Annotated in this window: 46 protein-coding genes (1 of these 46 running past the window's edge); 26 read left to right on the forward strand and 20 right to left on the reverse strand. The window is 65.8% G+C overall.

All coding sequences use genetic code 11. The features are described from left to right. On the reverse strand, positions 1–3,545 hold a 3,545-nt coding region (locus ABIC90_RS22375; RefSeq protein ID WP_354358003.1), incomplete at its 3' end, for an ESPR-type extended signal peptide-containing protein. A 327-nt stretch (positions 3,546–3,872) separates the two neighbouring features. Between ABIC90_RS22375 and ABIC90_RS22380 the strand changes: the two genes are divergently transcribed. Continuing rightward, positions 3,873–5,009 (forward strand): DUF2827 domain-containing protein, encoded by a 1,137-nt coding sequence (locus ABIC90_RS22380; RefSeq protein ID WP_354358005.1) that lies wholly within the window; start codon positions 3,873–3,875, stop codon positions 5,007–5,009. Between the two features lie 15 nt (positions 5,010–5,024). After that, the gene (locus ABIC90_RS22385; protein WP_354358007.1) at positions 5,025–5,882 is read left to right on the forward strand and encodes a hypothetical protein; all 858 of its coding nucleotides are present in this window, start codon (positions 5,025–5,027) and stop codon (positions 5,880–5,882) included. A gap of 67 nt (positions 5,883–5,949) precedes the next feature. Here ABIC90_RS22385 and ABIC90_RS22390 read toward each other — a convergent pair whose 3' ends face one another. From ABIC90_RS22390 to ABIC90_RS22410, 5 genes are all read right to left on the reverse strand, one after another. Next, positions 5,950–8,532, reverse strand: a complete 2,583-nt coding sequence (locus tag ABIC90_RS22390) for a bifunctional aconitate hydratase 2/2-methylisocitrate dehydratase (protein ID WP_354358009.1) — start codon at positions 8,530–8,532, stop codon at positions 5,950–5,952. Between the two features lie 89 nt (positions 8,533–8,621). Continuing rightward, positions 8,622–9,179: a hypothetical protein gene (locus tag ABIC90_RS22395; protein WP_354358011.1), complete on the reverse strand. Its 558-nt coding sequence runs from the start codon at positions 9,177–9,179 to the stop codon at positions 8,622–8,624. A gap of 38 nt (positions 9,180–9,217) precedes the next feature. Further along, positions 9,218–10,216, reverse strand: coding sequence for an HpcH/HpaI aldolase/citrate lyase family protein (locus ABIC90_RS22400; protein WP_354358013.1), 999 nt, complete (start codon positions 10,214–10,216; stop codon positions 9,218–9,220). Next, the gene (gene tam / locus ABIC90_RS22405; RefSeq protein ID WP_354358015.1) at positions 10,213–10,992 is read right to left on the reverse strand and encodes a trans-aconitate 2-methyltransferase; all 780 of its coding nucleotides are present in this window, start codon (positions 10,990–10,992) and stop codon (positions 10,213–10,215) included. Before tam ends, ABIC90_RS22400 begins: the two co-directional genes overlap by 4 nt. A 14-nt stretch (positions 10,993–11,006) precedes the next feature. Continuing rightward, positions 11,007–11,993 (reverse strand): malate dehydrogenase, encoded by a 987-nt coding sequence (locus tag ABIC90_RS22410; protein ID WP_354358017.1) that lies wholly within the window; start codon positions 11,991–11,993, stop codon positions 11,007–11,009. 181 nt (positions 11,994–12,174) lie between these two features. Between ABIC90_RS22410 and ABIC90_RS22415 the strand changes: the two genes are divergently transcribed. The 7 genes from ABIC90_RS22415 (at position 12,175) to ABIC90_RS22445 (ending at position 18,231) form a co-directional block, all read left to right on the forward strand. Continuing rightward, positions 12,175–12,933 carry a GntR family transcriptional regulator gene (locus tag ABIC90_RS22415; protein WP_354358019.1) on the forward strand — a complete coding sequence of 253 codons (759 nt, stop codon included), beginning with the start codon at positions 12,175–12,177 and terminating at the stop codon, positions 12,931–12,933. A gap of 226 nt (positions 12,934–13,159) precedes the next feature. Then, positions 13,160–13,606 (forward strand): succinate dehydrogenase, cytochrome b556 subunit, encoded by a 447-nt coding sequence (gene sdhC, locus ABIC90_RS22420; protein WP_354358020.1) that lies wholly within the window; start codon positions 13,160–13,162, stop codon positions 13,604–13,606. A 13-nt stretch (positions 13,607–13,619) separates the two neighbouring features. Further along, entirely contained in the window at positions 13,620–13,985 is a 366-nt protein-coding gene (sdhD, locus tag ABIC90_RS22425) for a succinate dehydrogenase, hydrophobic membrane anchor protein (RefSeq protein ID WP_354358021.1), read from the forward strand. A gap of 15 nt (positions 13,986–14,000) precedes the next feature. After that, a complete protein-coding gene (gene sdhA / locus ABIC90_RS22430; RefSeq protein ID WP_354358022.1) occupies positions 14,001–15,809 on the forward strand; it encodes a succinate dehydrogenase flavoprotein subunit in 1,809 nt (602 codons plus the stop codon). 48 nt (positions 15,810–15,857) lie between these two features. Continuing rightward, entirely contained in the window at positions 15,858–16,559 is a 702-nt protein-coding gene (locus tag ABIC90_RS22435) for a succinate dehydrogenase iron-sulfur subunit (RefSeq protein ID WP_012746572.1), read from the forward strand. A gap of 22 nt (positions 16,560–16,581) precedes the next feature. Continuing rightward, the gene (locus ABIC90_RS22440; protein WP_013540022.1) at positions 16,582–16,896 is read left to right on the forward strand and encodes a succinate dehydrogenase assembly factor 2; all 315 of its coding nucleotides are present in this window, start codon (positions 16,582–16,584) and stop codon (positions 16,894–16,896) included. A 24-nt stretch (positions 16,897–16,920) separates the two neighbouring features. Next, a complete protein-coding gene (locus ABIC90_RS22445) occupies positions 16,921–18,231 on the forward strand; it encodes a citrate synthase (protein WP_354358023.1) in 1,311 nt (436 codons plus the stop codon). A 111-nt stretch (positions 18,232–18,342) separates the two neighbouring features. On the opposite strand, the gene ABIC90_RS22450 is transcribed toward ABIC90_RS22445, so the two are convergent. After that, entirely contained in the window at positions 18,343–26,310 is a 7,968-nt protein-coding gene (locus tag ABIC90_RS22450) for an autotransporter outer membrane beta-barrel domain-containing protein (RefSeq protein ID WP_354358025.1), read from the reverse strand. Between the two features lie 222 nt (positions 26,311–26,532). On the opposite strand from ABIC90_RS22450, the gene ABIC90_RS22455 reads away from it, so the two are divergent. The 11 genes from ABIC90_RS22455 to accD all read left to right on the forward strand — a co-directional run bounded on the left by ABIC90_RS22455 (position 26,533) and on the right by accD (position 39,643). Then, the gene (locus ABIC90_RS22455; RefSeq protein WP_354358027.1) at positions 26,533–27,495 is read left to right on the forward strand and encodes a LysR substrate-binding domain-containing protein; all 963 of its coding nucleotides are present in this window, start codon (positions 26,533–26,535) and stop codon (positions 27,493–27,495) included. A gap of 39 nt (positions 27,496–27,534) precedes the next feature. Continuing rightward, positions 27,535–28,956, forward strand: a complete 1,422-nt coding sequence (leuC, locus tag ABIC90_RS22460; RefSeq protein WP_354358029.1) for a 3-isopropylmalate dehydratase large subunit — start codon at positions 27,535–27,537, stop codon at positions 28,954–28,956. Positions 28,957–28,970: 14 nt separating this feature from the next. After that, entirely contained in the window at positions 28,971–29,621 is a 651-nt protein-coding gene (leuD, locus tag ABIC90_RS22465; protein ID WP_198785655.1) for a 3-isopropylmalate dehydratase small subunit, read from the forward strand. A 40-nt stretch (positions 29,622–29,661) separates the two neighbouring features. Then, positions 29,662–30,750: a 3-isopropylmalate dehydrogenase gene (gene leuB / locus ABIC90_RS22470; protein WP_280811311.1), complete on the forward strand. Its 1,089-nt coding sequence runs from the start codon at positions 29,662–29,664 to the stop codon at positions 30,748–30,750. 142 nt (positions 30,751–30,892) lie between these two features. Next, entirely contained in the window at positions 30,893–32,035 is a 1,143-nt protein-coding gene (asd, locus tag ABIC90_RS22475) for an aspartate-semialdehyde dehydrogenase (RefSeq protein ID WP_354358031.1), read from the forward strand. A gap of 167 nt (positions 32,036–32,202) precedes the next feature. Next, positions 32,203–34,974 carry a FimV/HubP family polar landmark protein gene (locus ABIC90_RS22480; RefSeq protein ID WP_354358033.1) on the forward strand — a complete coding sequence of 924 codons (2,772 nt, stop codon included), beginning with the start codon at positions 32,203–32,205 and terminating at the stop codon, positions 34,972–34,974. A gap of 25 nt (positions 34,975–34,999) precedes the next feature. After that, complete coding sequence (gene truA / locus ABIC90_RS22485; RefSeq protein ID WP_354358035.1) at positions 35,000–35,821, forward strand: tRNA pseudouridine(38-40) synthase TruA; 822 nt, start codon at positions 35,000–35,002, stop codon at positions 35,819–35,821. Next, the gene (locus tag ABIC90_RS22490) at positions 35,818–36,519 is read left to right on the forward strand and encodes a phosphoribosylanthranilate isomerase (protein WP_354358037.1); all 702 of its coding nucleotides are present in this window, start codon (positions 35,818–35,820) and stop codon (positions 36,517–36,519) included. Before truA ends, ABIC90_RS22490 begins: the two co-directional genes overlap by 4 nt. 48 nt (positions 36,520–36,567) lie before the next feature. Next, on the forward strand, positions 36,568–37,854 hold the full coding sequence (gene trpB / locus ABIC90_RS22495; protein ID WP_354358039.1) for a tryptophan synthase subunit beta: 1,287 nt from the start codon (positions 36,568–36,570) through the stop codon (positions 37,852–37,854). After that, the gene (gene trpA / locus ABIC90_RS22500; RefSeq protein ID WP_354358041.1) at positions 37,854–38,708 is read left to right on the forward strand and encodes a tryptophan synthase subunit alpha; all 855 of its coding nucleotides are present in this window, start codon (positions 37,854–37,856) and stop codon (positions 38,706–38,708) included. The genes trpB and trpA overlap by 1 nt, the downstream gene beginning before the upstream one ends. A gap of 62 nt (positions 38,709–38,770) precedes the next feature. Further along, positions 38,771–39,643 (forward strand): acetyl-CoA carboxylase, carboxyltransferase subunit beta, encoded by an 873-nt coding sequence (accD, locus tag ABIC90_RS22505; protein ID WP_354358043.1) that lies wholly within the window; start codon positions 38,771–38,773, stop codon positions 39,641–39,643. 81 nt (positions 39,644–39,724) lie between these two features. On the opposite strand, the gene ABIC90_RS22510 is transcribed toward accD, so the two are convergent. Further along, on the reverse strand, positions 39,725–40,285 hold the full coding sequence (locus ABIC90_RS22510; protein ID WP_354358194.1) for a YggT family protein: 561 nt from the start codon (positions 40,283–40,285) through the stop codon (positions 39,725–39,727). A gap of 49 nt (positions 40,286–40,334) precedes the next feature. Here ABIC90_RS22510 and ABIC90_RS22515 point away from each other — a divergent pair, with 49 nt between their 5' ends. The 6 genes from ABIC90_RS22515 (at position 40,335) to ABIC90_RS22540 (ending at position 46,190) form a co-directional block, all read left to right on the forward strand. Further along, positions 40,335–40,982 carry an LON peptidase substrate-binding domain-containing protein gene (locus ABIC90_RS22515; RefSeq protein ID WP_354358045.1) on the forward strand — a complete coding sequence of 216 codons (648 nt, stop codon included), beginning with the start codon at positions 40,335–40,337 and terminating at the stop codon, positions 40,980–40,982. A 122-nt stretch (positions 40,983–41,104) separates the two neighbouring features. Beyond that, on the forward strand, positions 41,105–42,667 hold the full coding sequence (lysS, locus tag ABIC90_RS22520; protein WP_354358047.1) for a lysine--tRNA ligase: 1,563 nt from the start codon (positions 41,105–41,107) through the stop codon (positions 42,665–42,667). Positions 42,668–42,674: 7 nt separating this feature from the next. Then, a complete protein-coding gene (locus ABIC90_RS22525; protein WP_354358049.1) occupies positions 42,675–43,679 on the forward strand; it encodes a glycosyltransferase family 2 protein in 1,005 nt (334 codons plus the stop codon). Beyond that, positions 43,676–44,422 carry a class I SAM-dependent methyltransferase gene (locus ABIC90_RS22530; protein ID WP_354358051.1) on the forward strand — a complete coding sequence of 249 codons (747 nt, stop codon included), beginning with the start codon at positions 43,676–43,678 and terminating at the stop codon, positions 44,420–44,422. Before ABIC90_RS22525 ends, ABIC90_RS22530 begins: the two co-directional genes overlap by 4 nt. 5 nt (positions 44,423–44,427) lie before the next feature. Further along, entirely contained in the window at positions 44,428–45,687 is a 1,260-nt protein-coding gene (locus tag ABIC90_RS22535) for an Hsp70 family protein (RefSeq protein WP_354358053.1), read from the forward strand. After that, on the forward strand, positions 45,684–46,190 hold the full coding sequence (locus ABIC90_RS22540) for a M48 metallopeptidase family protein (RefSeq protein WP_354358055.1): 507 nt from the start codon (positions 45,684–45,686) through the stop codon (positions 46,188–46,190). Before ABIC90_RS22535 ends, ABIC90_RS22540 begins: the two co-directional genes overlap by 4 nt. Positions 46,191–46,216: 26 nt before the next feature. Here the strand turns inward: ABIC90_RS22540 and nagZ are convergent, their stop codons facing one another. From nagZ to ABIC90_RS22600, 12 genes are all read right to left on the reverse strand, one after another. Further along, positions 46,217–47,287: a beta-N-acetylhexosaminidase gene (gene nagZ, locus ABIC90_RS22545; protein ID WP_354358057.1), complete on the reverse strand. Its 1,071-nt coding sequence runs from the start codon at positions 47,285–47,287 to the stop codon at positions 46,217–46,219. Continuing rightward, complete coding sequence (gene acpS / locus ABIC90_RS22550) at positions 47,284–47,676, reverse strand: holo-ACP synthase (protein ID WP_354358059.1); 393 nt, start codon at positions 47,674–47,676, stop codon at positions 47,284–47,286. Before acpS ends, nagZ begins: the two co-directional genes overlap by 4 nt. Further along, complete coding sequence (locus tag ABIC90_RS22555) at positions 47,673–48,452, reverse strand: pyridoxine 5'-phosphate synthase (protein WP_354358061.1); 780 nt, start codon at positions 48,450–48,452, stop codon at positions 47,673–47,675. The genes acpS and ABIC90_RS22555 overlap by 4 nt, the downstream gene beginning before the upstream one ends. Next, positions 48,449–49,225, reverse strand: coding sequence for a DNA repair protein RecO (recO, locus tag ABIC90_RS22560; protein ID WP_354358063.1), 777 nt, complete (start codon positions 49,223–49,225; stop codon positions 48,449–48,451). The genes ABIC90_RS22555 and recO overlap by 4 nt, the downstream gene beginning before the upstream one ends. Position 49,226: 1 nt before the next feature. After that, entirely contained in the window at positions 49,227–50,210 is a 984-nt protein-coding gene (era, locus tag ABIC90_RS22565) for a GTPase Era (RefSeq protein WP_354358065.1), read from the reverse strand. Between the two features lie 7 nt (positions 50,211–50,217). Continuing rightward, positions 50,218–50,904: a ribonuclease III gene (rnc, locus tag ABIC90_RS22570; protein WP_354358067.1), complete on the reverse strand. Its 687-nt coding sequence runs from the start codon at positions 50,902–50,904 to the stop codon at positions 50,218–50,220. Positions 50,905–50,921: 17 nt separating this feature from the next. Then, positions 50,922–51,290, reverse strand: coding sequence for a DUF4845 domain-containing protein (locus tag ABIC90_RS22575; RefSeq protein ID WP_354358069.1), 369 nt, complete (start codon positions 51,288–51,290; stop codon positions 50,922–50,924). Positions 51,291–51,321: 31 nt separating this feature from the next. Then, the gene (gene lepB, locus ABIC90_RS22580; protein ID WP_354358071.1) at positions 51,322–52,287 is read right to left on the reverse strand and encodes a signal peptidase I; all 966 of its coding nucleotides are present in this window, start codon (positions 52,285–52,287) and stop codon (positions 51,322–51,324) included. An 8-nt stretch (positions 52,288–52,295) separates the two neighbouring features. Continuing rightward, entirely contained in the window at positions 52,296–54,107 is a 1,812-nt protein-coding gene (gene lepA, locus ABIC90_RS22585; protein WP_354358073.1) for a translation elongation factor 4, read from the reverse strand. A gap of 522 nt (positions 54,108–54,629) precedes the next feature. Further along, positions 54,630–56,117 carry a DegQ family serine endoprotease gene (locus ABIC90_RS22590; protein WP_354358075.1) on the reverse strand — a complete coding sequence of 496 codons (1,488 nt, stop codon included), beginning with the start codon at positions 56,115–56,117 and terminating at the stop codon, positions 54,630–54,632. Between the two features lie 100 nt (positions 56,118–56,217). Further along, on the reverse strand, positions 56,218–57,285 hold the full coding sequence (locus ABIC90_RS22595) for a MucB/RseB C-terminal domain-containing protein (protein ID WP_354358077.1): 1,068 nt from the start codon (positions 57,283–57,285) through the stop codon (positions 56,218–56,220). A gap of 23 nt (positions 57,286–57,308) precedes the next feature. Next, on the reverse strand, positions 57,309–57,671 hold the 3' portion of the coding sequence (locus ABIC90_RS22600) for a sigma-E factor negative regulatory protein (protein ID WP_354358079.1). The gene runs 291 nt beyond the window's last position; only the last 363 of its 654 coding nucleotides appear in the window; its start codon lies beyond the right edge, outside the window; it ends in the stop codon at positions 57,309–57,311.

Below are 57,671 nucleotides of genomic sequence, written 5' to 3' on the forward strand. Positions count from 1 at the left end.
GAGCTGATCCCGGTCGAGGTCGACGTAGACAGGCTGCTGATGCCCGTCGATGCCGACGTCGAGAGGCTGCTCACGCCAGTGGACAGCGAACTGATCCCCGTCGACGCAGAGGTCGATAGCGAACTCACCCCAGTCGATAGCGAGCTGATGCCGGTCGAGGCTGAGGTCGACAGGCTGATCACGCCCGTGGATAGAGAACTCACACCGGTCGATAGGGAGCTGATGCCTGTCGAGGTCGAGGTCGACAGGCTGCTGATGCCCGTGGACAACGAGCTGAAGCCCGTGGACAGCGAACCCACGCCAGTGGACAGGCTGCTGAGCCCCGTCGACAGCGAGCCGATGCCCGTGGAGGTCGAGGTCGAGAGCGAATCGATCGCCGTCGTCGCCGCAAAGAGTTGCGAGCCGTTGACAACATCCGTGCTGGTGCCGGTGACGCGTCCTGCCGCCACGTTCGTGATCTGGCGCTCCGCGCCCACGTCACCCACCGACACCACGTTGGCCGGTGTTGTGCCTTCGAATGCGTATGCCTTGCCGCCGATGGTCATGCCCGCGGTCGGATTGGGCGCAGCCGTTACCGAGGACGAACCCAGCGCGACGTCGCCCGCATTGACGGCGTTCGCGCCATTGCCCAGCGCCACGCTGTTCTCGCCGCGCGACACGGCATTCGGCCCGATGGCCACGCTGTTCAGGCCGATTGCCTGGCTGTCCGGCGCCGTGCTGTTGGCGTGGAAGTACTTGGTGCCGGTGTTGTAGATGTTGCTGACCGACGTACTCAGGCTGCTGATGCCCGTCGATGCCGACGTCGACAGGCTGCTCACGCCAATGGACAGCGAACTGATCCCCGTAGACGCGGAAGTCGACAGGCTGCTCACGCCAGTGGACAACGAGCTGATGCCCGTGGATGTCGAGGTAGAAAGGCTGCTCACGCCAGTGGACAGCGAACTGATGCCCGTCGACGTGGAGGTCGACAGCGAGCTCACGCCGGTCGACAACGAGCTGATTCCAGTCGAGGCCGACGTGGACAGGCTGCTGATGCTGGTGGATGCCGAGGTAGAAAGGCTGCTCACACCAGTGGACAACGAGCTGATGCCCGTGGATGTCGAGGTGGACAGCGAGCTGATACCCGTCGAGGCCGAAGTGGACAGGCTACTCACGCCGGTCGACAGTGAGCTGATCCCGGTCGAGGTCGACGTAGACAGGCTGCGGATGCCCGTGGATGCCGACGTCGAGAGGCTGCTCACGCCAGTGGACAGCGAACTGATCCCCGTCGACGTGGAAGTCGACAGCGAACTCACGCCGGTCGATAGCGAGCTGATGCCGGTCGAGGCTGACGTCGACAGGCTGCTCACGCCCGTGGATAGAGAACTCACCCCCGTCGACAGGCTGCTGATGCCGGTGGACGCGGAGGTTGAAAGGCTGCTCACACCGGTCGACAGTGAACTGATCCCGGTCGAGGTCGACGTAGACAGGCTGCTGATGCCCGTCGATGCAGAAGTCGATAGAGAACTCACGCCAGTCGATAACGAGCTGATGCCCGTGGACGTCGACGTGGACAGGCTGCTTACACCCGTGGACAGCGAGCTGATCCCGGTGGAAGTCGAAGTGGACAACGAACTCACGCCCGTCGACAGACTGGAGATGCCTGTCGAGAGGCTGGTATTGCTGGTGCTCAATTGCGCCACGGTCACCGCGTCCTGCTGTGCCGCGCCATCGGCCAGGTTGGTGATGCGTCGCGTCGGCGTGGCGCCGGACGCCCCCACCGAGACTTCCGACGCCGGAGCTGCCGTGCCGGTCATGTAACCGGTACCGGTCGGCGAAGTCGCGGCAGTAGTCGAGCCCGAACCCAGCGCCACCGAGTTGTTGGTCCGCACCAGCGCTCCAGCGCCCAGGGCCACGGCGTTCACGCCCGTGCCTTGAGCCCCCTGCCCCACCGCGATGGCACCCGACTGAGTGGCATTGGCGTTGGTGCCCAAGGCGATCGCACTGGTATTGCTCGCGTTAGCCTGGTCGCCCAGCGCAACGCTGCGCAAGCCCGACGCCTTGCTCTGGTTGCCCACAGCCACCGCGGCGAAATTCGACGCGACGTTGCCGACACCCAGCGCCAGGGAGTTGCCGCCGCTGGCATTGGCACCGTTGCCGAATGCGGAACTCGAACCGCCAGTGGCCCTGGCGGTGACGCCAATCGCCGTGTCCTGTGTTCCCGATGCCAACGCGCTGTTGCCCAGAGCCACGGTGTCGGTGTTGGCCGCATTGGCGTTGACGCCAATCGCCGTACTGGTTCCGACGCTCGCTTTCGCCCCGTTGCCGATAGCGATGATGCCGCTGCCGCTGCCGGAGGCATTCGCCCCATCACCGATGGCTATGCCATAGATGCCGTTGACGAGCGCGCCACGTCCGACCGCGACACCTGAAGAGGCCGTCGCGGCCACCGAAGACTGCCCGCCGATGGCGATCGAGTCGCCCGCTGCCGCCGAGGCCCCGCCAGTGGCGTTCGTTCCAAGCGCCGTGGCGCCAGCCCCGGAAGCATTCGTCGTGCGGCCGATGGCCGAGGAAAAGTCGCCGCTGGAAGTGGCACCAGAGCCAATGGCAAGGCTGCGATCTCCACCGGCGTTCGAGTTGGTGCCGAGTGCCAGGGCATTTGTTCCGATGGCAGTTGCGCTATAGCCGAACGCAGCAGATGTCGCTCCTTTGGCCGTTGCGATCGTGCCGAATGCAGTGGAGCCGCTTCCCGTGGCGTTGGCGCTGTTGCCGAAGGCCGTGGAGGGCGCTAGGCCAGATGCGTCACCCACGGCCAGTGCATTCGTACCGAAGGCCATGTCGTTGCCGAAAGCGGCGTTGGCGTTGTTGCCGAAAGCCGTCGCGCCGCCACCGTTGGCCTTGGCGCCAATGCCGATGGCGACCGCATTCACGCCGCCAACGGTGGCATCGGCTCCGATGGCAACGCCTGAATTCGCCGCCGCCTGGACTGTTGCCCCCTTGCCAATGGCAACGCCCGAAGCTGCCAGCGCATTGGCGAAACTGCCGATGGCCACGGTGTCCGACTGCGTCGCCTGAGCATTGATGCCGATGGCCGAGCTATTGGCACCGGATGCGCTTGTTGCGCTGTTGCCTACGCGGAAATGGTTGGCAAAGATCGTGGTGGTGGAGTTGGTATATGCCGCGTCGCCCAGCGTGACGTTCGCTGCATTGAAAATATCGGCTGAGCCAACGAAGAAATTGCGGATCGGCTGCCCCGCGTTGCCACCGCCACGCAGCACGAGGTTTTCGTTTGCCGCGTTGCTGTCTTGATTCGCCGTGAACGTAAGACCGGCTTGGGTCGGGTTCCGGCAATCGATCCCGTTGGGTCCGTTGATACAAGTCAGAGTCTGGGCATTCGCCACCCCCCCGTACAAGCCGACCGCGATCGAAACAGACAGCAGGGTCCATTGAAGAACACCGCCGGTACGCCCGCGCTTGCTAGCTTTGCCCCTGCCCTTCTCGAGCTCGCTCACGGCCACCCATGCGCCAAGGGCTTCGTTCCAGATGCTTCTATAGGATTTGTTCATTGAATTCGAGCTCGGTTCGCGGAGGGCGGAAACAGATCAAGGCCTGAAAGATGGTGGTCAAGGTCCGTCGCCGGAAGGCGTGCGCAAGAAGCGCGCATGTAAACAAGAGCCTCGGACTTTACGCAGTCGTTTACATTTCTGACGCACTGCATCAGCATGAAATCTTCGGGTGGATGATTTAGTTCACAGAATTCAACAATGGCTTACTCCATGCCGATAGCAGCGTTGCAGTCGAGAGACGACCTAAGCCACGCCACATAGAATTGCGTCCTTCTCCCGACCTTGGCCGGAGGCAGACTGATCGGGCTGCATCTCACGCAACGAACAATGACTTCCTGCACCGGTCTGCGCATCGGCATCACCATCGGCCTCCACCACGAGGCCGAGACCCTCTGGAACAACGGCATCAAGCAAAACGCCGTGTTCCTGGCCGAAGCGCTCAAGCACTGCCCGAGCGTCGCTTCGGTGGTCCTGGTCAACACCACCGCCATCCCCATCACCTCCGCCCTGCCCTGGGACCTGGCCCGCTGGCCGACCGTGACCTTCGAGACGGCCAAGGACAGCGTCGATGTGCTGATCGAGCTCGGCGGGCAGATCGATGGTGCGCAGACCGACTACCTCAAGCGCCGTGGCGCGCGGCTGGTGTCCTACTGCTGCGGCTTCGAGTACGTGCATGCCATGGAGGCCATGCTGTTCAACAAGCCGCTGTGGGGCCAGAACCTGTACATCAACCAGCGCTACGACGACATCTGGATGGTTCCGCAGGTCGCCAACATCAGCCAGCCGTACTTCGAAGTGCTGCGCCGCACCGAGGCGCGCGCCGTGCCTTTCGTCTGGAGCCCGGTGTTCCTGGACGAGCGCACCCGCGCCCTGCCCGATGCCGGCGTCTACCAGCCCCGCAGCGGGCCTCGCCGGCTCAGCGTGATGGAGCCGAACATCAATGTCGTGAAGTTCTGCCTCTATCCGATCCTGATCGCCGAGTTGTCTTATCGCGCACGGCCCGACGCGATTGCGCTGCTGCAGGTCGCCAATGCCGAGCGGATGGCCACGGAGAACATGGAGTTCATCACGCTGATGAACCAGCTCGACCTGGTTCGCGAGCACAAGGCGGTGTTCCTCGGACGTCACGAAACGCCGGTTTTCCTGGCGCAGAACACCGACATCGTGGTATCCCATCAGTGGGAGAACCCGCTCAATTACTTCTATCTGGAAACCTGTTGGCAGGGCTACCCGTTGGTGCACAACGCGCACCTCTGCGCGGACCTCGGGTACTACTACAACGGCAACGACGTGGCCGCGGGCAGCGCCCGCCTGCTCGAAGCCGTAGACAGCCACGATGCCGAGGCGCTCGCCTACCGCGCGCGCCAGCGCAGCCTGATCGACCGCTACCTCCCCGGCAACGACGCCGCCACGAAGGTCTACAACGACCTGTTGCTCGGCCTGATGCAACGCCCTGCCCGATGAACAACAAGACCCGCCATGCTTGAACCTTCCGAACTGCGGCAGTTTTTTCCGGTGGTCGTGTCCCCCAGCCACGACGGCAAGTTTTTCCAGAACTACGTGGCCTCGCTGCTGAACTTCACCATCGAAGCCGAGCGCGCGGGCATGCGCATGCAGGTGCTGTTTCATCAGGGCGAAAGCCTGGTGACGCGCGCGCGGAACAACTGCGTGGCGCAGTTCCTGGCCAATCCGGAGTGGACGCACCTCTTCTGGATCGACGCCGACATCGGCTTCTCGGCGCAGGCAGCCTTTCGGCTGCTGCTCTCGGGTTACGACATCGCAGCCGGCGTCTACCCGCTCAAGCGCGAGAACTGGCCCGCTGAAGGTGTTGTGGCCGGCACGACGCAGCAGCAGTTCGAAGCCACCTTCACCCGCTACACGGTCAACGCCAAGGCGTCCGAGACCACCTCGCAGGTCGAGCTCGAAGTGCAGCCCGACGGTTTCATGAAGATGACCGAGGCGCCGACCGGCTTCATGGTGATCAAGCGCGCCGTGTTCGAGCGCCTCATGGCGAGCTACCCCGACCTGAACTACGTGCCCGACAGCATCGGCGAAGCCGACCTGGGCCTTCACTACCGCTTCTTCGATGTGATGGTCGATCCCGAAACGCGCCGCTACCTGTCGGAAGACTACGGCTTCTGCCGCCTGTGGTCGGGGCTGGGCGAGTCGATCTACATCGACGCGAATTCCAACCTGAGCCACCAGGGCGCCAAGATGTACCGCGGCGATTTCGCCAACTCGCTGCTGACCTCGCTGCCGCACGCCGTGGGCGGCCCGGCCGGCGCGGCGATGCTGCTCAAGGGCCGGGAATATCTGAAGCCCAACGTGCCGGGATAAACCAAAGCAGCGCCCACGAAAAAGCCCCGTCGAACGGGGCTTTTTCAATTGGCGGACCCGAGGAAGATCAGGCCGCAGCCGTCTCGCTCACCTTGTAGTCGTCGATCTTGTCGAAATTCAGGTACTGGTAGATCTGCGCGCTGGAGGCATCCAGCACACCCGTTGCGGCCATGTACTCCTCGCGCGTGGGGATGCGGCCCAGGCGGGAGCAGATCGCGGCCAGCTCGGCCGAGCCGAGGTACACATTCGTGTTCTTGCCCAGGCGGTTGGGGAAGTTGCGGGTGCTGGTCGACATCACCGTCGCGCCTTCGCGCACCTGCGCCTGGTTGCCCATGCACAGCGAGCAGCCCGGCATTTCGGTGCGGGCGCCGGCATTGCCGAACACGCCGTAGTGGCCTTCTTCGGTGAGCTGCTGGGCGTCCATCTTCGTCGGCGGTGCGATCCACAGCTTGACCGGGATGTCGCGCTTGCCTTCGAGCAGCTTCGACGCGGCGCGGAAATGCCCGATGTTGGTCATGCACGAACCGATGAACACCTCGTCGATCACGGCACCAGCCACGTCGCTCAGCGTCTTCACGTCGTCCGGATCGTTCGGGCAGGCCACGATGGGTTCGTGGATCTCGGCCAGGTCGATCTCGATGACGGCGGCGTACTCCGCGTCGTCGTCACCCTTGAGCAGTTGCTGATCAGCCAGCCAGGCTTCCTGGGCGGCGATGCGGCGCGCCAGCGTGCGGGCGTCGGCATAACCTTCGGCAATCATCCACTTCATCAGCGTGATGTTGCTGTTGATGTACTCGGCGATCGGCTCCTTGTTCAGGTGCACCGTGCAGCCGGCGGCCGAGCGTTCGGCCGAGGCGTCGCTCAGTTCGAAGGCTTGTTCCACCTTCAGGTCGGGCAGGCCTTCGATTTCAAGGATGCGGCCCGAGAAGATGTTCTTCTTGCCTTGCTTGGCCACGGTCAGCAGGCCCGCCTTGATGGCGTACAGCGGAATGGCATTGACCAGGTCGCGTAGCGTGACGCCCGGCTGCATCTTGCCCTTGAAGCGCACCAGCACCGATTCGGGCATGTCCAGCGGCATGACGCCGGTGGCGGCAGCGAAAGCCACGAGGCCCGAGCCCGCGGGGAAGCTGATGCCGATGGGGAAGCGGGTGTGGCTGTCGCCGCCGGTGCCCACGGTGTCGGGCGTCAGCAGGCGGTTGAGCCAGCTGTGGATCACGCCGTCGCCCGGACGCAGCGACACGCCGCCGCGGTTGGCCATGAACTCGGGGAGCTCGTGGTGCATCTTGACGTCGACCTTCTTGGGGTACGCCGCCGTGTGGCAGAACGACTGCATCACGAGGTCGGCCGAGAAGCCCAGGCAAGCCAGGTCCTTCAGCTCGTCGCGGGTCATCGGGCCGGTGGTGTCCTGCGAGCCGACCGAGGTCATCTTGGGTTCGCAGTAGGTGCCGGGGCGCACGCCCGTGCCTTCGGGCAGGCCGCAGGCGCGGCCGACCATCTTCTGCGCGAGCGAGTAGCCCTTCTTGGTGTCGACCGGGCTGGTCGGCAGGCGGAACAGCGTGGACACCGGCAGGCCCAGCGCTTCGCGCGCCTTGGCCGTGAGGCCGCGGCCGATGATCAGCGGAATGCGGCCGCCGGCGCGCACTTCGTCGAACAGCACGTCGCTCTTGACGGTGAATTCGGCGATGACCTTGCCGTCCTTCAACGCCTTGCCTTCGTAGGGGCGCAGCTCGACCACGTCACCCATGTTCATCTGCGTCACGTCGAGCTCGATGGGCAGTGCGCCCGAGTCTTCCATCGTGTTGTAGAAGATCGGCGCGATCTTGCCGCCGAGGCAGACGCCGCCGAAGCGCTTGTTCGGCACGAAGGGAATGTCTTCGCCGGTGAACCACAGCACCGAGTTGGTGGCGCTCTTGCGCGACGAACCCGTGCCGACCACGTCGCCGGCATACGCCACGAGGTGGCCGCGCGCACGCAGGTCTTCGATGAACTTCACCGGGCCGCGCTTGCCGTCTTCTTCAGGGACGATGCCGGGGCGTGCGTTCTTGTGCATCGCCAGGGCGTGCATCGGAATGTCGGGACGCGTCGTCGCATCGGGTGCGGGCGACAGGTCGTCGGTGTTGATTTCGCCAGCCACCTTGAAGATGCTGACGGTGATGCTCTCGGGCACTTCGGGGCGGCTGGTGAACCACTCGGCATCGGCCCAGCTTTGCAGCACGCCCTTGGCATGCACGTTGCCCTTGTCGGCCTTTTCCTTGACGTCGTGGAACTGGTCGAACATCAACAGGGTTTTCTTCAGGCCCTCGGCCGCCACGGCGCCGACTTCGGCGTCGTCCAGCAGGTCGATCATCGGGCTGATGTTGTAGCCGCCGAGCATGGTGCCCAGGAGTTCGGTGGCGCGGGCGCGCGACAGGAACTCGCTCTTTTCGGTGCCATGGGCCACGGCCGCGAGGTAGCTCGCCTTGACCTTGGCCGCGTCGTCCACGCCCGCAGGCACGCGATAGGTGAGCAGGTCCAGCAGGAAGGCTCCGTCTTTCGCGTTCGCGCTCTTCAGAAGCTCGATCGCTTCAGAGGTCTGCTTCGCGCTCAGGGGCAGCGGCGGGATACCGAGCGCGGCGCGTTCGGCAACATGGTCAACGTAGGCTTGCAACATCTTTTTTTCTCCGGAAACTGGTCTGACGGGCGAGCGAGGCAGCTCCGGCGGTCAAGCAAGAGCCGCGCCGCGCCCCGTGGTGGATACGCTTACTTCGCGCCGTCCGCACCTTCGAAAAGGGCCTTCGGCGGGTTTTTCTTCATTTCGGCGGCGAACGCGATCTGCGCGTCGGTCTGGCATTCGTCGGCAATGCGCAGACCGGCCTTCTGGTTCATCAGCATCGACTTGTTGCCCAGCTGGAGCCACATCGCGCCAGCGCGCGGGTCTTCCAGGCGGATGGCGCCGGTGCGGCTTTCGACCGGGTGCATGCGGTACTTCAGGCCCTTGGTGGTGACGTTGAAGAAGCCGGGCTTCTTCTCGTCGGGCGTGACGGTCACGTCGGCGCCGAGTTCGCACTGGGCCTTGCCGATCGACACGCGTTGGGCCACAGCCAGGTCTGCGTCGGTGAGCACGATGTTGGTGTCGTCGGCAATCGGCGTGACCTCTTCCACGGCCTTGGCCGCCTTGCGGGTGACCTGGCGCTTGGGCGGCGCCTTCTTCTTGGCTTCAGTGGACTTGGCGGCCGGCTTGGCGGGCGCCGCGGTCTGTGCCATGGCACCGAACGGCAGAGCCAGGGCCACTGCGGCGATCAGGGCAATTTTTTTCATGTGAGGGTTTCCTTGAGGCTGGGTTCGAAGGTTTCGTTTCAGGAGGCCGCGACTGCAAACCAGGCTTTCGCCTCAGCGGGCAGCGCGCGCCCTGTCGCGTGGGCACGCGTCAGAACCTGCCAGAAATGGCGGTAGCTCGCGCGGTCGTGCAATGTGCCATCAATTTGTGTCGGCGCCCAATCCGCCTCCGCGGCTTTTGCAATGATTTGTGTAGCAATCTCGATCTGCGCCTCGTCGGGCGCAAAGGCCTCGAGGATGGGGCGGATCTGGTTCGGGTGGATGCTCCACATCCGCGTGTAGCCGAATTCGGTGGCCGCCTTGCGGGCTGCGACGCGCATTGCGTCGGTGTCGTTGAACTCGGTGACCACGCAGTGCGAGGGCACCTTGCCGTAGGCATGCGCCGCCGAGGCGATGGCCAGCTTGGCGCGCACCACCAGCGGGTGGGTGAACTGCCCGGCCGCGCCCATGCCGTCGGCGGGAATGGCGCCGGCATGGGCCGACACGAAGTCCATCAGGCCGAAACTGAGCGACTGCACGCGCGGATGGGCGGCGATTTCGAACGCGTTGTGCACCGCCAGGGGCGATTCGATCAGCACATGCAGCGGCAGCGCATCGGCATCGGCCGCTTCGAGCGCCGCGACCGCTTGCAACACGTCGGCCACCGATTCGACCTTGGGCACCATCAGGTGGCTCAGACGCTGGCCGGCGCGTCCGGCGATGGTGACCACGTCGCCGGCGAAGGCTGGATGGTCGACCGGATGCACGCGAACGCCGACGCGCATGCCGGGCCTGGCCGCGAGCGCCAATTCGGTGACGAGCGCGGCGTGTTCGGCTTCGCCGCCCACGGGCGCGCCGTCTTCGCAATCGAGGGTGACGTCGAACACGCAGGCGCCGAACTCCTCGGCCATCTCGGCCTGCAGCGCCAGACTCTTCTTCATGCGCGCTTCGACGCCGCTGTAGTGGTCGCACACGGGCAGCGTCACGGCGCCCGCCTGCGCACCCAGCAGCACTTCACCGGGATGTGCAGCTTGGGTCATGCTTTTTTCTGCGCCACGATGAACATGCGCGGAAAGGCCAGCAGCCGCTTGCCGTCGGTGCGCACCGGATAGGCCTCGTTCACGCGGCGTTCGTATTCGGCCAGGTAGCTCGCCTGCAAATCGGGCGGCAGCCGGTCGACGAAGGGCTTGAGGCCCGTGCCGCGCACCCATTCGACGATGGATGCGGCGTCGGCCATGCGGTGCTGGTAGATCGTGTGCCAGACATCGACGTTGGCTGCATGCGGCGCCAGCAGGTCGTAGTAGCCGCCCAGCGGCAGCAGCAATGTACGCAGCCGGTCGGCATCGCCGATGGGCTCGGCCCAGGGCGCTTCGGCCGCCAGCGCGCGCATCAGGCGGTGCGTGGGCTCCTGGCGGTTGTCGGGCATCTGGACGGCGAGCACGCCGCCCGGGGCCAGCGCGTCGAACAGGCGCGGGATCAGCGTTTCGTGATCCGGCACCCATTGCAGGGACGCATTGGCGTAAATGAGGTCGGGCGCTTGGTCTTGCGGCGCCCAGGTCGCGATGTCGCTCAACTCGAAGCGCGCATTGGGCAGGCGCTCGCGCGCGCTGACCAGCATGGCTTCGGAGTTGTCGGTCCCGAGGGCTTGCGCCTTCGGAAACCGCTGCACCAGCAGCTCGGTGGAATTGCCCGGGCCGCAACCGAGGTCGACCACGCGGTCGGCTTCGGCCAGGGGCACGCGCGCCAGGAGTTCCTGTGCGGGGCGGGTGCGCTCGTCCTCGTAGCGACGGTAGAGCGCAGGGTTCCAGTCGAGCATGCTGAGAAGTTGCCTTACAGCAGGTGAGCAACGCCGGCGCGTTCGCCTTCCAGCTCTTCCAGCGTCTTGTTGATGCGTTCCTGGCTGAAAGCGTCGATCTCCAGGCCTTCGACCAGCTTGTATTCACCGTTTTCGCAGGTGACCGGGAAGCCGAACATCACGTCCTTCGGAATGCCGTACTGGCCGTCCGAGGGGATGCCCATGGTGACCCACTTGCCGTTGGTGCCCAGGGCCCAGTCGCGCATGTGGTCGATCGCGGCGTTGGCGGCCGAGGCAGCCGACGACAGGCCGCGCGCCTCGATGATGGCCGCGCCGCGCTTGCCGACGGTCGGCAGGAAGGTGTTGGCGTTCCATTCCTGGTCGTTGATCATCTTGGCGACGCTTTCGCCGTTGATGGTGGCGAAGCGGTAGTCGGCGTACATCGTGGGCGAGTGGTTGCCCCAGACGGTGAGCTTCTCGATGTCGACCACGGCCTTGCCGGTCTTGGCGGCGATCTGGCTGGCGGCACGGTTGTGGTCCAGGCGCAGCATGGCGGTGAAGTTCTTGCGCGGCAGGTCGGGCGCGCTCTTCATGGCGATGTAGGCGTTGGTGTTGGCCGGGTTGCCGACCACCAGCACCTTGACATTGCGGCTGGCAACGGCGTTCAGGGCCTTGCCTTGCGCGGTGAAGATGGCGCCGTTGACGGCCAGCAGTTCGGCGCGTTCCATGCCGGGGCCGCGGGGACGCGAGCCGACCAGCAGCGCGTAGTCGGCGTCCTTGAAGGCGGTCATCGGGTCGCCATGGGCTTCCATGCCGGCCAGCAGCGGGAAGGCGCAGTCGTCCAGTTCCATCATCACGCCCTTGAGCGCCTTCTGGGCCTTTTCGTCGGGGATCTCGAGCAGTTGCAGGATGACCGGCTGGTCTTTTCCGAGCATTTCGCCGGAAGCGATACGGAACAACAGGGCATAACCGATTTGACCGGCGGCACCGGTGACAGCAACGCGGACGGGCTTTTTGCTCATGGGAAGACTCCAGAAGGTGATGAAACGGGGTAGGTGCCCTCGTGGGGCGCCCGGGTCCTGCGGGGTGCAATGCCGTCCCGCAGCGAGACCCGCAGGATTTTAAGCCGATTCAATGAGCCTCGTCTTATGTCTTATATAAGATATCCTCCACGGGTCCGCCAGGGCATCCCCCACCGCTGCCATGAACACGCCCACAACCCTCGACGAGCCCGCGACGCCGTCCTTCAGTCCGCTCTACCAGCAGATCAAGACATTGATCCTGCAGAGCCTGCAGGCGGGCGAGTGGAAGCCGGGCGAACCCATTCCCAGCGAGATGGACCTGGCCGCGCGCTACCGCGTGAGCCAGGGCACGGTGCGCAAGGCCATCGACGAGTTGGCGGCCGAAAACCTCGTGGTGCGGCGCCAGGGCAAGGGCACCTTCGTCGCCACGCATGCTGAGCAGCATGTGCAGTACCGCTTTCTCAAGCTGGTGCCCGACGACGGCGACCCCAACACCGAAGGCCCCGCCGATCGCACCATCGTCGACTGCAAGCGCCTGCGCGCATCGGCCGACGTGGCGCGCGCGCTGGGCCTGCGTACCGGCGACGCCGTGCTGCAGGTGCGGCGCGTGCTTGCCTACGCGGGCGTGCCCACCATCCTGGAAGACCTGTGGCTGCCCGGCGCGCCGTTCAAGGGCCTGACCGCCGAACGGCTGCGCGCCTGGCCCGGCCCGATGTATTCGCTCTTCGAAACCGAGTTCGGCGTGCGCATGGTGCGCGCCGAAGAAAAAATCCGTGCAGTGCTGCCCGATGCGGAGCAAGCTGCGCTGCTTGCGGTGACCCGCCAGATGCCGCTGCTCAGCGTGGAGCGCGTGGCCCATACGTACCACGACACGCCGATGGAGCTGCGCCGCGGGCTCTATCGCACCGACACGCACCACTACAGGAACCAGCTGGGCTGAAGTCGATGCAGATGAGCTCCAAAGCCGAAGGCGTCGCGACCCGCGTGCAACGCGCGCATTGCGCTACGAAGTCAATAGCATCCGACTGCCGCGGTGCGCTGACTCGGACGCGTCCGCTGCCCGATGGTGCATTGCAATAGAATTTTGCGTTGTTTGCATTTCCGCATAAGAAACAAAAGCGTTCGCTCTCAGAACAAGCCATTCAAGCCACGAAAGCCCTCCCCCCATGACAGAGCTTGCAACTCCCCCCCGGCCCCCGCGTCGCGAATTCAGAAACATCAATGCGTTCACCGATCTCACGACGTACCGGCTGCCGCCGGCCGGCATCGTGTCGATCCTGCACCGTGTGAGCGGCGTGATCATGTTCCTGCTGCTGCCGTTCATCATCTGGATGTTCGACACCTCGCTCTCGTCGGATTACTCGTTCGCCAAATTCAAGGCCGCGTTCAACACCGGCATCGGCTTCACTCCGGGATGGTTTTTCAAGCTCGTCGCGCTCGCACTGATCTGGGCCTACCTGCATCACTTCATCGCGGGCCTGCGCCATCTGTGGATGGACGTGAGCCACGCCGCCGTGACCAAGGAATTCGGCCACTCGTCGGCCGTCACTACGCTGGCCCTGAGCATCATCCTCACGCTGGCGCTGGGCGCCAAGCTGTTCGGCCTGTACTGAGAAGGAGCACCCCATGTCTGTGAATTACGGCTCCAAGCGCATCGTCGTCGGCGCTCATTACGGTTTGCGCGACTGGCTCAGCCAGCGCATCACGGGCGGCCTGATGGCGCTCTTCACGATCATCCTGCTCGCGCAGGTGCTCTTCACGCGCGGCCCCATCGGCTACGACCTCTGGGCCGGCATCTTCGCCGCGCAATGGATGAAGGTGCTGACCTTCTCGGTCATCGTCGCCCTGCTCTATCACGTGTGGGTCGGCATGCGCGACGTGTGGATGGACTACGTCCAGCCCGTCGGCATCCGTCTCATGCTGCAAATTTTCACCATCGTCTGGCTTGTCGGTTGTGCGGGTTGGGCCATTCAAGTGCTTTGGAAGATCTGACCTGACATCCCCACCATGACCTACACAAAAGAACAAATCACCAAGCGCAAGTTCGACGTCGTGATCGTCGGTGCCGGCGGCTCCGGCATGCGCGCCTCGCTGCAACTGGCACGCGCCGGCCTCAACGTGGCCGTGCTCTCCAAGGTGTTCCCCACCCGTTCGCACACGGTTGCCGCACAAGGCGGCGTGGGCGCATCGCTGGGCAACATGAGCGAGGACAACTGGCACTACCACTTCTACGACACGATCAAGGGCTCCGACTGGCTCGGCGACCAGGACGCGATCGAGTTCATGTGCCGCGAAGCCCCGAAGGTCGTGTACGAGCTCGAACACTTCGGCATGCCCTTCGACCGCAACCCCGACGGCACCATCTACCAGCGTCCGTTCGGCGGCCACACGGCCAACTACGGCGAGAAGCCCGTGCAGCGCGCCTGCGCCGCGGCCGACCGCACCGGCCACGCGATGCTGCACACGCTCTATCAGAAGAACGTCGAAGCCCGCACCCAGTTCTTTGTCGAATGGATGGCGCTCGATCTCATCCGCGACGACGAAGGCGACGTGGTCGGCGTGACCGCCCTCGAAATGGAAACCGGCGACCTGCACATCCTGCAGGCCAAGACCGTGCTGCTGGCCACCGGCGGCGCGGGCCGTATCTTCCAGGCCTCGACCAACGCCTTCATCAACACCGGCGACGGCCTGGGCATGGCGGCGCGCTCGGGCATTCCGCTGCAGGACATGGAGTTCTGGCAGTTCCACCCGACCGGCGTGGCCGGCGCGGGCGTGCTGCTGACCGAAGGCTGCCGCGGCGAAGGCGCGATCCTGCTCAACAGCAACGGCGAACGCTTCATGGAGCGCTATGCGCCCACGCTGAAGGACCTGGCACCGCGCGACTTCGTCTCGCGCTCGATGGACCAGGAAATCAAGGAAGGCCGAGGCTGCGGTCCCAACAAGGACTACGTGCTGCTGAAGCTGGACCACCTGGGCGCCGACACCATCCACAAGCGCCTGCCCTCGGTGTACGAAATCGGCGTCAATTTCGCCAACGTCGACATCACCAAGGAACCGATTCCCGTGGTGCCAACCATCCACTACCAGATGGGCGGCATCCCGACCAACATCAACGGCCAGGTCGTCATCCAGAAGGGCGAACAGAACAGCGTCGTGGTGAACGGCCTCTACGCCGTGGGCGAATGCTCCTGCGTGAGCGTGCACGGCGCGAACCGCCTGGGCACCAACTCGCTGCTCGACCTCTTGGTGTTCGGCCGCGCGGCCGGCAACCACATCGTCGAGTTCAACGACAAGCTGAAGGAACACAAGGACCTCCCCAAGGATGCGGCCGACCGCACGCTGGAGCGCCTGAACCGCCTCGAATCGACCACCACCGGCGAATATGCGCAGGACGTGGCCGGCGAGATCCGCGCCGTCATGCAGCAGCATGCCGCCGTGTTCCGCAAGCAGGCCTCGATGGACGAAGGCGTGGTCAAGATCGCCGCCGTGCGCGAGCGCGTCAACGCGATCGGCCTGAAGGACAAGTCCAAGGTGTTCAACACCGCCCGCATCGAGGCGCTGGAAGTCGACAACCTGATCGAAGTGGCGCAGGCCACCATGGTCTCGGCAGCCGCCCGCAAGGAATGCCGCGGCGCCCACACGGTGGAGGACTACGAGCGTCCCGCGGACGACCCGGTCGCACCGCTGGGCCGCGACGACGCCAACTGGATGAAGCACACGCTCTGGTACAGCCAGGACAACCGCCTCTCGTACAAGCCGGTCAACCTGCAGCCGCTCACCGTGGCTTCGGTTCCGCCGAAGGTCCGCACGTTCTAAGTCCCGGCTCACAGTCAGCCAAGTAAAAGCACTCACAAGGTCACCACGATGAAGCGCACATTCCAGATCTACCGCTACGACCCGGACAAGGACGCCAAGCCCTACATGCAGACCGTCGAGATCGAACTCGACGGCCACGAGCGCATGCTGCTGGACGCCCTGATGAAGCTCAAGGCGCAAGACCCGACGCTGTCGTTCCGCCGCTCCTGCCGCGAGGGCGTCTGCGGCTCCGACGCGATGAACATCAACGGCAAGAACGGCCTGGCCTGTCTCACCAACATGCTCACGCTCAAGGGCACGATCGTGTTGAAGCCGCTGCCGGGCCTGCCCGTCATCCGCGACCTGATCGTGGACATGACGCAGTTCTTCAAGCAGTACAACTCGATCAAGCCGTACCTGCAGAACGACAACGTGCCGCCCGAGAAGGAACGCCTGCAATCGCCCGAAGAGCGCGACGAGCTCAACGGCCTGTACGAGTGCATCCTGTGCGCGAGCTGCTCCACCAGCTGCCCGAGCTTCTGGTGGAACCCCGACAAGTTCGTGGGCCCGGCCGGCCTTCTGCAGGCCTACCGCTTCATCGCCGACAGCCGCGACGAAGCCACCGCCGAGCGCCTGGACAACCTGGAAGACCCCTACCGCCTGTTCCGCTGCCACACGATCATGAACTGCGTGGACGTGTGCCCGAAGAACCTGAACCCCACCAAGGCCATCGGGAAGATCAAGGAACTGATGGTGCGCCGCGCCATCTGATCCTTCCTCGAGAAATCACCCCATGCAAACCGCCGACGAACTCCAGCAGCCACTCAGCGAACGTGCGCTGAGCAAGCTGAAATGGCGTTGCCGGCGCGGCCTGCTCGAGAACGACCTGTTCATCGCCCGCTTCTTCGAGCGGCACGAATCCCACATGACCAACGGTCAGGCGGGAGCGATGGAGACATTGATGGACCTGTCGGACAACGACCTCCTCGACCTTTTGCTGCGCAGGAAGGAGCCCGAGCCCGAATGGGCCGGCGCCGAGGTGGTCGCATTGCTGCAGTTGATGCGCACCGACGGCGCCCAGCGTCCCGCAATCTCTCCTTCGTCCTGAATCCACCTCTGAAAGTAAACCGAAATGAAAGCATCCGATACCAAGGCCACGCTGTCGTTCAGCAATGGCGGCGACAGCGTCGAACTGCCGATCTACAAGGGCACCGTGGGCCCCGATGTGATCGACATCCGCAAGCTGTACGCGCAGACCGGCATGTTCACCTACGACCCGGGCTTCATGTCGACGGCGGCTTGCCAATCGGCCATCACGTACATCGACGGCGACAAGGGCGAGCTGCTGTACCGCGGCTACCCCATCGAGCAGCTCGCAACCAACTGCGACTTTCTTGAAACCTGCCACCTGCTGCTGTACGGCGAACTGCCGGACACGGCCAAGAAGAGCAACTTCACCAAGCTCGTGACCAACCACACGATGGTGAACGAGCAGATGCAGTTCTTCCTGCGTGGCTTCCGCCGTGATGCGCATCCGATGGCCATCATGACCGGCCTGGTGGGCGCGTTGTCGGCCTTCTATCACGACAGCACGGACATCAACAATCCCGAGCACCGCGAGATCGCCGCGATCCGCCTGATCGCGAAGATGCCCACGCTGGTCGCCATGGCCTACAAGTACACGATCGGCCAGCCGTACATGTACCCGAAGAACGACCTGAGCTATGCGGGCAACTTCCTGCACATGATGTTCGCGACGCCGTGCGAGGAGTACAAGGTGAACCCGGTGCTCGAGCGCGCGCTCGACCGCATCTTCATCCTGCACGCGGACCATGAGCAGAACGCATCGACCTCCACCGTGCGCCTGTGCGGCTCGTCGGGCACCAACCCCTTCGCGGCGATTGCAGCCGGCGTGGCCTGTCTCTGGGGCCCGGCCCACGGCGGCGCCAACGAAGCGGCGCTCAACATGCTGTACGACATCCAGCGTGAAGGCGGCGTGGAAAAGATCGGCGAGTTCATCAAGAAGGTCAAGGACAAGAACTCGAACGTCAAGCTCATGGGCTTCGGCCACCGCGTGTACAAGAACTACGACCCGCGCGCCAAGCTGATGCAGGAAACCTGCAACGAAGTGCTGACCGAGCTGGGCCTGGAACAAGACCCGCTCTTCAAGCTGGCCAAGGAACTCGAAAAGATCGCCCTCGAAGACGAGTACTTCGTCTCGCGCAAGCTCTACCCGAACGTCGACTTCTACTCGGGCATCGTGCAGCGCGCCATCGGTATCCCGGTGCCGCTGTTCACCGCGATCTTCGCGCTGGCCCGCACGGTCGGCTGGATCGCCCAGTTGAACGAAATGATCGGCGACCCCGAGTACAAGATCGGCCGTCCGCGCCAGCTGTTCGAAGGCTCGCCCAAGCGTGATGTGAAGCCGATCTCGGCTCGCTGAGCGTTCATTGCCGGTTCGCTGCGGGGGCTTCGGCCCTCGCCGCCGGCCAAAAAAAAAGCTGCCTCGCGAGGCAGCTTTTTTCGTTTGGGCTTCAGCAGCCCATCCCTCCCATCACCACTTCACGCGCACACCCAGCGAGCCATTGATCGAGCTCTTCACCTTGGCATTGCCGCCCGACGCCCACAGCTTGCCGACCTCGCCATAAAGGCTGGTCGATTCGCTCAAGGACAGCGTGAAGCCGCCCGCCAGTTCGGTGCTCGTGCCGCCGGTGGGCGCCGCGATGTCGGTCGTGGTCGCACCGTTGACGAAGCGTGCGATGTCCGCGCCGCTCGACGTCTTGTAGACGTTGAAACGGCCATAGGGCTGCAGCATGCCGGCGCCGGTGTCGATCTGGCCCTTCACCCGCACGCCTGCGCGCGCGATCCAGCCGTTGTCGGCCTGCGGCTGGACCACCGCGCCGAGGATGGCGGAGTTGCCCAGGTCCAGGTGCTGGTGAATCAGCTGCAGCTGAGGCTCGATGCTCCAGCCGCTGCTGCCCAGCGCAAAGGCCTGGCCCACTTCGATGGAGCCCAGCAGGCTGTTGCCCTTGCCTTCGGCGCCGAGGGTGGCGTTCGGCTGCACCGTGTAGCGATGACGGCCCGACTGCACGACCGCATCGGCGTAGAAGCCGCTGTCGCCGGTGTAGGTGCCGTAGATGCCCACGTACTGGCTGCGCAGGTCGTTGCGGCCCACGCGCAGGTTGCTCACGCCGCTGGCCAGGCCGTTGACGGTCGCGTCGCCGTCGAGCTGGCCGACATACACGCCTGCACGCCAGTTCGGCGTGGCCAGCAGGTCTGTGCCCGCCTGGAAGCCGGTCAGGCGGCCCTTGCTGGTGGGCGACACGGTGCCGCCCTGCTGGATGTCGATGTCGGTGGAGAGCACGCGTGCCCAGGCGCGGCGGCCGGAGCCGGTCGGCGTCGCCGTGACAGGGGTCGTGCCCTTCACATCGTCGTCGCCCACGCGCTTGCGCAGGTCGCCCAGCATCGCAAGGTCGCCCTGGCGCAGCTGGCTCGGCAGCGCCGCATAGAGCGCCGCTTCGACACGGTAGGCGGGCAGGCCGCGCGAGGCCGCGGTCGGTTCCGGATCGGTGCGCAGGTACCAGTTTTCACCGGCGCCACCGGTGTCCGCGGCGTACAGGCGGTACTCGTACGCACCGGCATCGACATGACCACCCGCGAGGGCGAAGGCGTCCTTGGTCGTCTGCGCCGTGGTGGTGGCGCCGTTCTGCGCAGTGATCACCTCCACCCCGTTGCCGATGGTGCGCGCACCCAGGCCGCCGAGGTTGGCGATCTGCACCGTCGTCTTGCCGCTGGCCGCGCCGCCGTTGATCACCAGGCGGTCCGAGGGTCCGGTGCCGCTGTTGAGCGCCGTGCCCAGCTTCAGCACGCCGTTGTTGCCGACGTAGTTGCCGTTCACCGTGAGCGTGGTGCCCGGCACGATGCCCACGAGCGAGACCGTGCCGCTGTTGGCGAGCGACTTGACGGTCTGGTTGAAGCCGGCGAGATCCAGCGTCGCGCCCGCCGCCACGCTGTGCGCCGACCCGGCGCTGAAGGTGTCGGCAGCGCCGGCCTTCAAGGTGCCTTGCGCCACGGCTGTGGCGCCGGTGTACGTGTTGGCGCCCGAGAGCGTCAGCGTGCCCGTGCCTTCCTTGGTGATGAAGCCGGCGCCGCTGATCGCGCCGCTCAAGGTTCCGGCAAAGGCGCCGGTGTCGATGACCGGATCGTTCTGCCCCGTGAGCTGGATCGCGTTGGCGATGTTCAGGCCGTCGGCGCTGAAGCCCAGCGTGGTGTCGTCGTCCATGGCCAGCGCGCCGGTGCCCAGCGCCTCGTTGTGGCCGACGTTCAGGCGCCCCTGGTGCAGCGCGGTGCCGCCCGTGTAGGTGTTGGCGCCCGACAGCGTGAGCGCGCCGGTGCCGACCTTCACCACCGAGCCGCCCACGCCCGAGATCACGCCCGAGACTTCGGTGTCGGTGTTGAGCCCGCCGGTGGTCAGCGCCTTGGCGCCGAGCAGCACCCGGCCCGCGCCTTCGATCGAGCCCACGGTGATGCCGTCGGCGCCCAGCTTGCTGATGCGCACCGTGCCGCCGGCGTTGTTCACCAGGGTCGCTTGGTCGGCCTTTGCCGTGTCGAAGAAGTCGATCAGGCCGCCCGTCTCGTTGACCAGGGTGGACTGGCCGGCCGAGCCGTTGTCCAGGAAGTTGGTCGAACCGCCCGCATAGTTGGTGATGCGGGCCTTGCCGGCCGTTGCGTTGAACCACACGGTGGTCTCGCCGCCGCGGTTCTCGATGGTGGCGTTGCCCGCCGTCGCGTTGTCGCGCACATCGATCGAGCCGCCCTGCTGCGTCACCAGGGCCGCATTGCCGGCCGATGCGTTGTCCTTGAACTGCACGAACCCGCCGTTGCCCAGGTTCGCGGCGGCCGCCGTGATCTGCAGGGTGCCCGCATCGGCAGCGCCGCTGAAGACCAGCCCCGCACCGCTGGCCACGTTCACCGGGCCGGTGCCCAGCGCGCCGGTGATCGCGGCGTTCACGGTGCCGGCATCGACCTGCGTGCCGCCGCCGTAGCTGTTGGCGGCTGTCAGTTGAAGCTCGCCGGCGCCGATCTTGCGCAGGCTGCCGGTGCCGCTCAGGGTGCCGGCATAGACGCCATCGACAGCTTGGTCGAAGGTGAGCTTCGCGTCGTTGACGATGTCGCCCTGCAGGCTGGTGGTGTTGCCCTGCAGCACGCCCGCCTTGACGGCGGTGCCGCCCGAGTAGGTGTTGGCGCCGCCCAGCACCAGCGTGCCCACGTCTTCCTTGGACAACCCGCCCGTGCCGGTGATGGCCGAGTTGATGGTGGCCGTCATGGCCGCGCCGCCGGCCGTGCCGTCGCCCACGCGCACCACGGTGCCGGCGCCGCTGATGTTGAGCTCGTCGCCCTGGACCACGTAGCCGTCGACCATGAACTGCGCGCCGCCGATGCTGACGGTGCCGCCCGACTTGTCGACCGCCACCGTGCCGGCCGTGCCGCCGAAGATGGCGAACTGGTCCTGCTTCCAGGCCGCGTTGATGCCGCCGTCCATGTCGGTCCAGCCGTCGCCGGGCGCGCCCACGCGCCAGGTGCCCGAGCCGCCGTTGACCTTGCTGTTGTTGTAGTCGCCGCCGTTGCTGCCGTCCCAGAAGTTCAGGCTGAAGCCGGCGCGGTTCACCAGGTTGACCTGCTGGGCCACCGAGGTCTGCACCGACAGGTCGGCCGCGACCGTGCCGCCCGGGACCGTACCCACGTTCAGCCCGTTGTCGGTCAGTGAACCGGTGTAGTTGACAAGGCGATACAGGCCGGGGCCGAAGGTGCCGCCCGCGGACTGCGCCACGTCGAGCCTGCCGTCCAACGTGAGGTTGCCCGAGACGTTGATCAGGTCGTTGAGCGCACCGCCGGGCACGCCGGCCTGGCCGAGCTCATAGCTCAGCACCGAGCCGCTGCTGAACGACAGCGCGCCGGTGTTCAACGTGCCGGGGCTGTTGCCCGCGGCCAGGATGCCGCCGTCGGCGATGTTCACCGCACCGGCGATGGTGCCCGCGCCGCCCAGCGTTGCGCCGCTGCTGACGAACACGTTGCCGCTGCCGGTCGCGCTGCCGGTGGCGTTGTTCACGCGCAGCGTGCCGGCCTCCACGAAGGTCGACCCGGTGTAGGTGCTGGCGGCGGTGAGGTTCAGCGTGCCGCTCCCGCGCTGGATCAGGTTGCCCGAGCCACCGACCACACCGCCGAAGGTCACCGCATCGGAACGGTTGAAAGCCAGCTCGCTGTTGTTGGTGATGTTGCCCGCGATGCTGCCGCTGTTGCTGCCGTTGCCGATCTGCAGCCTGCCCGCGGCGACCGTGGTGCCGCCGGTGTGGTCGGCGATGCCGGTGAGCGTCAGCGTGCCGGGGCCGGCCTGCGTGAGCGTGCCCGTGCCGCCGATGTTGCCGGCGAAGCCGACCGCGTCGCTGCGGTTGAAGCTGAGCGCGCCGTTGTCGATGACATTGCCCGCGAGCGTGCCGGTGGTGCCGCCGTTGCCGATCTGCAGCGAAGTGCCGGCCGCGATGGTGGTACTGCCGCTCGCCTGGATGCTGCCCGTGACGACCGCGCCCTTCGAGGCGTCCAGCGCGACGTTGCCCGCGGCCACGTCGCCGCTGACGGTCAATGCCAGCACGGTTCGCAGGCTCAGGTTGGCGGCGTTGAAGTTGCCCAGCACACCGATCTGGTTTGCGCCGCCCAGCGTGGCGTCGCCCGCGGCGGCGCCAGACAGGGAGGTGGCGGTGATCACACTGCCCGCGCCCTGCGTGATGGCCCCTGCCGCGTTGAGCGACACGCCCGCACCGCCAACCGTGCTGTTGATGGCCAGGTTGCCGGCGGTCGTGGCCAGTGCCACGCCCGCTGTGCTGACCAACGGGCCGGACACGGTCAACGCCTTGCCGTTGGTGAGGCTGAAGCCCTTGGCCGTGAACGCGCCGAGCGTGTCGATCTGGTTGGCGCCGGTGAGCGTCGTGCCTGCGACGGACGTGCCCGTGAGCGTGCCGGCTGTCACGACGCTGCCCGCGCCTTGCGTGATGGCGCCGCCCGAATTGAAGTTGGCGCTGCTGCCCACGGCCACATTGCCGTTGATCGCCAGCGCGGACGAGGTTGCGAGGCTGAAACCGTTGGCCGTGAAGTTGCCCAGGGCTCCGACCTGGTTCACCACGCTGTTCAGCGACACCGCGCCGGTGGCACTGCCCGTCAGCGTGGCAGCAGTGATGGTGCCTGCGGTCTGGGTGATGCTCTTGCCGCCGTTCAGGGCCAGTGCGCCCGAGGCGGTCACGTCGCTGCCCAGCGTGATGCCGTCGCGCGCGGTGAGCGACACAGCGCCGCCCGCAAGGGCGTTGTTCACCGACAGCGCGCCGCCGTTGGCAGCCAGCGTCAGCGCAGCATTGCCGGTGTTGATCGCCGCTGCAGGCAAGGTGAGCGTGCCGCCTGCGACAAGGCTCACGGCGCCGTTGGTGCCGTTGGTGAGCGATGCGACGTTCAGGTTGTTGACGTCGGTCAGGGCGATGCTGCTGCCCGACACGGTCACGGCGCCGACGAAGTCGTTGGCGCCGTTGTCGAGGGCGACCGCGCCGGTGCCCGCGGTCAGCTTGCTGGTGCCGGCGATGACCAGCGCGCCGGTCTGCGTGATGGTGCCGTTGTTGCTGGTCGCGTCCAGCGAAGCCGCGGTGCCGCTGCCCAGGCCCAGCGCGCCGTGGCTCGTGACGGTCAACGCGCCTGTGCCGAGGCTGCCGAGCGTGAGGCCGTTCACATCGTTGACCTGCGTCGCGCCGCCGGTCAGGTTCAAGATGCCGCCGAAGTCGTTGTTCGCGTTCAGCAGCGTGATGGCATTGGCGCCCGCATTGACGGTGGCCGCGCCGGCAACGGTGAGCGCGCCGGTCTGTGTGATCGCACCCGTGGCGGTGGCCGCCAGCGTGCCGGCGATCGTGCCGGTGCCCAGCACCAGTGCGGTGCCGTTCGTGAGCGACACGTTGCGGCCGTTTGTAGCGACCGCCCCGGTGAACTTGTTGGTCGCCTGGGTCAACGTGATGTCGGCGGACCCGGCGTTCAGCGTACTGGCGCCCGCGACGCTCAATGCGCCGGTCTGCGTGATGGCGCCTGCGGCAGTGGCCGCCAGCGTGCCTGTGATCGCGCTGGTGCCCAGCGCCAGGGCGCCGCCGCTCGTGATCGCAACGTTGCGGCCGTTGGCCGATACAGCGCCGCCGAACTTGTTCGTCGCCTGAGCCAACGTGATGTCGGCAGCGCCCGCGTTCAGCGTGCTGGTGCCCGTGACATTCAGTGCACCGGTCTGTTGGATCTCACCCACAGCGGTGGCCGACAGCGTGCCGGTGATCGTGCTTGCGCCCAGCGTCAATCCAACGGTGTTGGTGAGCGCCACGTTGCGGCCGTTGGCGACAACCGCGCCGGTCAATTTGTTGGTGGCCTGCGTCAACAGGATGTCGGCGTTGCCTGCGTTCAACGTGCTGGTGCCGGCAACAACCAGCGCGGCGGTCTGCGTGATGTCGCCTGCGGCAGTGGCTGCAAACGCGCCGGTCGCGGTTCCGGCACCCAGTACCAGCCCGGTGCTGTTCGTGAGGGCCACATTGCGGCCGGTAAAGCCGACTGCGCCGCCGAACTTGTTGGTGGCCTGGGTCAGCGCGATGTCGGCGCTTCCAGCCTCCAGCCTGCTGGTGCCGGTCACGTTCAGCCCGCCGGTCTGCGTGATGGCCGCGTTGGTGCTGGTGGCAGACAACGACGTCGCAGTGCCGCTGCCCAGGTTCAACGTGCCATTGCTTACAACCGTCAACGCGCCCGTGCTGATCGTGCCGAGCGTCAACAGGTTCGTATCCCTGATCGACGTCGTGCCGCCTGTCAGCGAAAGCGCGCCGACGAAGTTGTTGGCCGGGTTGTCCAGCGTGATGCTGCCGGCGCCGGCGTTGATCGAACCCGCGCCCGTGACGGTCAGCGGCCCGCCCTGACTGACATTTCCGCCGTTGCTGTTGGCGGTCAAGGATCCCACGGTGCCGGTGCCCAGGTTCAGCGCGCCGCTGCTGTTGACGGTCAGTGCGCCCGTGTTGAGCGTGCCGAGCGTCAGGGCGGTTGCGTCGGTGATTTGCGTCGTGCCACCCGTCAGGTTCACGGTGCCGCCGAAGTTGTTGGCGCCGTTGGTCATGGTGATGGCATTCGCCCCGGCGTTCACGGTCAGGCTGCCGTTACCGCCGAACACCCCGTTCATCGCCAGCGCACCGTTCGCGGTGGTGATGGAGCCGTTGCCCGTCAGCGTCACGTTGCGCGCGCTGGTCAGCCCTGCACTTGAACGCAGCGTGCCGCCGTTGTTGAACGTGAGCGAGCCGGTCGCTCCGCCCAGGTTCGCATCGGACGCCACCTGGAGGGTGCCGCCGCTGATGGTGGTGCCGCCGGTGTAGGTGTTGGCGCCGGACAGCGTCGTGGTGCCCGAACCCGATTGCGTGACCGAACCGGCGCCCGAAATGTTGTAAGCCCCCGTCAGAGAGCCGCTGCCGTTGTACACGAGACGGCCGCTGCCGTTGAGCATGATGCCGCCGGTCGCGGTCAGGCTGCCGGCGGTGATGGTCAGCGTTCCGGCGCCGCCCGTGCCTCCCGTGCCTCCGCGCCCGCTGCCGTTGCCGCCGTTCGAACCGCCCACGATGATGCGGCCGGCCGACAGGTTGCCGCCCGACAGCGTGAACTGCCCGGTGCCACCCGCCCCGCCGTTGCCGCCAGGGCCGTTGCCCGTGCCACCGGCACCGCCGCCGCCCGAGCCGCCGATCAACAACGCGCCCGCGATGCTCGTCGTGCCGCCGCTGACGTTGAGAACGCCGGCGCCACCGGCGGTCCCGTTGCCCCCGCCGTTGAAGCCGCCGCCGCCCCCGCCGCCACCGCCGCTGCCGCCCACAGCAAGAGAGCCGGTGATCGTGGTGTTGCCGTTCGCGATGGTGCGCGTGGTCGTTCCGCCGGACAAGGTGCCGTTGGCCGTTCCCACCAGCGCGGCCCCACCCACGCCGCCGGTACCGGCGCTGCCGCCGTTGTTGCCTGCGCCGGCATTGCCGTTGAAGTCCGACCCACCGTCCGCCCCGGCGCCGTTCGCAACGCCGCCCGCGCCGCCGCTGTTGGCGCCGAACGTGAACCCTGCACCACCGCCGCCGGCGCCGAACCCGCCGCCGCCGCCGCCTGCGCCGCCACCGCCGCTGCCGCCACCACCGCCCCCGCCGATGCTGCCGGCCCCGCCCGCCTTGCCGGCGTTGACGCCGGCGCCGCCCGCGCCGACGGTGCCGATGACCAGGTTCTGCGCGGAAGCGGGCACCGCGAGCCCCGCCCCAGCCATCGTCATGACCACCGCAGCCATCAGGCCGCTCAGCCGGAACGGCGTGCAGCCATCGCGCTCACCGTCCGCCGCCGTGGCGCCGCGGGACGAACGCTGGGGCTTCCCCCGCGCCGCGGCAATTTCCGAGACGGCCACCCAGGCACCGAGCGAGTTATTCCAGAGGCTGCGAAAAAAGATATTCATGGGGACTTATTGGTTACTTGGTAAACATTTGCTGTGCTCCAGATTACGTTGCGTAACAAAAATCGAACATCACCCGAATTAGCGATAAATACTTAAACGTTGCGTGATTCCCACTTCATGTCATCGCCGCCAGACAGTTCAGCCATCTCAGATAGAGATGTCTTGACATGAAAAATAGAGAGAAAATGCGTCCTCCCATCGCCACTGGCGATGCCCACCCCGATGAACACTTCAGAACGCAACTTCGCCCGCCGCATCGACCTCACGTCGTTGCAGTTGTTCGTCGCCGTGTGCGAACTGGGCAGCATCGGGCGCGCGGCGGAGCGCGAATTCATCGCGGCGTCGGCCATCAGCAAGCGGCTGTCGGACCTCGAGGCCACGCTCGGCACCACCCTCCTTTACCGCCACGCGCGCGGCGTGGACCTCACGCCCGCAGGCGAAAGCCTCTTGCACCACGCCCGCTCGGTGCTCTACAGCCTGGAGAAGATGCAGGGCGAACTCAGCGAATACGCCGACGGCGTGCGCGGCCACGTGCGGGTGCACGCCAACATCTCGGCCATCGTGCAGTTCCTGCCGGAGGACCTGGGCGTGTTCACCCAGGCGCATGAAGCCATCAAGATCGACCTCGAGGAGCACCTGAGCAGCGAGGTGATCCGCGCGGTGCAGGAAGGTGCGGCCGACCTGGGCGTGTGCCACGTGGCCGGCGGCGCGGGCGAGTTGCAAAGCCTGTCGTACCGGCACGACCACCTCGCGCTGATCGTTCCCAGGGGGCACGCGCTGGCCGCGCAGGAGTCCATCGACTTCGTCGACTCGCTGGCCTTCGACCACGTGGGCCTGCACACCAACAGCTCGATCTACGTCGCAATGCACGAGGCGGCGCTGAACGCCGGCCGCAGCGTCAAGCTGCGCATCCACGTCACCGGCCTGGACGCCATGTGCCGAATGATCGAGAACGGCCTGGGCATCGGCGTGATGCCGCAGCGCGCCTTCGAGCTCATGCAGAACGGCATCGGCCGGGGCCTTGTGAGCGTGACGCTCAGCGACGACTGGGCGGCGCGCGAAATCCGCCTGGTGGCGCGCGACTTCTCCACCCTGCCGGTGGCGGCGCGCACGCTGGTGAATCACCTGCACGCGGCGGCCGATTCGTCGGACGCCGTCGAACAACTCGCGGCCCGGGCCGCATAGACAGACAATCCATTTCCCCACGAAAGACAAGAGACCGACATGGCACGCACGCTCTACGACAAGATCTGGGACGAACACGTCGTCCACACCGAGGAAGACGGCACCGCGATCCTCTACATCGACCGCCACCTGGTGCATGAAGTCACCAGCCCGCAAGCCTTCGAGGGCCTGCGCGAAGCGGGCCGCAAGCTGTGGCGCATCAGTTCGGTGGTGGCCACGGCCGACCACAACACGCCGACCACCGGCTGGGAGCGCGGCTATGAAGGCATCGCCGACCCGACCAGCAAGGAACAGGTCACCACGCTGGACAAGAACATCGCCGAATTCGGCGCCGCCGCCTTCTTTCCGTTCCTGAGCAAGCGCCAGGGCATCGTGCATGTGATCGGCCCCGAGTCGGGCGCGACGCTGCCGGGCATGACCGTGGTCTGCGGCGACTCGCACACCTCCACGCACGGCGCGTTCGGTGCGCTGGCGCACGGCATCGGCACCAGCGAGGTCGAGCACGTCATGGCCACGCAGACGTTGCTGGGCAAGAAGGCGAAGAACATGCTCGTGAAGGTCGATGGCAAGCTGCCTTTGGGCTGCACCGCCAAGGACATCGTGCTGGCCATCATCGGCAAGATCGGCACCGCCGGCGGCACGGGCTACACCATCGAGTTCGCGGGCTCGGCGATTCGCGACCTGAGCATGGAAGGCCGCATGACGGTCTGCAACATGGCCATCGAGGCCGGCGCGCGCGCGGGGCTGGTCGCGGTCGACGAAAAGACCATCAGCTACATCAAGGGCCGCCCGCTCGCGCCCAGCGGCGTGGAATGGGACCAGGCCGCAGCCTACTGGCGCACGCTGCAGTCGGACCCCGGCGCGAACTTCGACGCCGTGGTCGAGCTCGACGCCGCGCAGATCCCGCCGCAGGTCACCTGGGGCACCTCGCCGGAGATGGTGGTCGACATCAACGGCCGCGTGCCCGATCCCGACAAGGAAAAGGACGCCAACAAGCGCGGCGCCATCGAGCGCGCGCTGGTCTACATGGGCCTGGAGCCCAACAAGGCCATGAACGACATCTTCATCGACAAGGTGTTCATCGGCTCGTGCACCAACAGCCGCATCGAGGACATGCGCGAAGCCGCCGCGGTGGTGAAGAAGCTCGGCCAGAAGGTCGCCAAGAACGTCAAGCTCGCGATGGTGGTGCCCGGCTCGGGCGTGGTGAAGGAACAGGCCGAGCGCGAAGGGCTGGATGTGATCTTCAAGGCGGCGGGCTTCGAATGGCGCGAGCCCGGCTGCTCGATGTGCCTGGCGATGAACGCCGACCGGCTGGAGCCGGGCGAGCGCTGCGCATCGACCTCGAACCGCAACTTCGAAGGCCGCCAGGGCGCGGGTGGCCGCACCCACCTCGTGAGCCCCGCAATGGCCGCCGCCGCCGCCGTGCACGGCCACTTCGTCGACGTGCGCACCTTCGCCTGATCTGGAGACATCACATGCAGAAATTCACCGTGCACAAAGGCCTCGTGGCCCCCATGGACCGCGAGAACGTCGACACCGACGCGATCATTCCCAAGCAGTTCCTCAAGTCGATCAAGAAGACCGGCTTCGGCGTGAACCTGTTCGACGAGTGGCGCTACCTGGACGCCGGCTTCCCGGGCCAGGACCCGGCCAGCCGCAAGCCCAACCCCGACTTCGTGCTGAACCAGCCGCGCTACGCGGGCGCCTCGGTGCTGCTGGCGCGCAAGAACTTCGGCTGCGGCTCGTCGCGCGAACACGCGCCGTGGGCGCTGGACCAGTACGGCTTTCGCGCAATCATCGCGCCGAGCTATGCGGACATCTTCTTCAACAACAGCTTCAAGAACGGCCTGCTGCCGATCGTGCTGAGCGAGGCGCAGGTCGCACAACTGTTCGACGAGGCTCTCGCCTTCCCGGGCTATTCGCTGACCATCGACCTGGAGCGCCAGGTGGTCGTGAAGCCGGACGGCGGCGAGCTCGCGTTCGACGTGCAGGCCTTCCGCAAGTACTGCCTGATCAACGGGCTGGACGACATCGGCCTCACGCTGCGCCACAAGGACAAGATCAAGGCCTTCGAGACCGAGCGCCTGGCGCAGAAGCCCTGGCTCGCGCACACGATGATCTCGTGATCGCCCGCATCATTTCCGTATTCAAACCTCAGACCAACTTATGAAAATCGCAGTTCTCCCGGGTGACGGCATCGGCACCGAAATCGTGGCGGAAGCCGTCAAGGTGCTCGACGTGCTCGACCTGAAGTTCGAGATGGAGTCGGCGCTGGTCGGCGGCGCGGCCTACGAGGCGCACGGCCATCCGCTGCCCGAAGCCACGCTCAAGCTCGCCAAGGAATCCGACGCGGTGCTGTTCGGCGCGGTGGGCGACTGGAAGTACGACAAGCTCGACCGTCCGCTGCGCCCCGAGCAGGCGATCCTGGGGCTGCGCAAGAACCTGGGGCTGTTCGCGAATTTCCGCCCGGCGATCTGCTACGAGCAGCTGGTGGACGCCTCGAGCCTGAAGCCCGAGCTGATCGCGGGCCTGGACATCCTCATCATTCGCGAGCTGACCGGCGACATCTACTTCGGCCAGCCGCGCGGCCGCCGCACGGCGGTGGACGGGCACTTTCCGGGCGCGGAAGAAGCTTTCGACACGATGCGCTACTCGCGCCCCGAGGTCGAGCGCATCGCCCGCGTGGCTTTCGAAGCGGCGCGCAAGCGCAGCAAGCGCGTGACCAGCGTGGACAAGGCCAACGTGCTGGAGACCTTCCAGTTCTGGAAGGACATCGTGACCGAGGTCGGCAAGGAGTACCCGGACGTCGAACTCGACCACATGTACGTCGACAACGCGGCCATGCAGCTTGTGAAGGCGCCCAAGAAGTTCGACGTGGTGGTCACCGGCAACATGTTCGGCGACATCCTCTCGGACGAGGCCGCGATGCTCACCGGCTCCATCGGCATGCTGCCCTCGGCGTCGCTCAATTCGAGCAACCAGGGCCTGTACGAGCCCAGCCACGGCAGCGCGCCAGACATTGCAGGCAAAGGGGTTGCGAATCCTTTGGCTACAATCCTGTCCGCTGCCATGATGCTCCGCTTTTCACTCAACCAACCCGAAGCTGCCGACCGTATCGAGTCGGCGGTCAAGGACGTGCTCGCCTCCGGGCTGCGCACGGGTGACATCTGGTCAGAAGGTACGAAGCGCGTCGGCACCCGCGAAATGGGCGACGCGGTCGTTGCAGCAATCACCAAAAAGACGATTACCGGCTAACCGCAGCCCGCTTCGTCACGCCCCTCCCCGGCTCGACGAGTCGGGCAAAAGAGAAACTTGATCAGTTGGGGACAGAGCAGATTGCTTCGCAATCCTGGTCTGTCCCACAAAGTTATTTATCTTTTCATAAGGGCAAACTGAAATGGCGAACGCATCTCAACCTCTGGTCGGCCTCGTAGGCTGGCGCGGCATGGTCGGCTCGGTCCTGATGGACCGCATGCAGGCCGAAGGCGACTTCGGCCTCATCGAACCGGTCTTCTTCTCGACCTCCAACGCCGGCGGCAAGGCCCCTGCGATGGCCAAGAACGAAACCGCGCTGAAGGATGCGAACGACATCGACGCCCTGAAGAAGTGCGACATCGTCATCACCTGCCAGGGCGGCGACTACACCAGCGAAGTCTTCCCCAAGCTGCGCGCTGCCGGCTGGACCGGCCACTGGATCGACGCCGCCTCCACCCTGCGCATGCAGGACGACGCGGTCATCGTGCTGGACCCGGTCAACCTCCCGGTGATCCAGAACGCGCTCACCAACGGCGGCAAGAACTGGATCGGCGGCAACTGCACCGTGAGCTGCATGCTCATGGGCGTGGGCGCCCTCTACAAGGCCGGCCTGGTCGAGTGGATGACCAGCATGACCTATCAGGCGGCCTCGGGCGGCGGCGCGCAGCACATGCGCGAACTGCTGACCCAGTTCGGCACGATCAACGCCGAAGTGCGCGCGCTGCTGGACGACCCGAAGTCGGCCATCCTCGAAATCGACCGCAAGGTGCTGCACAAGCAGCAGAACCTGAGCGCCGCCGAAACGGCCAACTTCGGCGCACCGCTGGGCGGCTCGCTGATCCCCTGGATCGACAAGGACCTGGGCGACGGGATGTCCAAGGAAGAGTGGAAGGCCGGCGCCGAAACCAACAAGATCCTCGGCCAGGGCGCGGGCTTCGGCACCGCCGCCGTGCCGGTCGACGGTTTCTGCGTGCGCATCGGCGCCATGCGCTGCCACAGCCAGGCACTGACCTTCAAGCTCAGGAAGGACGTGCCCATGGCCGACATCGAAGCGATGATCGCCGCCGACAACCCCTGGGCCAGCGTGGTGCCGAACACCCGCGAAGCCACCCTCAAGGACCTCACGCCGGTGGCCGTGACGGGCACCATGAACATCCCGGTCGGCCGCATCCGCAAGCTGGAGATGGGCCCCGAATACGTCGGCGCCTTCACCATCGGCGATCAACTGCTGTGGGGTGCCGCCGAGCCGCTGCGCCGCATGCTGCGCATCCTGCTGGAAGCCTGATGCGGATTGCTCAGGTCCCGGAAAGCGCAATTGTTGCCAATAAGCAACGAAAAGTGTGATCGTAAGTATGCGCGCACTGGGTAGAACAGGCGCATTGCCTTGTCAGTCCGGGGGGATGGTGCTAACGTCCTCTTACAAATTCTGGGCCTGAGCCGCCCCCTATCAGCATGACAAGACATCTGTTGCCCGCGGCCAGCCCATCGGCCGCTCGCCCCTCTCACCCGTCCAACGGTTGGCGCCTTTCCATCCTGGGTGCGGCGGCTGTTGTGGCCCTGGGCATCGCCGGCACCGACGCCAGCGCCTTCACGCTGGGACAACTGAAGGTGCAATCGGCGCTGGGCGAGCCGCTGCGCGCCGAGATCGACGTGACCGAACTCGCCGCCGCCGAAGCGGACGGTCTGAAGATCAACATCGCCACGGCCGAAGCCTTCAAGAACGCGGGCGTCCCGTACAACTCGGCACTGAGCGACGTCAAGGCCACGCTGCAACGCCGCGCGGGCGGCCAGTATGTCGTGCGCCTGAACGGCAGCCGGCCGCTCAACGATCCCTTCGTCGACCTGCTGCTCGAAGCCAACGGCGCCTCGGGCCGCATCGTGCGCGACTACACCGTGCTGCTGGATCCGCCGGCCACGCGCCAGGCGGCGGCAACTGCGGTGCCCATCGCTCCCCAGATCAGCACACCGGTCGAACGCCCTGCCGTGGCCGCAGCCCGCGCCCGCCGCGAGGCGGCAGCCAATGCGGCAGCGTCTGCTGCACCTGCGGCCCCCGTTGCGAGAGCGCCCGCACCGGCGGCATCTCCCGCGCCTGCGGCTGCCCCGGCGCGTGCCGCCAGCGGCGGCGGCGAACAGGTCACCGTGCAGCGCGGCGACACCGCCAGCAAGATCGCCGGCGCCTACAAGCCGGCCGATGTGTCGCTCGACCAGATGCTGGTGGCGCTGTTGCTCGCCAACCCCGACGCGTTCATTGGCGGCAACGTCAACCGCATGAAGGCCGGCGCCGTGCTCGACCTGCCGGGCTCCGCCGAAGCCAACGCCGTTCCCGCCGCGGAAGCGCGCCGCACGGTCACCGCCCAAAGCCGCGACTTCAGCAACTACCGTCGGCGACTGGCCGAGAACGCACCGACGTCGAACGTCGCCGCCGCCGGCCGCAACGCCTCGGGCAAGCTGCAAGCCAATGTCGAAGACCGCAATGCAGCCGCCAGCGCGCCCGACAAGCTCACCATTTCGCAAGGCAGCGCCTCCACCCGGGCCGCCGACGAAAAGGTCGCACAGGCCCGTCAGGCGCAGGAGAGCAGCAACCGCGTGGCGGAGCTCTCCAAGAACATCAGCGACCTGAACAAGCTCAAGTCTGGCGCCGGCACCGGTGCATCGGCGCCCGCAGCCGCGGCGCCTGCAGTGCCCGCCATTTCCGTTCCGACGCCGGCCTCGGCCACGACCTCCCCTGCGGCAGCCCCTGCCGCAGCGCCGGTTCCGGCACCGGCGCCCGCCGTTGCGGCCGCTCCGGCTGCGGCCGTCAGCCCCACGCCTGCAACCGAAGCACCGACGTCCGCACCCGTTGCGGGCACACCCGCCGCCGCAGCGCCCGCCGCAACCGATGCGCCTGCCGTTGCCGCTACAGAAGCCGCTGGCGTTCCCGCCGCAGCAGCCAGCGCTGCAGTCGCCGCGCCAGCCGTGGCACCGAAGCCGGTGGTCAAGGCCGCGCCCCCGCCGCCGCCCGAACGCAGCTTCCTGGACGAACTGCTCGACAACCCGCTGATGCTCGCCGGTGCCGCGCTGATCGCCTTGCTGATCGGTTTCCTGCTCTACCGCGTGCTTGGCCGTCGGCGCGAGGAAATGAGCGAAAGCGTGTTCCTTGAAAGCCGCATCCCGAAGGATTCGTTCTTCGGCGCCAGCGGTGGCGAATCGGTCGACACCAAGCATCGCGGCGACTCCACCGTTTCGTCGCTGTCGTACTCGCCGAGCCAGCTGGATGCAGGCGATGTCGACCCCGTGGCCGAAGCGGACGTCTACCTGGCCTACGGCCGCGACCTGCAGGCCGAGGAAATTCTGCGCGAAGCCCTGCGCCTGAACCCCGACCGCACCGCCATCCATCTCAAGCTGCTCGAGATCCACGCCAAGCGCCGCGACGTGCGGGCCTACGAAGGCCTGGCCACCGAAGTGCACAAGCTGACCGGCGGCACGGGCTCCGACTGGAGCCGCGTGGTCGACATGGGCAAGGATCTCGACCCGGGCAATCCGCTGTACGAATCCGGTTCGCCGCGCGGTGCAAGCCAGGCTGAAACGGCTGCCTTCGCTGGCGCACTGGCCGCCGCAGCCAAGCCGGTGGTCGCCGCACCCGCCCCCGTCGCACCGCCGGTTGCCGTGGCACCGCCGCCAGCCTTCGTGCCCTCGGTCGCACCGCTGGACTTCGACCTGGACCTGAGCCAGCCGGCACCGCTGAGCCATGCGCCCGTCGGCGCCAGCCTGCCCAAGTCGGCCTACGCCCCCGCGCCGGTCGCAGCACGCCCCGCCGCGCCGCTGTCCAACGCTCACCTGGCGACGCCTGTCGACCTCGAGAACGATTTCGACACCGCCCCCGGCGCACTGACCCCCGACACCCGGCCGACGAGCCTGAGCGATGCGGCGCATCACAACACGCGTCCGGCCATGCTGCGCGATCCGTTGCCTGCCGACTCGGGCTTCATCGAGTTCGACATGAGCGCGCTGGCAGGCCTTCCGACCCGCCCGGCCGGCAACGCCCCCGACACCGCACGGACCGTCTCCAGTTCGCTCGATGACGAAGGCGAAGACAGCCCGCACGCCGTCAAGCTTTCGCTCGCTCGCGAACTGCAAGCCATCGGCGACGTCGAAGGCGCCCGCTCGCTGGTCGAGGAAGTCGAAGCCGAAAGCGCCGGCGACCTCAAGTCGCAAGCCAAGCAACTGCTCGCGGAACTGCGCTGAGCTTGCCGTTGGTGTTCCTGAATTCGTGAGGCTGGCGCTCGGCATCCGCTACAACGGCCAGGCGTACGAGGGCTGGCAAAGCCAGCGCTCGGGCCGCACGGTGCAGGACAAGCTGGAGGCCGCCCTCGCAAAGTTCGCCGCGGACCCGTCTGGGCGCATCGGCACGCTGTGCGCCGGCCGCACCGATGCCGGCGTGCACGCCCTCATGCAGGTGGTGCACTTCGACACCGAAGTCGAACGCGAACCCTTCTCCTGGATGCGCGGCACCAACCGCTTCCTGCCCGACGACATCGCGGTGCAGTGGGCCCAGCCGGTGCCCGACGAATTCCATTGCCGCGCCAGTGCGCTGGCGCGCCGCTACCTCTATGTGCTGTCGCAATCGCCGGTGCGGCCGAGCCTGGATTCGGGCCGGGTCGGCTGGTCGATGCATCCGCTCGACGGCGATGCGATGCGCCAAGCCGCCGCCGTGCTCATCGGCACGCATGACTTCAGCTCGTTCCGCGCCTCGGCCTGCCAGGCCAAGTCGCCGGTGAAGAATCTGCGCCGCATCGAGATCACGCGCGTCGGCGAAGGCGAGCGCTGCCGCTGGCACTTCGAGTTCGAGGCCGACGCCTTCCTGCACCACATGATTCGCAATCTGATGGGCTGCCTCGTGCGTATCGGCCGCGGCGACGAGCGGCCCGAGTGGATCGCCGAGGTGCTCGAAGCACGCAGCCGCAAGGTCGCGGCGCCCACGTTTTCGGCGGACGGCCTGTACTTCCTCGGCCCGTTGTACGACGCCAAGTGGGGTCTGCCGGCCGAGGCCACGCTGCAGGCCGGGGGTGCTCCTTATGATGGCCCGCCATGACGTCATCGCCTCCCCGCACCCGCATCAAGATCTGTGGCCTCACGCGTGAGGCTGACGTGGATGCCGCTGTCGAAGCCGGCGTCGACGCCATCGGTTTCGTGCTCTACGCCAAAAGTCCCCGTGCCGTGACGGCCGATCGCGCCGCCGAACTTGCTTCATGCCTGCCCCCGTTCATCACGCCGGTGCTGCTGTTCGTGAACGAAGATGCTCCCAAAGTCATAGCATCGCTCGCCCGCGTGAAGGGCGCCATCGCGCAATTCCACGGGGAGGAAACACCCGAACAGTGCGAGGAAGCCACCGGCCCGGACCGCTTTCGGTACATGCGCGCCGCCCGGATTCCGCTGGGGGCTGCCGGCGCCGGCTTCGAGCTCGTAAAATACGCGTCCGATTACTCCCACGCCCAGGCCATCCTGCTCGACGCCCATGTCGAAGGTTATGGCGGTGGCGGCAAGGCTTTCGATTGGTCACTTCTTCCACCCGCCGTCGACGCTCACCTCGTCTTGAGTGGTGGGCTCACACCTGCAAACGTGAGCGATGGCATTCGCATCCTGCGGACGCGCTGCAAGACGCTGTCCGTTGATGTGAGCTCGGGCGTCGAAATCGACGGTCCCGGGAACAAGGGCCTGAAGGACGCCGGAAAGATCCGGCAGTTCGTCGCCGCAGTGAGAGCGGCAGACGCCTCGTCCTTCACCAGTTAGCCGCCGCACCCGATCGTCATTCGGGCTGCGGCCCAACGATCGAGAACCATGCAAAGCAATTTCCAGGACTACCAGCAACCCGACGCCACCGGCCACTTCGGCAACTACGGCGGCACTTTCGCGAGCGAAACGCTCACCCACGCGATCAACGAACTGCGCGACGCGTACGCCAAGTTCAAGAACGATCCGGCGTTCCTCGCCGAATTCCACTACGAGCTCAAGCACTTCGTGGGGCGCCCCTCGCCGATCTACCACGCCGCCCGCACCAGCCGCGAAATGGGCGGCGCGCAGATCTACCTCAAGCGCGAAGACCTCAACCACACCGGCGCCCACAAGATCAACAACGTGATCGGCCAAGCGATGCTCGCGCGCCGCATGGGCAAGCCCCGTGTAATCGCCGAGACCGGCGCCGGCCAGCACGGCGTGGCCACCGCCACCATCTGTGCGCGCTACGGCCTCGAATGCGTGGTCTACATGGGCAGCCAGGACGTGAAGCGCCAGAGCCCGAATGTCTACCGCATGAACCTGCTCGGCGCCACAGTGGTGCCGGTCGAATCGGGCAGCAAGACGCTGAAAGACGCACTCAATGAAGCGATGCGCGACTGGGTCACGAATGTGGAAAACACCTTCTACATCATCGGCACCGTGGCCGGTCCTCATCCCTATCCGATGATGGTGCGCGACTTCCAGAGCGTGATCGGCACCGAGTGCATCGACCAGATGCCCGCCATGCTGGCGGCCGACGGCATTACCGGCGAAGCCGAGGGCAAGCAGCCCGACGTGGTGGTCGCCTGCGTGGGCGGCGGCAGCAATGCGATCGGCATCTTCCATCCCTACATTCCGTTCGCCAACACCCGGCTCATCGGCGTGGAAGCGGCGGGCGAAGGCCTGGACAGCGGCAAGCATGCGGCCTCGATCCTGCGCGGCAGCCCTGGCGTGTTGCACGGCAACCGCACCTACCTGCTGCAGAGCGAAGACGGCCAGATCACCGAGACCCACAGCATCAGCGCCGGCCTCGACTACCCGGGCGTGGGCCCCGAGCACGCGTACCTGGCCGACATCGGACGCGCCGAGTACGTGGGCGTCACCGACGTCGAGGCGCTCGAAGCCTTTCACTACCTGTGTCGAACGGAGGGCATCATTCCCGCGCTCGAATCCAGCCACGCCGTGGCCTACGCGCTGAAGCTCGCCAAAACCATGCGCCCCGACCAGTCGATCCTGGTGAACCTCTCGGGCCGCGGCGACAAGGACATCGGCACCGTGGCCGACCTGTCGGGCGTCGATTTCTACGACCGCCCCTCGATGCGCGGGCTGAGCGTGAAGGGAGGCAAGTGATGAGCCGCACGAGCCGCATCTCGGCCACCTTCAAGACGCTTCAATCGCAGGGCCGCAAGGCACTGATTCCGTACGTCACCGCCGGCTTCCCCTTTGCCGACATCACGCCCGAGCTGATGCACGGTATGGTCGAGGCGGGCGCCGACGTGATCGAGCTGGGCGTGCCTTTTTCCGACCCAATGGCCGACGGCCCCGTGATCCAGAAAGCCGGCGAAGCCGCGCTGGCACTGGGCGTCGGCATGAAGCAGGTGCTTGCGCTCGTGGCCGACTTCCGCCAGAAGGACGCGACCACGCCCGTGGTGCTGATGGGCTACGCGAACCCGGTCGAGCGCTACGACCTCGTGCACGGCAAGCACGCCTTCATCCGCGATGCGTCGGCCGCCGGCGTCGACGGCCTGCTGGTGGTCGACTATCCGCCTGAAGAATGCGAGGCCTTCGCCGCGGACCTGAAGGCCGCGAACATCGACCTGATCTTCCTGCTGGCGCCCACGAGCACCGACGAGCGCATGGCGCAGGTCGCACGCATCGCGAGCGGTTATGTCTACTACGTGTCGCTCAAGGGCGTGACCGGCGCGGGCCACCTCGATACCGAGGCGGTCGGCCAGATGATCCCGCGCATCCGCCAGCATGTGAGCATCCCGGTGGGCGTGGGCTTCGGCATCCGCGACGCGCGCACCGCGCAGGCGGTCGGTTCGGCGGCGGATGCCGTCGTGATCGGCACCAAGATCATCCAGCTGATCGACGGGCAACCGCGCGAGAAGGTGGTGCCCGCGGTGCGCGAATTCCTCGCCGGCATCCGCGAGGCGCTGGACGCCCTGCCGGCGGCTACCCCCAAGAATGCGGCTGGCCGATAATCTGGCCTGCCCTCACCCCAACCCCTCTCCCCCAAGGAGAGGGGAGCTAATTCCGGAGTCCTATGAGCTGGCTTGAAAAACTGCTACCCGCCAAGATCGCACAAACCGACCCTGCCGAGCGCCGCCAGGTGCCCGAGGGCCTGTGGATCAAATGCCCGGCCTGCGAGACGGTGCTCTACAAGACCGATCTGGAACACAACCAGAACGTCTGCCCGAGCTGCAGCCACCACCACCGCATCGGCGCCCGCCCGCGGCTGGATGCTTTCCTCGATGCCGAGGGACGCTACGAAGTCGGCCAGGAAGTGCTCCCGGTCGACGCCCTCAAGTTCAAGGACAGCCGCAAGTACCCCGAGCGGCTCAAGGAAGCGCTGGAGAACACCGGCGAGACCGATGCACTGGTCGTCATGGGCGGTTCGGTGCACAGCATCAACGTGGTCGTGGCCTGCTTCGAGTTCGAATTCATGGGCGGCAGCATGGGCAGCGTGGTCGGCGAGCGTTTCGTGCGCGGCGTCGAGACTGCCATCGAGCAGAAAGTGCCGTTCATCTGCTTCACCGCGACCGGCGGCGCGCGCATGCAGGAGGGCCTGCTCTCGCTCATGCAAATGGCCAAGACCAACGCCGCGCTCACGCGCCTGGCGAAGAAGGGCCTGCCCTACATCAGCGTGCTGACCGACCCGACCATGGGCGGCGTGAGCGCCGGCTTCGCCTTCGTGGGCGACGTGGTCATTGCCGAACCCAAGGCGCTGATCGGCTTTGCCGGCCCCCGCGTGATCGAGTCGACCGTGCGCGTGACCCTGCCGGAAGGCTTCCAGCGCGCCGAGTTCCTGCAGACCAAGGGCGCGATCGACTTCATCAGCGACCGCCGCGAACTGCGCAAGACGATTGCGAGCACGCTGGCAATGCTGCTGCGCCAGCCGGCCGACGCAGTGAGCTGAGCAAGCCACACGCAACAAGCCGACGAAAGAAGGGCCCGGGGTGCAATGCACACCGGGCCCTTTTTCTGGCGGCGCCTCGCCTCAGAAGGTCAATCGATAGGCGAATACCAGCAGATTGCTCAGCACGATCGCGATCACTTGCAGCACCACGATGGCGGCCAGCGGCGACAGGTCCACGCCGCCGATCAGCGGAATGAAGCGGCGGAACGGGCGCACCAGCGGTTCGGCCAGCCGGGAGATCAGGTCCAGCAGCATCGGCGATGCGCTTGGAATCCATGACAGCACGGCATAGACCACCAGCAACGCGGTCAGCCCTGAAACCGCGAGCTGCAGTAAACCCACCAGCGACACCAGCGGCAGGGTGACGATGCGCCCCAGGTTGCCGATCAGCAACCACAGCAGCAGGAACTTCACCATCACCAGCAGCCAGGCGGCGATCAGACTCGACAGGTCCCAGCGCTTGACCGTCGGCACGATGCGCCGCAGCGGCAGCACGATCCAGTCGGTGACTGCGAACACGAAGCGCCCGAGCGGATTGCCGAACGGCACCCGGTGGTACTGCATGTAAAGGCGCAGCAGGCAGGCGCCGCCGAGCAGGCCGACGATCACGTCGAGGAGAAAAGAAGGAATCTGGTAGAGCATGGGGCGCGGTCGTGAGCGGAATGCGATGATAGCCATGCAAGGTTTTTTGATGACGACACAGCCCCTTCTGCATTCACTGCCATTGTTCCCGCTCGGTACGGTCCTGTTCCCGGACGGCCTGCTTCCTTTGCGCATCTTCGAGGTGCGCTACCTGGACATGATCGGCAAATGCCGCAAGGCCGACGCGCCCTTCGGCGTGGTCAGCCTCACGCACGGCAGCGAGGTACGCAAGGCCGGCGCCGACGCGGAGGGCTTCGCCGCCGTCGGCACGCTGGCCGTCATTCGCGAGTTCGAGTCGCCGCAGAGCGGCCTGCTCCAGATCGAATGCGTCGGTACGCAGCGCTTTCGCGTTCGCAGCACCGAACTGCAGAAGTACGGCCTGTGGGTCGCCGAGGTGGAAGCCGTGCTCGACGACGTCACGCTCGAGATCCCCGACGACCTGCAGCACACCGCCACTGCCTTGCGGCGCCTGGTCGAGACGCTCGAAGAACGCCGCCGCGCGCAAGGCGCGGAGACCGGGCGACTGCCCATCGGCGAGCCCTACCGCTTCAACGACTGCGGCTGGGTGGCCAACCGCTGGTGCGAGCTGGTGCCGATGCAGCTCGAGCTGCGGCAACGGATGATGGAGCTCGACAGCCCGCTGATGCGGCTCGAGCTGGTCAGCGATCTGCTGGCGCGCACGGGCATCACTGAATAGTTCGCTATATTTTCCGTAGCATATCCCACAGGATTGGCGGGCGCTGCGAGCCGCTTTCACTCGGACCTGATCGGCTAAAATGCCGGGCTCGCGCACGCTTCGTTGCGCATCACCCGCTCCTCATGTCCGATCACCTGACTCCTCCCATTCCTACGCCCGCCGTGGCGCCTGCCGCAGCCCCTGCCGTCGATGACAACAAGCTCATCGCCGAACGCCGCGAAAAGCTCAAGCTGCTGCGTGCCGCGCAGGTCGAGGGCAAGGGCGTCGCGTTCCCCAATGACTTCAAGCCGGGCCATCGCGCCGCGTCGCTCGTTGCGGCGCATGACTCGGTCGAAGCCGAAGCGCTCGAGGCACAGGCCATTCCCGTCAGCGTGGCGGGCCGGATGATGCTCAAACGCGTGATGGGCAAGGCCAGCTTCGCAACGCTGCAGGACGCCACGGGCCGCATCCAGCTCTACGTCACGCGCGATGCCGTCGGCGAAGAAGCCTATGCCGAATTCAAGCGCTGGGACCTGGGCGACATCCTGGGTGCCGAAGGCACGTTGATGAAGACCAAGACCGGCGAACTGTCGGTCAAGGTGACGAAGCTGCGCCTCCTTACCAAGAGCCTGCGCCCCCTGCCCGGCGACTTCTACGGCATGGCCGACCAGGAGCAGAAGTACCGCCAGCGCTACGTCGACCTGATCACCGACGAATCGGCCCGCGTGCGCTTCACCGCGCGCAGCAAGGCAGTGAGCGCGTTGCGCGAGTTCATGGTCGCCAACGACTTCCTCGAAGTCGAAACGCCCATGCTGCACCCCATCCCGGGTGGCGCGAACGCCAAGCCCTTCAAGACGCACCACAACGCGCTCGACCAGGAGATGTTCCTGCGCATCGCGCCCGAGCTGTACTTGAAGCGCCTGATCGTCGGCGGCTTCGAGCGCGTGTTCGAAATCAACCGGAGCTACCGCAACGAGGGCATCTCGGTGCGGCACAACCCTGAGTTCACGATGATGGAGTTCTACGCGGCCTACTGGAACTACCGCGACCTGATGGACTTCACCGAGACGCTGATCCGCACCATCGCCGACAAGGCCGTGGGCACGCAACAGCTCACCTACGGCGGCAAGTCCGTCGATCTGACCCTGCCCTTCGAGCGCCTGACGATCCGCGAAGCCATCCTCAAGCACACCGAAGCCGGCGATGGCGTGGACGACACCGCCTGGCTCATCAACGCCCTGCGCAAGCTGGGCCTGAGCGAAGAAAAAGACAAGCTCTCGCAGCGCAGCCTCGCGAGCCTGCAGGTGATGTACTTCGAAGAGACCGTGGAAGAGAAGCTCTGGCAGCCGACCTTCATCATGGAGCACCCGACCGAAATCTCGCCGCTGGCGCGCGCCAACGACGAGCGCCCCGAGGTCACCGAGCGCTTCGAGCTGTACATCACGGGCCGCGAATTCGGCAACGGCTTCAGCGAGCTGAACGACGCCGAAGACCAGGCCGCGCGCTTCAACGCGCAGGTGGCCGCCAAGGACAGCGGCGACGACGAAGCCATGTTCTACGACCACGACTTCGTGCGCGCGCTCGAATACGGCATGCCGCCCACCGGCGGCTGCGGCATCGGCATCGACCGGTTGATGATGCTGCTGACGGATTCGCCGAGCATTCGCGACGTGATTCTGTTCCCGGCCTTGCGGCGTGAAGGCTGAGCGTCGCATGCCCGCGTTGACCGTCGTCCTGCCCACCTACAACGGCGAGCGCTACCTGGCGGAAACCATCGAGGCCATCTTGGGGCAAAGCTTCGAGGACTTCGAGTTGTTGGTGCTCGACGACGGCAGCACCGACGGTTCGCTGGACATCGCGCACGGCTTCCGCGATGCGCGCGTCAAGGTCCATCGCAACGACTTGAACCTGGGCCTGCCGACCAACATGAACATCGGCGTGGCCAGGGCACGCGGCCCGTTCCTGGCTCGGGTGGACCAGGACGACCTGCCGCGTGCCGACCGGTTCGCGCAGCAGATCGAGTTCCTGCGGGCGCACGAAGACATCACGGTTGTCGGCTCGCAGGTCGAGCATTTCGGAGCGATGGAAGTCTCCGTCAGCGAGATGCCCTTGACCGACGACAAGATCAAAGCGCGCTTCGTGTCCGGGGTCAGCTATTTCGCGAACCAGGCGTCGATGGGCCGCGTGGGTTTCTACCGCCAGCACCGCCTGCAGTTCGACGCAAACCTCTACGTCATGGACGACCTGGGATTCTGGTTCGATTGCATGCTCGCCGGCGCGAAATTCGCCAACATCGCCGAGCCGCTGACCCGGTACCGTGTGCACCACGAGATGACGTCGATGAACATCGACACCGCGCGCATCGATCGGGCCAAAGACCGCCTGTACCGCCGCCTGTTGCCGATGTATTTCCCCGCCCTCGATGGCGCCTCATGCGAGCGTCTGATGACGCTCCACCACATGCATCGCCCGCGCGGCTGGCCGCTCGAAGACATGGTGGCACTCCACGCCGCGGCCGGCCTGGCCGTCTCGCACGTGAATTGCCGCTGGGGACAATGCGCGCACGAAAGCCGCGAAGCACTGCTGATGAAGCTCAATGGCGCACGCGCCCTCTCGGCCGAAGCCGGCTTCATCGAACCCGCCCAGTTCGCGGTGCTGGATGAAATTTTCCGCACCGCCAGTGCCGGCCAATCCCTCGCACAGGAGACCGACCGATGACCCCGCTTCCCGCCAACCCGCCCTCCGGGGCCGAAATCAACGCCCAACTCGAGCTCTTCCAGATCTTCAATGAGGGCACCTACCTGTCGGTCAAGCACGACTCGTACTTCCAAGTCTACGAGGAACTCCTGCGGCCCTACGTGGGCAAGCCGATCACCTTCGTCGAGGTGGGCATCTTCCACGGGGGTTCGCTCTTCATGTGGCGCAAGTTCCTCGGACCCGAAGCACGCATCATCGGGATCGATCTGAACCCCGACGCGAAGCGCTGGGAGGCGCACGGCTTCGAGATTCACATCGGCGACCAGGCAGACCCGGCATTCTGGGACCGGTTCTACGCACAGGTCGGGCCGGTCGACGTGCTGCTGGACGATGGCGGCCACATGAACCACCAGCAGATCGTGACGACGGACAAGGCGATCGACCACCTGAACGACGGGGGCCTGCTGATCGTGGAGGACGTTCACGCCAGCTACCTGAGCGAGTTCCACAACCCTTCCGAGTATTCGTTCATCAACTTCGCCAGGAAGATGGTCGACTCGATCAACGCGCGGTTTCCGGCCGTGCAATACGTCGGAAAGAACTACGGTCGGCGCGTCTACTCGACCGCGTTCTACGAGTCCATCGTGGCCTTCCGGATCGACTCGCGTCGATGCTTCAGCAGCAGTTGGAGCACCAACAACGGCATCCAGAACGATGCACGCGATTTCCGCCACGACGGCGTCGTGAAGAACGCCGTCTTTTGAGGCCCGTGCACGACCGGACAGCGTCCGCCATCGGCATCGACTTCGGTACCTCCAATTCGGCGGTCGCCTGCGTGGTCGACGGTACGGCGCGCCTGTTGCCGATTGAAGGCAGCGCGACCACCTTGCCCACGGCCGTCTTCTTCAACGCGGAAGACCGCAAGACGCACTTCGGCCGCGAGGCGATAGCGCTTTATCTTGCCGGCACCGAGGGCAGGCTCATGCGCTCGCTCAAGAGCCTGCTGGGCAGCGCGCTCATGCAGGAGCAGACAGCGATCTACGACGGCCTGGTGAGCTTCGAAGACATCATCGCGCGCTTCCTGCACGAGCTGGGCACGCGCGCCGAGCGCGAGCTCGGCCAGCGCCCGGAACGCGTGGTGATTGGCCGCCCGGTGCACTTCGTGGACGACGACAGCAAGCGCGACCAGCGCGCCGAGCAAAGCCTGCGCCACGCCGCACGCGCCGCGGGCTTTCGCGACGTCGCGTTCCAGCTCGAACCCATCGCCGCCGCCTTCGACTACGAGCAGCGCGTGACGAAAGAGTCGCTCATCCTCATCGTCGACATCGGCGGCGGCACCTCCGACTTCACGGTGGTGCGGGTTGGCCCTGAACGCGCAGCGCATGCCGAGCGCGACGACGACGTGCTCGCGACCACCGGCGTGCACATCGGCGGCACCGACTTCGACCAGCGACTCAACCTGGACCGCGTGATGCCGCTGTTCGGCTTTCGTCATACCGGTGCCCAGGGCCGCGAGGTGCCGAGCAAGGTGTTCTTCGAGCTGTCGTCCTGGCACCTGATCAACTGGCTCTATGCGCCGAAGGCAGTCCGCCAGGCGCAGGAGCTGCGCACCAACTACGGCGACACGCGCCTGCACAACCGGCTGATGCTGGTGCTGGAAGAGCGCTACGGCCACCGCCTGGCAAGCGAGGTCGAGCAGATGAAGATCGACAGCTCCGTCACCGATGCGCCGGCGTCCATCGACCTGTCGTACATCGAAGCGACGCTCGCGGCGTCGATGTCGCCGGCCGATATGGCACAGCAGCTCGCGCCGTTGCTCGACAACGTGGTGGCCTGCGCCCATGCCTGCGTGAAGCGCGCCGGGCTGCGCAGCAGCGACCTCGACGCGGTCTATCTCACAGGTGGCTCATCGGCCCTGCGCCCGTTCCAGCAGGCGCTGCGCAAGAGCTTCGCCGGCGTGCCGCTGGTCGAGGGCGACCTGTTCGGGGGCGTGGCGGCGGGCCTGGCCTGCGCGGCGAGGTTCCGTTGAGGTACCTGAGCGGCTATGCGCCGACGCTGCAGGCGCAGGTGCAACAGCTCATCGACCAAGACCGGCTGGCGCCGCTCCTGAAGGGCCGCTACCCCGACCTGCACGAGGTGCGGACCGACCGAGCGCTCTACGACTACGTGGGCGGGCTGAAGAGCGAATTCATGCGCAACGCGCCGCCGCTTGCCAAGGTGATGTTCGACAACAAGCTGCATGTGATCCGCAACGCGCTGGGCACGCACACCACGGTGTCGCGCGTGCAGGGTGGCAAGCTCAAGGCCAAGCGCGAAATGCGGGTTGCCAGCCTGTTCAAGCACGTGCCCGAGGGGTGGCTGCGCATGATCGTCGTGCACGAGCTCGCGCACATGAAAGAGCGCGACCACGACAAGGCGTTTTACGCGCTGTGCACGCACATGGAGCCGGACTACCACCGGCTCGAACTGGACCTGCGCCTCTACCTCACGCACCTGGAGAACGGCGGCGCGCCCCTGTGGAAACAGGCCTGAAAAGCCTGTCTGGCAGACGTTGGACGCTATAAATTCACTAGCGACGAGATGGCATTGCGGTAGGCAGCGGTTTTCAGCAGCGCGTCCCACGGCAGCGCTGGCGTGGCCGGAATGAGCGCCCGCCGGCGCGCCTCGCTTGCCGCCACCGGCTTCCACCGGCCACGGCGCTTCGCCTGGGCAAAGCCGCTCAGCAACTCGTCGAGCGGCGCACCCTCGCCCACGCTCTGGTTGCACAGGAGCGCGAGGTCGCAGCCCGCGTCGAGCGCCGCCAGCGCCGCGTCTGTGTAGCTCAGCGAACGGCCGTCGATGCGACGGGCAGCCTCCATGCTGAGGTCGTCGCTGAACACCGCGCCGTCGAACGCGAGCCGCGTGCGCAGCACGTCCTGCAGCCATCTTGCCGAAAAGCCCGCGGGGCGTACGTCGACCTTTGGGTAGATCACATGCGCCGGCATGACAGCGCTCAGTGTGTTGGCGAGCCACCGGAAAGGCTGCGCATCGTCGGCGAGGATCGCCTTGAGGCTGCGCCGGTCGATGGGAATGGCAACGTGCGAATCCGCCTTCACGAAGCCATGCCCCGGAAAGTGCTTGCCGCAGCAGCCCATGCCGGCGAGCAGCAAGCCGTGCATCAAGCTTTTGGCGAGAAGCGCAACGACGCGCGGGTCACGGTGGAAGCTGCGGTCGCCGATGACGCTGCTTTCGCCGTGATCGAGGTCCAGCACAGGGGTGAAGCTGAAGTCGACGCCGCAGGCGCGCAGTTCCGATGCGAGCACAAAGCCGCAGGCGGTCGCGACCTGCGTGGCGTGCAGCGGGTCGTCCATCCACAGCTCACCCAACGTACGCATCGACGGCAGCCGCGTGAAGCCATCCGTGCGAAAGCGCTGCACGCGTCCGCCCTCATGGTCGACGCTGATCAGCAAGTCGGGCCGGATCGCTTTGATCTCGGCATTCAGCGCGGTGAGCTGTGCGCTGTCTTGCCAGTTGCGCGCAAAGTGGATGACGCCACCGACGAGCGGATCGGCCAGGCGCCGGCGGTCGGCCGCGGTCAGTTCGGCGCCGGCCACATCGATGATGAGCGGGCTGTGTTCGGGACGGCTCATGCTTTCTCGACCACGACGAAGCTCGCGGCGTATTCGGTTTCGTCGGTCACGGTCACGTGGGCGGTAAGGCCTTTCGCCTCGAACCACTCCTTGAGCTCGCCGTGCAGCACGATCACCGGCTTGCCGCTACGCAGGTTGGCGATCTCGCACAGGCGCCAGGTCATCGGCATGCGCATGCCCAGGCCGATGGCCTTGCTGAAGGCCTCCTTGGCGGAAAAGCGTGTGGCGAGGTAGCTCAGGCCGCGCTTGGGCCAGCGCGCGCTGCGGGCCTGCCAGACTGCGAACTCGGCATCGCTCAATACCTTGCGCGCGAAGCGCTCGCCCTGGCGCTCGAAGGTCGCGGCGATGCGACGCAGGTCGCAGATGTCGGTGCCGATGCCGTAGATCATGCAGCCCGGGCCTGTTGCGCCTCGGTAATGCAGCGCAGGTATTCGCGCGTCGTGGCGGTGTAGCCGAGCTCGAGTGCATCGGCGACGAAGGCGTGGCCGATCGAGACCTCGTGGACGCCGCGCACGGCGCTCAGGAATGCGGTCAGGTTGTCGCGGCTCAGGTCGTGGCCGGCGTTGACGCCCAGGCCCGCAGCCTGAGCCGCCCGTGCCGATTCGACATAGCGCGCGAGCACGGCCGCCTCGTCGGCGGTGCCCCGCGATGCGGCATAGCCTTCGGTATAGAGTTCGACCCGGTCCGCGCCCACGGCCTTGACCGCGGCCATCATCTCGGGGATGGGGTCCATGAACAGGCTGACGCGCACGCCCAAGGCCTTGGCTTCGGCAATCAGCGGACGCAGGCGCTCGGCGTCGTCGGGAAAGCTCCAGCCGTGGTCGCTGGTCGACTGCGATTCGCTGTCGGGCACGAAGGTGGCCTGATGCGGCCGCAGCTCGCGCACGAAGTCCATCAGGTTGTGGAAGGGGTTGCCTTCGATGTTGAACTCGATGCCGGGCCAGTCCTTGGCGAGCAGTGCAGAAAGGTCGCTCACGTCGTGCGCGCGGATGTGGCGCGCGTCGGGACGGGGGTGCACGGTGATCCCTTGGGCACCGGCGGCTAAGCAGGCATTGGCGGCCGTCAGCACGCTCGGAATGCCCAAGTGGCGCGTGTTGCGAACCAAAGCCACCTTGTTGAGGTTGACCGAGAGCGAGGTGGTGCCGGTATTGCCTGGAGTGCTCATAGTGCTTGCAGATCTCTCATCATTTGCCGCGTGCGCAGCGTGGACACGCCGCAATGGTAGTTGAGCAAGGCGCGCAGCTGGTTGCGCAAGGCGCTGTTGCTGCCGGCGTTCATGGTGGCGATCTCGCGCAGGGTCGCGGTGAAGGGGGCGCGGTCGTCGAGCACCGATTGCAGGGCCTGCCAATCGGCGCCCGGCAGCGCGGCTTCGCCCTCCACTGCTGCCGATCGCAACCCGGCTTCGGCCGCCAGGCTGTAGCGCACTTGCGCAGCCAGCGGCTCCAGGGTCAGCGTCTGGGCATCGAGCGAGGGCAAGAGGCCGACTTCGCGCAGCAGAATCAATTCGAAGGCACGCAACGCGGCAGCCTGGGTGGCCGCCTGCGCCCCGGCGTGATCGCCGGCCAGCACCTGCACCACGCCGGCATAGGCGTCGAACAGGGCTTCGTGCGGATCGTCCCGCGCCAGCAGGCGCAGCAGCAGTTCGTTGACGTAGTAGCCCGAGAGCAGCGCTTCGCCGGTCGGCATGACGTGGCCGCCCATCCATTCGGCGCCCTTGAGCGTTCGGATCTCGGCATCGCCGCCATAGTTGAGCTGCAAGGGCTGCAGCGGCAACAGCACAGGCCGAAAGTTGGAGCTGGGCCGCTTCGCCCCCTTGGCCACCAGCGCGATGCGCCCGTGGTGCCGGGTGAAGACCTCCAGGATCAGGCTCGACTCGCTCCAGTCGTAGCGATGGAGCACGTACGCCGGTTCATGCGAAACGCGGTGGGCAGCGGCCACTTCATTCGTAGCCGAAGGAGCGCACGCGCGCCTCGTCGTCGGCCCAGCCGGAACGCACCTTGACCCACAGTTCGAGGAACACCTTGGCGTCGGCCAGCTTCTCGAGCTCGACGCGCGTTTCCATGCCGATGCGCTTGATGCGCTCGCCCTTGTCGCCGATCACCATGGCCTTGTGGCCGTCGCGCTCGACCACGATGGTGGCGGCGATGCGCAGCAGGCGCTTCTGGCCTTTTTTCTGGGGCGGCTCTTCCTCGAACTTGTCGATGATGACGGTCGAGGTGTAGGGCAGCTCGTCGCCGGTCAGGCGGAACAGCTTTTCGCGCACCAGTTCGCCGGCGAGGAATTTTTCGCTGCGGTCGGTGAGCTCATCCTCGGCATAGAACCAGGGTTGCTCGGGCAGGTATTTCTCGCAGATGCCGAAGAGGCGTTCGACGTCCTTGGCGTTCTTGGCCGACATCGGTACGAACTCGGCGAAGGCGTGCTTGGCCTGCATGGTCCGCAGCCACGGAGCGATGTCGCCTCGGCGGTGCACGTTGTCCAGCTTGTTGGCCAGCAGCACGGTCGGAATGCCCTTGCCCAGCAGCTTGAGCACCCGCTCGTCTGCGGGCGTGAAACTGCCGGCCTCGACCACGAACAGGATCAGGTCCACGTCGCCCACCGCGCCCTGCACGGTCTTGTTGAGCGACTTGTTCAGGGCATTGGCGTGCAGGGTCTGGAAGCCCGGCGTGTCGACGAACACGAACTGCGTTCCTCCGCCCTCCGGGGTGCCCAGCGTGCGCATGCCGGTGATGCGGTGCCGCGTGGTCTGCGCCTTGCGCGAGGTGATGCTGATCTTCTGGCCGACCAGCGCGTTGAGCAGCGTCGACTTGCCCACGTTGGGCTTGCCGACGATGGCGATGAGACCGCAGTGCTGCGGCCCGCTGGCGGCGTCCGCGTTGCTTGCGGCGTCCGGGGTTTCAGAGTCTGGAAGGGTAGCGTCGTTCATTGTGATTTCACGCGGCACCGCGTGCCTTGAGCCGGATCAGCATGGCGGCCGCGGCGGCCTGCTCGCCGGCGCGGCGCGAGCCGCCGATGCCGCGTTCGCGAAAGCCCAACTCGGACACCTCGCACTCGACATCGAAAGTCTGCTTGTGCGCTGCACCCAGCGTTGCCGCCACGCGGTACATCGGCAGCTTCATTTTGTGGCCCTGCAGCCATTCCTGCAATTCGGTTTTCGGGTCCTTGGCGGCCGCGTCCATGCGCGGGTTGATTTCGACCGATTCGTAGAGCCGGTGCACCAGCGCCTGTGCGGCCGCGAACCCGGCGTCCAGGTAGACCGCGCCGATCAGCGCCTCGAGCGCATCGGCCAGGATCGACGGCCGGCCGGGTCCGCCGGACCGCGCCTCGCCTTCGCCGAGCTTGAGCAACGGCGACAGTTGCAGCTCGAGCGCCAGCCGGTGCAGGGTGTCCTGCTTGACCAGGTTGGCGCGCACGCGCGACAGGTCGCCCTCGGGCAATTCCGAAAGGCGGATGTACAGCAGGTGCGAGACGGCCAGATTCAGCACCGAGTCGCCCAGAAACTCCAGGCGCTCGTTGTGGTCGGCCGAAAAACTGCGGTGCGTGAGCGCGAGTTGCAGGAGCCGCGCGTCGGCGAACGAATGCTTGAGGCGCGCCTGCAGCGCGACGAGGCTGCCGTCCACCTTTTTGAGCGCCGCGTTCAGCGGGTCTCGCCCTTGTATTTGAGCGTGAGGTAGGCCGGGCCGAACAAGGGGATCTCGCGCTCGTAGGCATACGACACGACGACCTTGTCGCCGACCTTCTTGATCTCCAGGTCCTTGCCGGAAACCGACTGGAAGTCGTCGATGGCCTGGGCGCGATCGAAGATGGCGCGCACTTCCGGCACGGTCGTGCCTTCCTTGGCCTTGTTGGCAGCCTTGTCGATGGCTTGCCATTCGATCAAGGTGGGAACGACCTGCGCAGCGACCACGCCGACGCAGCCGATCACTACTGCGAGAAAGAGCAGGCCCATGAAAGAAATGCCGCGCTGATTTGCGGCCCTGCTACGAATAGACCGGTTTGTTTTCATGCCCTCTTAACCCTCGAACGTGTTGGATTGCTTATTGAAACGGACCGATGCGACCGAAATCGCCGAAGTTCATCCAGACGAAAAATGCCCTGCCCACGATATTTTTGTCGGGCACGAAGCCCCAGAAGCGGGAGTCCGCCGAATTATCGCGGTTGTCGCCCATCATGAAATAGTTGCCAGCCGGCACCTTGCACACCACCCCTTCGACGGAGTAGCGGCAGTTCTCGCGAAAGGGAAAGTCGCTGGCGCCCGGCACGAAGGAAGGTGCGCTTTCGTCGTTCAGGATCTTGTGCTGCTTCTCGCCGAGCTTCTCGTCGAACTCCTTGAGCAGGCGCATCGACTCGCCGTCCAGGTAGTCGGGCGCCGGGTCCTTGGACACCGGCTGGCCGTTGATGGTGAGCTTCTTGTTCAGGTAGGCCACTTCGTCGCCCGGGATGCCGACCACGCGCTTGATGTAGTCCATGCTCGGCTTGGGCGGGTAGCGAAACACCACCACGTCGCCACGCGCGAGCGGCGTGCCCTCGGTGATCTTGGCGTTGATGACCGGCAGGCGCAGGCCGTAGGTGAACTTGTTGACCAGGATCAGGTCGCCGGTCAGCAGCGTGGGCATCATCGAACCCGACGGGATCTTGAAGGGCTCGTAGAGAAACGAGCGCAGCAGGAACACCACCAGGATCACGGGGAACAGGCCGGCCGTCCAGTCCAGCCACCAGGGCTGCATCAGCAGGCGCTCGCTGGCCTTGGTGTCGGCGGTGTCGACCTGCGTGATGCCCTGGTCGGCCAGCCGCGCATTGCGCTCGGCCATCGAGGCTTCGAGCCGGGCGGCAGCCGCTTCGCGTTTCGGCAGGAAATAGAAGCGCTCGGCCAGCCAGTAGAGACCGGTGACCACCGTGGCCACGAACAGTAGCAATGCGAAGTTGCCTTCGAGCGCGCCGAAATACCAGGCGCCGACATAGCTGGCAAATGCCGCAAGGACCAGGGAAGTGATGAGTGCCATTTTCTTGATCAGTCTTCGACTTGCAGAATCGCCAGGAAGGCCTCTTGCGGAACCTCGACGGAACCGATCTGCTTCATTCTTTTCTTGCCCGCTTTCTGCTTCTCGAGCAGCTTCTTCTTGCGGGTGATGTCGCCGCCATAGCACTTGGCCAGCACGTTCTTGCGGAGGGCCTTGATTGTCTCACGCGCAATGATGTTGACCCCGATGGCGGCCTGGATCGCAACGTCGAACATCTGGCGCGAAATGATCTCGCGCATCTTCGAGACCACCGCCCGGCCGCGGTACTGCGACTGAGTGCGGTGCACGATGATGGACAGCGCATCGACCTTCTCGCCGTTCAGCAGGATGTCGACCTTGACCACGTCCGAGGCGCGGTACTCCTTGAACTCGTAGTCCATGGAGGCGTAACCCCGGCTGACCGACTTGAGCTTGTCGAAGAAGTCGAGCACGATCTCGCCCAGCGGCATCTCGTAGGTCAGCATGACCTGGCGGCCGTGGTAGGCCATGTTCATCTGCACGCCGCGCTTCTGGTTGGCCAGCGTCATGACGGCGCCGACGTATTCCTGCGGCATGTAGAGATGCACGGTCACGATCGGCTCGCGGATCTCGCTCATCTTGCCGACGTCGGGCATCTTGGACGGGTTCTCGACCATGATGACTTCGCCGTCGTTGCGCACCACCTGGTAGACCACGCTGGGCGCGGTCGTGATCAGGTCCTGGTCGAACTCGCGCTCGAGGCGCTCCTGCACGATCTCCATGTGCAGGAGGCCGAGGAAACCGCATCGGAAGCCGAAGCCCAGCGCCTGGCTCACCTCGGGCTCGTAGCGCAGCGACGAATCGTTGAGCTTGAGCTTTTCGAGCGCGTCGCGCAGCGAGTCGTACTCGCTGGCTTCGGTCGGGTAGAGGCCGGCGAACACCTGCGGCTGGATTTCCTTGAAGCCCGGCAGCGCCTCGGTGGCAGTGGCGGCCGCGCCGCCGGTGCCCGGCTTGATCAGCGTCACCGTGTCGCCGACCTTGGCGGCCTGCAGCTCCTTGATGCCCGCGATGATGTAGCCCACCTCGCCGGCTTCCAGCGAGGGGCGTGGCTCATTGGCAGGCGTGAACACGCCGATGTTGTCGGCGTTGTACATGGCGCCGGACGCCATCATCTTGATGCGCTCGCCCTTCACCAACCGGCCGTCGACCACGCGCACCAGCATGACGACGCCAACGTAGGCGTCGAACCAGCTGTCCACGATCATCGCGCGCAGCGGACCGTCGGGGTTGCCGCGCGGCGCGGGCATCTTGTTGACGACGGCTTCGAGGATCTCGTCGATGCCCATGCCGGTCTTGGCGGAACATGGAATCGCATCGGTCGCATCGATGCCGATCACGTCTTCGATTTCGGTGCGCGCGTTGTCGGGATCGGCGTTCGGCAAATCCATCTTGTTGAGCACCGGCACCACCTCGACACCGAGGTCGAGCGCGGTGTAGCAGTTGGCCACCGTCTGCGCTTCGACGCCTTGCGATGCATCGACGACAAGCAGCGCGCCTTCGCATGCCGACAGCGAGCGACTCACTTCATAAGAGAAGTCGACGTGGCCCGGTGTGTCGATCAAGTTGAGGTTGTAGACCTTGCCGTCGAGTGCCTTGTAGTGCAACGCGGCGGTCTGCGCCTTGATGGTTATCCCACGCTCTTTTTCGATGTCCATCGAATCGAGTACCTGCGCTTCCATCTCGCGTTCTGCGAGGCCGCCGCAACGCTGGATCAAACGATCAGCGAGTGTCGACTTGCCGTGATCGATGTGCGCAATGATCGAAAAATTTCTGATGTGATTCATCAACGGGAACGCTTAAGTACTTGAATTGGCTCGTGCCCAGCAGAGAGCAGGCAAGAAAAAAGGGCGCGTCTTCTGGAGACGCGCCCTGAACCAACAAGCAATGGCAACTGCAGTAGTTGGAACTTCATTGTAGGCAAAAAGGGAGGCACGTACATCCGGGAACAGGGTCCAAAGGGCTCGTTGCGGGTCCACAACATCAAAGATATAAACAGGTTATCAACAAGATCGGTGGAGCAGTCTATGAACAACTTGTGGGCGATCTGTGGAGCACCGGTGGACTGCTGTCTGACATCTCGCATGGTGAAGGTCATTGCACTCCTTATGCGCTGACCGGCCGCCGCGAGCACTCTATTCTACCGAAATCCGTCCTTAGCATTTCAATAAGTTAGTGGTCGCAAACAATTTTGACGCAATTTGCTGCCCCAGATTTTTTTGAAGACGCACGTCGGAACGTCGCAAACACCTCAAAAAAACGGCCCCAAACCCGACTGCCGGGTGGGGCCACTTGACGGCAACGCCAGATCAGCGTCCGGGACGGATCAAGGCGTACTGCGCCCAATCGCCCCGGCGAAACAGCACGCTGAGCGGCTTGCCCTTGTCCGCCTTGCCGATCGCCGACTCGAATTCACGGGTGTTGGCCACCTCGACATTTCCCACGGAAAGGATGATGTCGCCTTCGCGCAGACCGGCGCGTTGGGCTGCATCGCTGGAGGCGTCGACCTTCACGCCGCCCTTGAGCTTGAGCTCCTTCTTCTGCGCGTCGTTGAGATCGCTGACCACCAAGCCGAGCGACTTTGCTGCCGCGGAGGCCGAAGGCTTGGGCGCCGGCTCGTCACGATCGGAGGCGCGCTTGGTGGGCTTGTCGGGCTCGATCTCTGCAATGGTCACGCTCAGGTCGCGCGAGTTGCCTCGGCGAAACACCGTGAGCGTGCTCTTGGTGCCGGGCTTGGTGTTGCCTACGAGGCGCGGAAGATCGCTCGGCTTCTCGATGGCCTTGCCGTCGAACTTGGTGATGACGTCGCCCGGCTCCACACCAGCCTTCTCGCCCGGCGAGCCGGCTTCGACGCCGCGCACCAGGGCGCCCTGCGCCTTGCCCAGTCCAATCGCTTCAGCCACATCCTTGGTGACCTGGTCGATCTGGACACCGATGCGGCCGCGGGACACACGTCCCGAAGTGCGCAACTGCTCGCTCACGCGGATCGCCTCGTCGATCGGGATGGAGAACGAGATGCCCATAAATCCACCCGAACGCGAGTAGATCTGGCTGTTGATGCCCACCACTTCGCCGCGCATGTTGATGAGCGGGCCGCCCGAGTTGCCGGGGTTGATGGCGACGTCGGTCTGGATGAACGGCAGGTACTCGCCCGTGTCGCGCTGCTTGGCGCTCACGATGCCGGCCGTGACGGTGTTTTCCAGGCCGAAGGGCGAGCCGATGGCCATCACCCATTCGCCGACGCGCAGCCTGGAGATATCGCCCACCTTCACCGCGGGCAAACCGGTGGCCTCGATCTTGACGACCGCGACATCGGTGCGCTTGTCGGCACCGATGATCTTGGCCTTGAACTCGCGCTTGTCGGTCAGCGTGACCAGCACCTCCGAGGCGTCTTCAACCACGTGCGCATTGGTCATGACGTACCCATCGCCCGTCAGGATGAAGCCGGAGCCGACGCCGCGCGGGCGCTGCTCTTCTTCCTGCGGCTGCTGCGGACGATTGGGGCGAGGCCCCTGGCGCGGCGTGCCCGGCGCGGGTTGGCCGAAGAAGCGACGGAAGAACTCCTGCATCTCCTCGTCCATCTCGCCGTTGCCTGTACCGCGCTGGGCGACTTTCTCGACGGTGCGGATGTTGACCACGGAGGGACCGACCTGATCGACCAGGTCGGTGAAGTCGGGCAGTGCCCGCGTCTGCGCGTGAACAGGCTCAACGGGCAGGAAGGTGGCGCCGGCTGTCAGTGCAAGCGCGAAGGCCATTGCACCAGAACGAAGCTTGTGTCCGTCGACTTTGAACATCATCGGTTTTCTTTCAAAAAGAACAGAACAGCTGAAACAACAAGGGCTATGAGTCGGGGATGCGGGCTTGGTTCAGCCCGACATGCGCCGGTGGCCGAGCCGCTCAGCGCGTGCGCGCAAGGCTCTGGGCAAATGCGTTGAGTGTCTGCGGCGGCACTTCGCCGACCGCGGTCAGCCACCAATCGCTCGCCGGCTCGGGCAGACGCCGGCGAATGGCATTGGTGGCGCCGATGGTCAGCACGCCGTCTCGCGGCGCGCGGGCGGCATCGTAGCGTTCGATGAAAAGCGATACCGAGGCGAGACCATCGGAAAAGGTCCACTGGACCGTGGCGGCGTCCTTCGATTGATCGCCGCCTGCCGTCGGCCGGCGGAAGAAGCTTCGGGGCTTGAACCCTGCCACGGGCGTGCTGAGCGTCCAGCCCTCTTCCTGCGCGGTGGTGCGTTCGAGCTTCAATTTTTCGATGCGATAGCCCGCGGTGTTGGCCATCATCTGCGCCAGCGCCTGCGCCTTCACCGGCGCGTCGAGCTGCAGCTCGGAAAACGCAGACTGCTCGACCACGCGCGACTCGCTGTCGATGGTTTGCAGCTTCACAAGGAGGCCCGAGCGTCGCTCGCTCCAGATGCGATAGCCGAAGCGCAGGTTGTCGTGCGGCACCAGTTGCACCACATCGGCATCGAAACCCGCCACGCGGTCCTTGCCGATCGCGCGCACGTCGTAGAAATCGCCGATCGACGAATCGGTCTTGTCGGGAAGATTGGGGAAGAGATCGAGGTTCTCGCGCTTCTCCACCTTGACGACCTTTGCCTCCGGCAGGAAGGTCATGACGTTTTTATTGCGTCTGAAGGTCGAGCGCTGAGGCCCCGACAAGGCCTCGATGCGTTCGATCTGGTGGTCGCCGTCGCGCACATGCCAGATCCGTGCGCTCGACAGATCACCACCTGGCGCCGACACCACGAAGGTGCCCACGTAGTTGCGCTGCCGAGCCCCCGTGTGCATGCGCTGCAGCCAATCGGCCACGCTCATCGCAGGCGGCTCGTCCGTCTGCGCCGAGGCGGCACCCTTGGCGTTCGCCGGGCCCGAGCGGTTTTGAGCGGTGGCAACCTGCACGAAGCAGAAGGCTGCGAACACGAGCACGAACGCGCGTGCGGAGATCGGCATCGGAACGGTCATTGCGGGCGGCTACGGACGCGCGATCAGCGCGTGGGTCCCTCGAAAGTCGCGTTGCGCAGGAAACTGGAGGGCATTTGCGAAGCACCGCCGGCCTGTTGGTGCGCCTCGAGCAATTGATCCAGGCGCGGATCGCGCAGCATGACTTGCGGATTGCCATTGCCCACCACCACGCGCGTCGGCGTCAGCGTGCTGCCGGCCAGCTGCGGACCGTTGACGGCCGCAGCGGCCAGAACCGAATTGGCCGCGGGCTGCTGCTGGGCCGCAATCTGCGCGCCAGAGGTGCCGTTGCCGATCAGCGTCCAGCTGATGGCGGCCACAGCGACCATCGAAGCGGCGCCCGCCACCAGCTTCCAGCGGAAAACCGGCTCGTTGGCCGCGTCCGCGCG

It is taken from the genome of Variovorax boronicumulans (assembly GCF_040544675.1).
In the GTDB taxonomy this organism is placed as follows: Bacteria; Pseudomonadota; Gammaproteobacteria; order Burkholderiales; family Burkholderiaceae_C; genus Variovorax; species Variovorax boronicumulans_D.

Excerpts from the sequence above, each read along its gene's own strand:
- tam (WP_354358015.1), bottom strand. The coding sequence starts at position 10,992 with ATGCTCGACTGGAACCCTGCGCTCTACCGTCGCTACGAGGACGAGCGC.
- leuD (WP_198785655.1), top strand. The coding sequence starts at position 28,971 with ATGCAGAAATTCACCGTGCACAAAGGCCTCGTGGCCCCCATGGACCGC.
- ABIC90_RS22490 (WP_354358037.1), top strand. The coding sequence starts at position 35,818 with ATGACGTCATCGCCTCCCCGCACCCGCATCAAGATCTGTGGCCTCACG.
- ABIC90_RS22595 (WP_354358077.1), bottom strand. The coding sequence starts at position 57,285 with ATGACCGTTCCGATGCCGATCTCCGCACGCGCGTTCGTGCTCGTGTTC.
- ABIC90_RS22525 (WP_354358049.1), top strand. The coding sequence starts at position 42,675 with ATGCCCGCGTTGACCGTCGTCCTGCCCACCTACAACGGCGAGCGCTAC.
- ABIC90_RS22515 (WP_354358045.1), top strand. The coding sequence starts at position 40,335 with ATGACGACACAGCCCCTTCTGCATTCACTGCCATTGTTCCCGCTCGGT.
- sdhD (WP_354358021.1), top strand. The coding sequence starts at position 13,620 with ATGTCTGTGAATTACGGCTCCAAGCGCATCGTCGTCGGCGCTCATTAC.
- lepB (WP_354358071.1), bottom strand. The coding sequence starts at position 52,287 with ATGGCACTCATCACTTCCCTGGTCCTTGCGGCATTTGCCAGCTATGTC.
- leuC (WP_354358029.1), top strand. The coding sequence starts at position 27,535 with ATGGCACGCACGCTCTACGACAAGATCTGGGACGAACACGTCGTCCAC.
- sdhC (WP_354358020.1), top strand. The coding sequence starts at position 13,160 with ATGACAGAGCTTGCAACTCCCCCCCGGCCCCCGCGTCGCGAATTCAGA.
- ABIC90_RS22395 (WP_354358011.1), bottom strand. The coding sequence starts at position 9,179 with ATGAAAAAAATTGCCCTGATCGCCGCAGTGGCCCTGGCTCTGCCGTTC.
- trpA (WP_354358041.1), top strand. The coding sequence starts at position 37,854 with ATGAGCCGCACGAGCCGCATCTCGGCCACCTTCAAGACGCTTCAATCG.
- ABIC90_RS22480 (WP_354358033.1), top strand. The coding sequence starts at position 32,203 with ATGACAAGACATCTGTTGCCCGCGGCCAGCCCATCGGCCGCTCGCCCC.
- lepA (WP_354358073.1), bottom strand. The coding sequence starts at position 54,107 with ATGAATCACATCAGAAATTTTTCGATCATTGCGCACATCGATCACGGC.
- ABIC90_RS22415 (WP_354358019.1), top strand. The coding sequence starts at position 12,175 with ATGAACACGCCCACAACCCTCGACGAGCCCGCGACGCCGTCCTTCAGT.
- acpS (WP_354358059.1), bottom strand. The coding sequence starts at position 47,676 with ATGATCTACGGCATCGGCACCGACATCTGCGACCTGCGTCGCATCGCC.
- ABIC90_RS22435 (WP_012746572.1), top strand. The coding sequence starts at position 15,858 with ATGAAGCGCACATTCCAGATCTACCGCTACGACCCGGACAAGGACGCC.
- ABIC90_RS22410 (WP_354358017.1), bottom strand. The coding sequence starts at position 11,993 with ATGAGCAAAAAGCCCGTCCGCGTTGCTGTCACCGGTGCCGCCGGTCAA.
- ABIC90_RS22510 (WP_354358194.1), bottom strand. The coding sequence starts at position 40,285 with ATGCTCTACCAGATTCCTTCTTTTCTCCTCGACGTGATCGTCGGCCTG.
- leuB (WP_280811311.1), top strand. The coding sequence starts at position 29,662 with ATGAAAATCGCAGTTCTCCCGGGTGACGGCATCGGCACCGAAATCGTG.
- nagZ (WP_354358057.1), bottom strand. The coding sequence starts at position 47,287 with ATGAGCCGTCCCGAACACAGCCCGCTCATCATCGATGTGGCCGGCGCC.
- ABIC90_RS22440 (WP_013540022.1), top strand. The coding sequence starts at position 16,582 with ATGCAAACCGCCGACGAACTCCAGCAGCCACTCAGCGAACGTGCGCTG.
- accD (WP_354358043.1), top strand. The coding sequence starts at position 38,771 with ATGAGCTGGCTTGAAAAACTGCTACCCGCCAAGATCGCACAAACCGAC.
- ABIC90_RS22530 (WP_354358051.1), top strand. The coding sequence starts at position 43,676 with ATGACCCCGCTTCCCGCCAACCCGCCCTCCGGGGCCGAAATCAACGCC.
- ABIC90_RS22390 (WP_354358009.1), bottom strand. The coding sequence starts at position 8,532 with ATGTTGCAAGCCTACGTTGACCATGTTGCCGAACGCGCCGCGCTCGGT.
- ABIC90_RS22385 (WP_354358007.1), top strand. The coding sequence starts at position 5,025 with ATGCTTGAACCTTCCGAACTGCGGCAGTTTTTTCCGGTGGTCGTGTCC.
- ABIC90_RS22380 (WP_354358005.1), top strand. The coding sequence starts at position 3,873 with ATGACTTCCTGCACCGGTCTGCGCATCGGCATCACCATCGGCCTCCAC.
- asd (WP_354358031.1), top strand. The coding sequence starts at position 30,893 with ATGGCGAACGCATCTCAACCTCTGGTCGGCCTCGTAGGCTGGCGCGGC.
- ABIC90_RS22590 (WP_354358075.1), bottom strand. The coding sequence starts at position 56,117 with ATGATGTTCAAAGTCGACGGACACAAGCTTCGTTCTGGTGCAATGGCC.
- ABIC90_RS22575 (WP_354358069.1), bottom strand. The coding sequence starts at position 51,290 with ATGAAAACAAACCGGTCTATTCGTAGCAGGGCCGCAAATCAGCGCGGC.
- sdhA (WP_354358022.1), top strand. The coding sequence starts at position 14,001 with ATGACCTACACAAAAGAACAAATCACCAAGCGCAAGTTCGACGTCGTG.
- trpB (WP_354358039.1), top strand. The coding sequence starts at position 36,568 with ATGCAAAGCAATTTCCAGGACTACCAGCAACCCGACGCCACCGGCCAC.
- ABIC90_RS22450 (WP_354358025.1), bottom strand. The coding sequence starts at position 26,310 with ATGAATATCTTTTTTCGCAGCCTCTGGAATAACTCGCTCGGTGCCTGG.
- era (WP_354358065.1), bottom strand. The coding sequence starts at position 50,210 with ATGAACGACGCTACCCTTCCAGACTCTGAAACCCCGGACGCCGCAAGC.
- ABIC90_RS22455 (WP_354358027.1), top strand. The coding sequence starts at position 26,533 with ATGAACACTTCAGAACGCAACTTCGCCCGCCGCATCGACCTCACGTCG.
- ABIC90_RS22555 (WP_354358061.1), bottom strand. The coding sequence starts at position 48,452 with ATGAGCACTCCAGGCAATACCGGCACCACCTCGCTCTCGGTCAACCTC.
- ABIC90_RS22400 (WP_354358013.1), bottom strand. The coding sequence starts at position 10,216 with ATGACCCAAGCTGCACATCCCGGTGAAGTGCTGCTGGGTGCGCAGGCG.
- ABIC90_RS22445 (WP_354358023.1), top strand. The coding sequence starts at position 16,921 with ATGAAAGCATCCGATACCAAGGCCACGCTGTCGTTCAGCAATGGCGGC.
- lysS (WP_354358047.1), top strand. The coding sequence starts at position 41,105 with ATGTCCGATCACCTGACTCCTCCCATTCCTACGCCCGCCGTGGCGCCT.